We start from the raw sequence: 56,666 nt of genomic DNA, 5'->3' as shown, positions 1-56,666 counted from the left end.
CATCAGGCCCTGCACCATGCCCACCAGGCCGTTGGCGTTGGCGCGCCGATCCGGCTCGATGAGGATCGTGACCGTGGTGGACAGGGCGATGTTGCGCATGTTCTCGACCACCGCCCCGATCAGGACGACCAGGGCGAAGACCCAGATCCACGGGCGGGTCAGGTCCGCCATCGAGGCCGCCGGGGCGAGGAGGAACAGGACGCCCGCCAGCACGAACATCACCAGGGTGAAGGCTGCGGCGAAGCGCATCACGGCGAGCTTGCGGTAGCGGTCCACGAAGGTGCCGAAGCTGATGCTGGAGAGCGCGATGAGCAGCATGTACGCGCCGCCGACCACCCCGGTGGCGATGACGTTGCGCGTCTCCAGATACACCCAGAACGTCAGGGCGAACCAGAGGTAGCTGGTCGTGATGTTGGCGAGGGCGGTGTTCACCAGGATCCCGGCGAAGGTGCGAGACCGCTGCGCCGGGCTGCGCACCGAGGTGTCCACGGCCTCGGGATCGACCAGCCCCGGTGATGCCCCGGCTTCATCGATCGGAGCGGACGTGTCGGTCGCGTCCGCGGGAAGTGCCGCACGGCCTGCGGGTGCCGAGGCGGCCCGGGACCGGCCCGGTTCCTGCTCGTTCATGCGGCTCAGTCTAGTGACGGGCGCGGACAGGCTAACGGCTCGGAGCCGACGACAGAACACCGCCGTGACCGCCCGGCGACCCGCCACTCCCGGGTCCGGCCGAGCCCGCCGCACCGGACGATCCCCGCCGGACAACCCCGCCGTTCCGAGGCCGACGAGCCCGCGCCTCGTGCTGAGGACGCACGAGGATTCCCGCTCGCGCCTGGGCGCGCCGTCATCCGGGGGCAACGGGTTGACCCCCGGATCCCGTGGCGAAAAACTGGGCACCACGGATGTCGTCGGAGCACACCGAAGGACCACGTCATGGGCATCATCCAGGTCGACCTCTTCCTCACCCTCGACGGCGTCTACCAGGCGCCGGGCGGGCCCGACGAGGACCGTGCGGGCGGCTTCGATCTCGGCGGCTGGCAGGGGGCGTACTTCGACGACGAATCGGGCGCGACGATCGGCGCCGGGATCGAGCGCATCGACGCGCTGCTGCTCGGTCGCCGGACCTACGACATCTTCGCCGGCTACTGGCCGGACCACGGCGACGCCGACCCGATCGCCGCGACGTTCAACACGGTGCCGAAGTTCGTCGTGTCCCGCACGCTGACCGACCCGTCGTGGGAGGGCACCACGGTGCTGACGGAGGTCGCCGCCGAGGTGCGCGCCCTCAAGGACCGGTTCGGCGAGATCCACGTCATCGGCAGCGGCGACCTCGTGCGGACGCTGCTGAGGGAAGACCTCGTCGACCGGCTGAACCTGCTCCTCTATCCGCTGGTGCTGGGCTCGGGCAAGCGCGTCTTCGGCGACGGCACCGTCCCGGCCGCCTTCACCCTGGCGCAGCCGCCGCGGGCGTTCCCGAAGGGAGCGGTCTCACTCGTCTACGAGCGGGCCGGCGACCCGGTCACCGGCGTGGACGTCTCCCAGCCGACGCGGTGAACGACTCCGTGACGCCCTGATCTCCGCATCCCTCTCACCGGCAACCGGGTCTCCGGGTGACCGGTGCCGCCGCCGCGTCGATCACGTGGAGGAAGACATCCAGAGGGATCCGCTATAATGCGGCCGTCCGAACCCGCGAAGAAGGGCCTGGGATGGACGAGCTGGAGGCACCGCGGTACCGGGTGCCGTTGCGGCTGCAGGGTGTGGAAGGCAGGATCGCGACCTTCGTGGTGCCGTCGGAGTTCGCAGAGCACATTGCCTCGGCCACGCCGGCGAAGAACGCCTGGACCCGCGATTTCAACACCGGTCTCGTCGGCGGGGTCCGCATCGATCGATCCACCACGCCGCCGACGGTGGTCAGCTACCTCACCCGGCCCTTGAAGCAGATCGACGTTGCCGGCGAAGGATGGGTGGCGCTGCTCCGGCGTGACACGCGGCCCCGGGCCAAGAGGCCCTACCAGTTGGTCTCCGTGACCCGCAGCATCGGTCCGGGCAAGGCCAAGAGCTCGGACGGCGGTCCGGCGCCGGTTCCGGTCCACACTGCCCCGCCCATGGCCCTGGACGACCGGATCTGATGTCCTGGCCTCACGGGCGCACCACCCAGGAGACCCGGTGGAGGGGGGGACGGCGATGCCGAACGAGGAGGTCTTCGTACCCTACGGCCCCACTCACTGGGCTGCTCTGGGCGTCTGCGTCCTCGGGGCTGTGCTCGTGGTGATGCTGGGTCGCCGCCTTCGGGGCTCCCCGGCCGAGGTGGGTTTTTCTCGGGCTTTCGCCGCGGTGCTGACCACGTACGCGGTGACGATGCTCGTCTACCGGTCGGTGCCGGACCATTTCGACGTCCACATCTCCCTGCCGGTCCATCTTTCGGACCTCGCGTGGATGGTCGCCGCCATCGCCCTGTGGACACGGGCCCGCTGGGCGACGGCGCTCACCTACTACTGGGGACTGACTCTCAACCCGCAGGCCATCCTCACCCCGGCACTCGACTCGCCGGACTTCCCCCACATCGACTTCATCGACCTCTGGGTCCAGCACATCCTGGTCCTCTGGGCCACCCTGTACCTGATCTGGGGACGTGGCGGCCGCGTCGACTGGGGCAGCTACCGCCTGGCCATGGTCGTCACCGTCACGTGGGCCATGGCTGCCTTCGGACTCAACAACTGGCTGGGGACCAACTACGGCTTCCTCAACGGCAAGCCGGACAACCCCTCGATCCTCGATCTGTTCGGGCCCTGGCCGTGGTACCTGCTGGTGGAGTTCCTCATCATCGCCGTGGCCTGGGCGCTCATCACCTGGCCGTGGACGAGCCGGCGACAGAGCACAGCCGAGCCCCGGGTCGGTGCGGCAGGCTGAGGCAACACGGCACCACGGCATCGAGTCATGCCTGTCGACGACGGCGGTCCGGCCCACCTCGCGAAGGTGGGCCGGACCGCCGTCGTCGTCCGCATGGCTCAGGCCGGGATCAGAAGTCCCAGTCCTCGTCCTCCGTGTTCACGGCCTTGCCGATCACGTAGGAGGAGCCCGAGCCGGAGAAGAAGTCGTGGTTCTCGTCGGCGTTCGGGGACAGCGCGGACAGGATGGCCGCCGAGACGTCCGTCATCTCCTTGGGGAACAGCGCCTCGAAGCCCAGGTTGTTCAGGGCCTTGTTGGCGTTGTAGTGCAGGAACTTCTTGACGTCCTCGGTCCACCCGACACCGTCGTAGAGGGACTCGGTGTAGCGCACCTCGTTCTCGTAGAGCTCCTCGAGCAGCTCGTAGGTGTAGAGCTTCAGCTCGTCCTGGCGCTCCTGGGACTCCAGGGCCATGGCCCGCTGGAACTTGTAGCCGATGTAGTAGCCGTGCACGGCCTCGTCACGGATGATGAGGCGCACCAGGTCGGCCGTGTTCGTCAGCTTGGCCCGGGAGGACCAGTACATGGGCAGGTAGAACCCGGAGTAGAAGAGGAAGGACTCGAGCAGGGTCGAGGCCACCTTCTTCTTCAGCGGGTCGTCGCCCTTGTAGTACTTGATGATGATGTCGGCCTTCTTCTGCAGGTACGGGTTCTCCCGTGACCAGCGGAAGACGTCGTCGATCTCCTTCATGGAGGACAGCGTCGAGAAGATGGAGGAGTAGGACTTCGCGTGCACCGACTCCATGAACGCGATGTTGGTGTACACCGCCTCCTCGTGCAGGGTGACGGCGTCCGGGATCAGGGAGACGGCGCCCACGGTGCCCTGGATGGTGTCCAGCAGCGTGAGACCGGTGAACACCCGCATGGTGAGCTGCTGCTCCTCCGCGGTGAGGGTCTTCCACGAGGGGACGTCGTTGGAGATCGGCACCTTCTCGGGCAGCCAGAAGTTCGCGGTCAGCCGGTCCCAGACCTCGTCGTCCTTCGGGTCCTCGATCCGGTTCCAGTTGATGGCCTGGGCCTGGTGGTGGAGCAGCTGCACCTTGTCGATGCTCTCGCTCTTCTCCAGAGTCATGATCTGTCTCTTCCTCGAACGGGGTGGACCCCCGCGCGCGTCCTGCGGACGCGCGCGGGGAGTTGTGGGGTGGTCGCCGGGGCTCCGGCGGTCAGAGCATGCAGGAGACGCAGCCCTCGACCTCGGTGCCCTCCAGCGCCAGCTGGCGGATGCGGGAGTAGTACATCGTCTTGATGCCCTTGCGCCACGCGTAGATCTGCGCCCGGTTGATGTCCCGGGTGGTGGCCGTGTCCTTGAAGAACAGGGTCAGCGACAGGCCCTGGTCCACGTGCTGGGTGGCCGCGGCGTAGGTGTTGATGATCTTCTCGTAGCCGATCTCGTACGCGTCCTGGAAGTACTCCAGGTTCTCGTCGTTCATGAAGGGCGCCGGGTAGTACACGCGGCCCAGCTTGCCCTCCTTGCGGATCTCGATCTTCGAGGCGATCGGGTGGATCGAGGACGTCGAGTTGTTGATGTAGGAGATCGACCCGGTCGGCGGCACGGCCTGCAGGTTCTGGTTGTACATCCCGTGCTCCATGACCGAGGCCTTGAGCTGCTCCCAGTCCGCCCGGGTGGGGATGTGCACGCCCGCCTCGGCGAACAGCTCCCGCACCCGCCCGGTGGCCGGGACCCAGTCCCGGTCGGTGTACTTGGTGAAGTACTCCCCCGACGCGTACTGGGACCGCTCGAAGCCGGCGAACACCGCCCTGCGCTCCTTCGCGATCTCGTTCGACGCGCGGACCGCGTGGTACGTGACCGTGTAGAAGTAGATGTTCGTGAAGTCGAGGCCCTCCTCGGAGCCGTAGTGGATGTGCTCCTTGGCGAGGTAGCCGTGCAGGTTCATCTGCCCGAGACCCACGGCGTGGGACATCTGGTTGCCGCGCTCGATCGAGGGCACCGAGGTGATGTCGGACATGTCCGACACCGCGGTGAGCCCGCGGATCGCGGTCTCCACGGACCGCCCGAAGTCCGGGGACTCCATGGTCAGCGCGATGTTGAGGGAGCCGAGGTTGCAGGAGATGTCCTTGCCGACCTCGTCGTAGTTCAGGTCCTCGTGGTACGTGGACGGCTCGGAGACCTGGAGGATCTCGGAGCAGAGGTTGGACATGATGATCTTGCCGTCGATCGGGTTGGCCCGGTTCACCGTGTCCTCGAACATGACGTACGGGTAGCCGGACTCGAACTGGACCTCGGCGAGGGTCTGGAAGAACTCGCGGGCGTTGATCTTCTTCTTGGTGATCCGGCCGTCCGCGACCATCTCGTGGTACTTCTCGGACACGTTGACGTCGGAGAACGGCATGCCGTAGACCCGCTCCACGTCGTACGGGGAGAACAGGTACATGTCCTGGTTCTTCTTGGCCAGCTCGAACGTGATGTCCGGGATGACCACGCCCAGGGAGAGGGTCTTGATCCGGATCTTCTCGTCCGCGTTCTCCCGCTTGGTGTCCAGGAAGCTGTAGATGTCCGGGTGGTGGGCGTGCAGGTACACCGCGCCCGCGCCCTGGCGGGCGCCCAGCTGGTTGGCGTAGGAGAAGGAGTCCTCCAGCAGCTTCATGATGGGGATGATGCCCGAGGACTGGTTCTCGATCTTCTTGATCGGGGCCCCGGCCTCGCGGACGTTGGTCAGCGCGAACGCCACGCCGCCGCCGCGCTTGGACAGCTGCAGGGCGGAGTTGATCGACCGCCCGATGGACTCCATGTTGTCCTCGATGCGGAGCAGGAAGCAGGAGACGAGCTCGCCGCGCTGCTGCTTGCCCGCGTTGAGGAACGTGGGGGTCGCCGGCTGGAAGCGCCCGGAGATGATCTCGTCGACCAGCTGCGTGGCGAGCAGCTCGTTGCCGTCGGCGAGGTAGAGGGAGACCATGACCACGCGGTCCTCGAAGCGCTCGAGATAGCGCTGGCCGTCGAAGGTCTTCAGCGTGTAGGACGTGTAGAACTTGAACGCGCCCAGGAAGGTCTCGAAGCGGAACTTCTGGGAGTACGCCCGCTTGGAGAGCTCCTTGATGAACTCCATGCTGTACTTCGCCAGGACCTCGGGCTCGTAGTACTGGTGCGAGACCAGGTAGTCGAGCTTCTCCTCGAGGTCGTGGAAGAAGACGGTGTTGTTGTTCACGTGCTGCAGGAAGTACTGCCGGGCGGCCTGCCGGTCGGCGTCGAACTGGATGTGGCCGTCGGCGTCGTAGAGGTTCAGCAGGGCGTTGAGCTCGTGGTAGCCCAGGCCCCGGTACTTCTCGGGAACGCGCGTGTCCTCGTGGCCGGGCTCGACGCTCACGCCCGGAGCTGCGGAAATTGTCGCCAAAACTGTTCCAATCCTTGATTTACCTGGTGGACATCCTCGGGGGTGCCCATGAGTTCGAACTTGTAGAGGACGGGGACGCCGCACTTGGCCGCGATCTTGTCCGCGGCCAGGCAGAACGCCGACCCGAAGTTGGTGTTCCCCGCGCCGATGACGCCGCGCAGGAACCGCCGGTTGGTCTCCTTGTTGAGGAACTTCACGACCTGCGGCGGGACGGCCCCGCTGCCGTTGGGCCGCCCGTACGTCGGGGCGGCCAGCACGAAGGGCTCGGTGATCTCGGGGGGCTCCTCCCCGGTCAGAAGAGGAAGGCGCAGCACGCGGGCGTCGAGCTTGTCGACGAAGCGGTGCGTGTTGTTGGAGACCGAGGAGAAGTAGACCACCAGTGGGGCGTGGCTGTCCGGTGCCGCGGCGGTGTCGCCGTGGTCCTGCTGAGCGGTCCCGGGACGGGTGCCGGGGTGGTGCGTGCTCATTGCTTCCGCGCTCCGAAATGGGGTCGGTGGTGGATGGACCGGGGCGCCGCGGGGAAGCGGGCGGCGCTGCGGCCTCAGGCCGAGAGGAGGACGGCCAGGGAGGTGATCTTGTCCGGGCGGTAGCCGGACCAGTGCTCGGTCGCCGTCTCGACGACCGGGACCTGCTGGTAGCCGAGGGCCAGGACGTGGGCCAGGGCGGCCTCGTCCTCGGTGACGTCGACGACGTTGTACTCGATGCCCTTCTTGGTCAGGGCCCGGTAGGTGGCATTGCACTGGACGCAGGCCGGCTTGCTGTACACGGTCACGGACATCGCTGTTTCCCCTTGGTCGATCGGGTGGTTTGTGGGGGAGATCCGGGACTTCCGCAGGGTCTGCGGCGGTGAAGGGGTCTCTCCGGGTGGCTGATTTCAATACTACATCTAGTGCCAGGAAGGGGAAGCGACCCCTAGATGCAGTGGTGGAGGTTGTCCACAGCTCCTCTCTCGCTATCCCCAGAACCACCGCCGGCCATCCACAGGGGGTCTCCGCGGGGGGTCGCGGAATCCCGCCGCCGGGGTCCCGTTGTGCACAGGCTGTGCGCACCGCGGGACCCCCGGCCGGTGGACAGGATTAATTTTCGGACACGGCGTGTCGGGTCCGGCGGCGGGGCCGGCGCAGCCCGACCGCCGCGGCCGCCAGGCGGGCCCGCAGGCCCCGGTAGGGCGGGTAGACGACCCGCAGCGTGTCGGGGGCGAGCGGCTTGTCCAGGACCGCGCGCGCGTGGGAGAACGTGGTGAACGAGAACTTCCCGTGGTACGCGCCGGTGCCGCTCTCCCCCACGCCGCCGAACGGCAGCTCGGGGCTGGTCAGGTGCAGCAGCGGGGCGTTGAAGGACAGTCCGCCGGAGGACGTGCGCCGGCGGAACAGCTCCTTCACCGAGCGCTCCTCGGAGAACACGTAGAGGGCCAGCGGCTTGTCCCCGGCGGTGATCAGCTCGACGGCGTGCTCCGCGGAGGCGACCGGGACCAGGGGCAGGACGGGACCGAAGAGCTCCTCGGCCATGAGCGGGCCGTCCGGGGCGGAGCGCACCACCGTGGGCGCGAGGTAGCGCTCCCCCGGCTCGGCGGTCCCGCCGCAGACGACGTCGTGGGCGGGGACCTGCTCCAGGAGCCCCACCAGCCGGTCAAGGTGGCGCGCGGTGACGATCCGCCCGTAGGAGTCGCTGCGGGACGGGTCCTCGCCGTAGTGCTCCTCCACGGCCCGCAGGAGCTCCGGTTCGAGGGCGGCGAGCGTCTCCGGGGTGCCGAGCACGTGGTCCGGGGCCACGCAGGTCTGGCCGGCGTTGAGGAACTTCCCCCACACGATCCGCCGGGCGGCGGTGCGCAGGTCGGTCGAGCCGTCCACCCAGACCGGGGACTTCCCGCCCAGCTCGAGGGTCACCGGGGTCAGGTGCCGGGCCGCGGCGGCCATCACGATCCGGGCCACCGTCCCGTTGCCGGTGTAGAAGACGTGGTCGAAGCGGTGCTCGAGCAGCCGCGTGGTCTCCGGCACGCCGCCCTCGACCACGCGCACGCAGTCCCCCAGGTAGCGCTCGAGCAGCTCGGCCAGCACCCCGGAGACGGTCGCGGAGACCTCGGAGGGCTTGACGACGACGGTGTTGCCGGCGGCGAGCGCTCCCGCCAGGGGGCTCAGGACGAGCTGGACGGGATAGTTCCACGGCGCCATCACGAGCACGGTCCCGAGCGGCTGGTGCTCCACGCGGGAGCGGGCCGGGGCGAGGCTCAGCGGGACGGGGACGCGGGCCGGGGTCATCCAGCGGCCGAGCTCCTTGCGGATGCCGGCGATCTCCTCGAGGGTGAAGCCGAGCTCGGTCAGCCACGCCTCCGCCGGGGGCTTGCCGAGGTCGGTGGCCAGCGCCTCCTCGAGCACCGTCCGGTTCTCCCGCACGAGGTCCTCGAGCCGGTGCAGCCGGTCCAGCCGGGTCGCGAGGTCGACGTCGGGCACGAAGGCCGCCCGGGCACCGGCGACGGCGGCGTCCACGGCCGGGAAGTCCGCCGAAGTGTCCGCCGGGACGTCTGCCGAGTCGTCTGCCGGTGCGGGGGCGGGGAGGGTGCTGCGGGTGCTGGTCATGGGTCCAGGGTAGGGCCCGGCTCGGACGCCGCAGCCCGCCGGTCAGAGCAGGCCGTGCTCCGCGAGCTGCCGCGAGATCGAGGCGCCGTCGTTGCCCTCGATCCACAGCGTGCCCTCGGGGATGGTGACCCGCCGCTCCTCGTTGACCAGCGGGGTGCCGGCCAGCACGGCCTCCGCCGGGGACAGGTTGCGGATCACGATGGCGGCCACGTGCTCGGGATAGCGGTGCACGAAGCCGCTGTAGATCTCGGGGTCGTGCTGGCCGTCGTCGCCGATGAGGATCCAGCGCACGTGGGGGAAGTTGCGGGCCAGCCGCTCGAGGTTCTGCACCTTGTGCGCGGCCCCGGCCCGGAACCACCGGTCCGTGGTGGGTCCCCAGTCGGTGAGCAGCAGGGCCCCGGCCGGGTAGGCGTTGCGCGTGAGGAAGCGGCGCAGGGTCGGCGCCACGTTCCACGCCCCCGTGGAGAGGTAGAGGAACGGCGCCTCGTGGTGGCGGTGCAGCAGCCGGTCCATCATGACCGCCATCCCGGGGGTGGGCGTGCGGGCGTGCTCGTTGAGCACGAACGAGTTCCAGGCGGCCAGCATGGGCCGGGGCAGGGCCGTGACCATGACGGTGTCGTCGATGTCGGAGACCACCCCGATGCGCTGCTCGTCGGCCACGACGAACACGCGGGACTCGACCGTCTCGGAGCCCTCCGTCTGCATCCACACGGTGTGCTCGCCGGGGGCCAGGGACACCTGCAGGTCGACGTCGACCACCCCGCCCTTGTCGGCCACCAGGTGGAACTCGAACTCGTCGATCCAGATGTTGACGTGGGCGAAGGCGATGGGCACGGAGGTGAACGAGCGCCAGCCGCGGATGGACTCGGCGCTCTCGTCGGTGGACTCGATGAGCCCCCGGGTCTTCAGCAGGGCCCGGCCCAGGACCCGCACGTGGTGCTCGGAGCCGTAGCCCTCGAAGGCCACCATGACCGGGATGTCCCCGCGGGCCTCGGCGCGCCGCTGCCGGAACCGGTGGAGCCGCTGCTCGAGGCGGTAGCCCACGTTGATGGCTTCCTCGGCGACCTGGTCGACGGTCTGCTTGAGCTCCGAGCTGCTGGATTTCTTGGCCATGCGCCCAGTCTTCCACAGGGCACACCGCGGACACGGCGGCGCCCGCGGGGCGGGCCGCGCCGGAGGTCCGGTGCGGCCCGCCCCGCGGGCGGTCGGGGTCCGCGGACTAGTTCTTGATGTAGCCGTTGGGGTTGAGCACGTACTTGGTGGCCGCCCCGGCGTCGAACTCGGCGTAGCCCTGCGGCGCCTCCTCCAGCGGGATGGCCTTGGCGTTGACGGCCTTGGCGATCTGGATCTTGTCGTGCAGGATCGCCATCATCAGCTGCCGGTTGTACTTCATCACCGGGCACTGCCCCGTGGTGAAGGACAGCGACTTCGCCCATCCCGTGCCGAGGCTGATCGACAGGGACCCCTTCTTCGCGGCCTCGTCCACGGCTCCGGGATCCCCGGTGACGTACAGGCCCGGAATGCCCAGCGCCCCGCCGGCGGCGGTGATGTCCATCAGGGAGTTGAGCACGGTGGCCGGGGCCTCGTGGGAGGCGTCCTTGCCGTGCCCACGGGCCTCGAAGCCGACGGCGTCCACGCCGCAGTCGACCTCCGGGACACCCAGGATCTGCTCGATCTGCTCGGCGGGCGAGCCCTTCGAGACGTCGACGGTCTCGCAGCCGAAGCTGCGGGCCTGGGCCAGCCGCTGCTCGTTCATGTCGCCCACGATCACCACCGCGGCTCCCAGCAGGTGCGCCGAGGCCGCCGCGGCCAGGCCCACCGGTCCGGCACCGGCGATGTAGACGGTCGAGCCCACGCCCACCCCGGCCGTCACCACGCCGTGGTAGCCGGTGGGCAGGATGTCGGAGAGCATGGTCAGGTCCATGATCTTCTCCAGGGCCTGGTCCCGGTCCGGGAACTTCAGCAGGTTCCAGTCCGCGTAGGGCACCAGCACGTACTCGGCCTGACCGCCGACCCAGCCGCCCATGTCCACGTAGCCGTAGGCGGAGCCCGGCCGGTCCGGGTTGACGTTGAGGCAGATGCCGGTCTTGCGCTCCTTGCAGTTGCGGCACCGGCCGCAGGAGATGTTGAACGGGACGGAGACGATGTCCCCGACCTTGATGAACTCGACGTCCGGCCCGCACTCGATGACCTCGCCCGTGATCTCGTGACCGAGGACCAGGTCCGTGGGGGCCGTGGTGCGCCCGCGCACCATGTGCTGGTCCGAGCCGCAGATGTTGGTGGCCACGGTCCGGAGGATGACCCCGTGCGGGACCTTCCGGCCGATGTTGGCCGGGTTGATCCCCGGCGCGTCCTTGAGATCGAACTCCGGGTACTCGGTGTCGATGACCTCGACCTTGCCGGGACCCTTGTAGGCGACCGCTCTGTTCCCTGCCATCATGACCTCTTCCGTGGTGGATGTCCGTCACGGGCGTCCACGGTGGGTCTCCACCGTCGACGCCCTTGTCCCCGACGGAACTCCCCACGCTGTGGCCTCGAGCTCGCTGTGACCCGGGTCACGGAGGACGGCCGCCGGTGGTGCTGACGGTAACAGGACGCGTCAACGAACGGAAGGGAAGGAAGCTGAGAAAACGCGAAAGAGCCCGCCCCGCGTGATGCGGAACGGGCTCTTTCGTCCTGGTGGAGCTGAGGGGACTCGAACCCCTGACCCTTTGCATGCCATGCAAATGCGCTACCAGCTGCGCCACAGCCCCAGGTCGTTACCTCGGAGACATTATCACAACCTTCACGGGCTCCTTTTCAGTCACCCTTTTCCGGTTGTTCCAGCGCCTCGCTGGGCAACGCATTCATAGTAGACAGCCGATCAGGCTCCAGGCAAATCGTCGGTGGCGGGGGCCGCGGCGGTCCGGCCGGAGAGCGGTCCGAGGTCCACCACGGGGCTGTCCCGCCACAGCCGCTCGAGGGCGTAGAACGCCCGGTCCTCGTCGTGCTGCACGTGGATCACGACGTCGCCGTAGTCCAGGAGCACCCAGCGCCCCTCGGAGCGGCCCTCGCGGCGGATCGGGCGCAGCTCGAGGCGCTCGACGAGCTTCTCCTCGATCTCGTCGACCACGGCGTTGACGAGCCGCTCGTTGGAGGCGGAGGCGACGAGGAAGGCGTCGGTGATGCCCAGGGCCTCGCTGACGTCGAGGGCCACGATGTCGTGGGCCTGCTTGGCGTCCGCCGCGGCGGCCGCGACCTGGAGGATGGAGAGGGAGAGATCGTTGACAGTCAAGGAGGATCCTTTCCCGGCGAACCGGAGGTCCCGTCCCGTGGGGACGGTTGGAGTGGACGAGTCGTGCAGGTACGGGTGGTGCGGGAACGGTCGGTGCGGTGGAGCCGGCGGGGTGCTCAGAGCACGAACAGCACGAGCACGACGGCGAGGGCCGCGAGCACCGCCAGCAGCAGGAACCACCAGGCGCCGTTCGTGCGGCGGCGGTACTCCCGGGGCTCCAGCAGCTCGAGCCCCTCGGCGGTGCTGGCCGGCACGGGGGCGGCCGGCGGATCGTCCTCGGCCGCGGGCCACGACGCCGCGGGCCCGGACGGAACGGCCCCCGGCGGAGCCGGTGGGTCCTCCGCGTGCCCGTGCTCCTCGTGGTCACCGGCCGCGGCGGGCGCGACCGGTGTGGAGCCGTGGTGCTCGGGATCCGTGGGCGCGACGATCTCGATGTGCGTGAGCGCCGCCAGGTCCTCCGGGGCGAGCCGGTTGCTGAACAGGGCCGGGTCGACGTGCACCGGGTCGTGGGACACGTGCTCGTCCGGCCCGTCCGGGCCGCCGCCGGGGAACACGACGGTGATCTGCTCGAGCGGCTCCTGCGGGTCCTCCGGCACCGCCGGAGGACGCGGGGCCGCAGCGGGCTGCCCCGGGCCGGGCGGTGCGGAGCCGGGCGCCGGGGCCTCCGGAGCCGCCACCGGCTCCCGGACCGCGGTGTCAGCGCCCGGGTCGGCCTGCGCGGCGCCGGCCTGGGCGGCGAGCTCCGCGAACCGGCGCTGCTTCTCGAGCAGCTCGGGGTCCGCCGGGCCGGCGCCGGCCTCCTCGAGCTCGCGGGCGCGCTCGGCCAGCTCGCGCTGCAGACGGGCCAGCCGCCGCGGCCCGAGGGGCTTGACGGGGCGGACCGGCACGCCGTCCCCCCCGAGGTCGATGATGGGCGCCGGTCCGGAGGGCGGCGGCGCCGGGGCCCGGTCGGGGTCCGGTGCGGCGCCGTCCCGCACGTCGTCCTCGCCGGCCATCAGGGTGCCTTCGCCGAGACGCCGCGGGCGCCGACGTGGTCCGTCGTCGTCCCGTCCTCGGGTCCGAGGTAGAGGCCGTACTTGTTGATGTACTGCACCACGCCGTCGGGCACGAGGTACCAAACGGGCTTGTGCTCGGCCACGCGGGCGCGGCAGTCCGTGGAGGAGATCGCCATCGCGGGCACCTCGAGCAGGTTCACGCCGCTGGAGCCCACGGGCGCGGCCAGGTCGTGGCCCGGCCGGGTGACGCCGACGAAGTGGGCGAGCTGCCAGAGCTCCTCGGCGCCCTTCCACGTCAGGATCTCCGCCATGACGTCCGCGCCCGTGATGAAGAACAGGTCCGCCTCCGGGCGCTGCCGCTTCAGGTCCCGCAGGGTGTCGACCGTGAACGTGGGACCGTCGCGCTCGATGTCCACCCGGCTGACCGTGAACCGCGGGTTGGAGGCCGTGGCGATCACCGTCATGAGGTAGCGGTGCTCCGCGGGGCTCACCGCCCCGGCGGCCTTCTGCCAGGGGTGCCCGGTCGGGACGAACACGACCTCGTCGAGGTCGAACTCCCCCGCCACCTCGGACGCGGCCACGAGGTGGCCGTGGTGGATGGGGTCGAACGTCCCGCCCATGACGCCGAGCCGGGTGCGGCCCGGCCTCCGGGGCGGGACGGCCGTGGCCGTCAGGGGCAGGCCCCGGGTCCGGGCGGCGGTGTCCTGCGGAGCGGTCGTCACGACGATGGGGTTCCCCGGCTCAGCCGTGGCGCTTGGCCGCGTACTCGTCGAGCATGGCTCGCTCGTCCGCGGGCAGGTCGGCGGGGTCCTGGTGCTGGCCGACCTCCGGGCTGAGGCCCCGGTTCGCGAAGGAGAGCGTCACCACCATGAGGCCGATCAGCACGACGAACACGGAGGCGCCCCAGACCCACGGGGGAACTCCGGCCTCGGCGGCGGCGTGCCCGCCCTCGGCGGCTGCGAGGACGGTGGTGACGGTCTGCTGGAACATGGGGATCCCTTCTGTCGCCGGCGTGGCGGCGGGTGGTCGGTGGACGGCCCTGCCGCCTCGGCCGGCTGGCCCGGACGGCTCTCATCGTACTGAATCCGCGGCGGGCCCGCCGCGTCCGGGGCTCAGGCGCGGACGTGCCCGTCGCCCTGGACGATCCACTTCGTGGTGGTCAGCTCCTCCAGGCCCATGGGTCCGCGCGCGTGCATCTTCTGGGTGGAGATGCCGATCTCGGCGCCGAGACCCAGCTGGCCCCCGTCGGTGAAGCGGGTGGAGGCGTTGACCATGACCGCGGCGGCGTCGATCTCGGCGACGAACCGCTCGGCGGAGGCGAGGTCGTTGGTCACGATCGCCTCGGTGTGCCGGGTGGACCACCGGTCGATGTGCTGGAGCGCCTCGTCCAGGGAGTCCACCACCTTCACGGCCAGGTCCATGGACAGGTATTCGGTGCCCCAGTCCTCGTCGGTGGCGCGCAGGTGGTGGCTGCCGGCCGGCAGCAGGGCCTCGGCCCGCTCGTCCACGTGCAGCGTGACGCCGGCCCGGTCGAGGGCCGCGAGCACGGCGGCCCCGTGCTCGAAGCCGCGGTGCAGCAGGAGCGTCTCCGTGGTGTTGCACGTGCTCGTGCGGTGGGTCTTGGAGTTGACGACCACGTCCACGGCCATCTTCTTCGACGCCGAGTGGTCGACGAAGAGGTGGACGTTGCCCTCGCCGGTCTCGATGACGGGGACCTTGGCGTTCTGGACGACGGACTGGATCAGACCGTGCCCGCCGCGCGGGATGAGGACGTCGACCTTCCCGCGGGCCGCCATGAGCGCGTTCGCGCCCTCGCGGCCGTACTCGTCGACGCTCTGGACGCAGTCCACGGGCAGCTTCACGTCGGCCAGGGAGTCCCGGATGATGCCCACGAGGGCCCGGTTGGACTCCTCCGCGGCCGAGCCGCCGCGCAGCAGCACCGCGTTGCCGGACTTCAGGGCGATCCCGGCGATGTCCACGGTGACGTTGGGGCGGGCCTCGTAGATGGCGCCGACCACGCCCATCGGCACGCGCACCTGGCGCATCCGCAGGCCGTTGGGCAGGGTGCTGCCGCGGACGAACCCGCCCACGGGGTCGGGCAGCGCGGCGAGCTCGCGCAGGCTCTCGGCCAGGCCGGTGATCCGCTCGGCGTCCAGCTTGAGCCGGTCCAGGAGGGCGGTGGAGGTCCCGTTCACGCGGCCGCGCTCGAGGTCCTTGGCGTTCGCGGCGAGCACCACGTCCTGCTTGCGCTCGATGCGGTCGGCGATGGCGAGCAGCGCCCGGTCCTTCCAGGCCCGGGTGGCGCGGCCCAGGACGCGGGCGGAGTCCCGGGCGTCGTCGGCCATCGCGGCGACGCCGGCGACGGGGTCCTCCCCGAAGGTGGCGATGACGCCGGTGTCGGTCACGACCGCCTTGCCGGTCGTGCGGGTGGCTTCGTCGGTGGTCACGGAATCGTGTGCGGCGGAAGTCATTTCTTCAGTTTAGTCCGTGCGCCGCGGGCGCGCAGGACCACGAGGTTGTCCACGTGCACGAGCTCCCGGCTGTAGTCGTCCCCGAGCTCCTCCGCCAGCACGGAGGTGGACTTGCCGAGCATCGGCGGGATCTCGTCCGAGGAGTAGTTGCTGAGCCCGTGGGCGATCTCCTTGCCCTCCTCGTCCCGCAGCGAGACGGGCTCCCCCGCCTCGAAGGTCCCGGACACGCCGGTGACCCCGGCGGCCAGCAGCGAGTTGCGGTCGCGGATCGCCTCGACGGCGCCAGGGTCGAGGGTCAGGGAGCCCTTGATGTCCGCGAGGTGGGCCAGCCACAGCAGCCGGACGTTGCGCCGCCCGCCGGAGGTCGCGAACCAGGTGCCGACGTCCTCGCCGTCCAGGGCGCGGGTGATGTTCTGGGCCGAGGTGACGAGCGCGGGGATGCCCGAGGCCGCGGCGATCCGGGCCGCCTGGACCTTGGTGACCATGCCGCCGGAGCCGACGCCGGCGCGGCCGACCGACCCGATCTGCACGCCCTCGAGGTCCTTGATGGGGTCGTTCACCACCGGGATCCGCTCCCCGCCCTTGCGGGGGTCCATGGTGTAGAGGGCGTCGACGTCGGAGAGCAGCAGCAGGACGTCGGCCTTGATGAGGTGGGCGATCAGGGCGGCGATCCGGTCGTTGTCGCCGAACTTGATCTCCTGGCTGGACACGGCGTCGTTCTCGTTGACGATGGGCAGCACGCCGAAGTCCAGGAGCCGTTCGATCTGGCGGTGGGTGTTCTTGTAGTGGCTGCGCCGCATCAGGTCCTCGGCGGTGACCAGCACCTGGCCCACCGTGACGCCGTAGCGGGCGAAGGACTCGATGTAGCGGCCCATGAGCAGGCCCTGGCCCACGGCCGCGGCCGCCTGCTTGCCGGCCAGGTTCTTCGGCCGCCGGGACAGCCCCAGGGGCGCCAGACCGGCCGTGATGGCGCCCGAGGACACGAACACGAGCTCGATGCCGCGGGCCTTCGTCTCGCCGAGGGCGTCCACGATCATCCGCACGGCCTGCTCGTCGATCGAGCTCTCGATGGACGTCAGCGAGGACGAGCCGACCTTGACCACCACGCGATGGGCGCGCGGGATGTCCTCGCGGCGCTCGATGGGGCTGCGCCGGTTCTTGCCGCGGTTCTCGCTGCTGAGCTGGACCGCGGACTTCTCCGCGACCTCCTCGAGCTGCTCGACGTCGATCTCGTTCGTCTGCTCGTTCATCCTGGGCGTCTCCCTCGTCCGGTGGGCGTCGTCGGTGTGTCGGTCAGTCGGTGTGTCGGGTCGGTCGTCGGGTGGTGGCCTGGGGGCTCCCGGCACGTGCGGCCGCGGTCCGCCCCGCGGGCGGGCTCAGTCGTCGGTGCCGGCCGGGGCCTCGCCGCGCCGGGCGTCGACCGACTCGGTCCACACCCCGGCGGAGCGCTCGGCCTCGAGCTCGGCGCGGGCGGCGGCCTTGGCGTCCTTGCGGTCCTGGTACTGCTGGCGCTTCTGCTCGCGGGTGGGACGGTCGATGTCCGCGAAGCGCAGGTCGGTGCCGCGGGGCCCGGCCAGCAGCTCGGCGCCGCCGACCATCGTGGGCTCCCAGTCGAAGACCACGCCGTCGTCCTCGGGACCGATGAGCACGGCGTCGCCGGGCCGGGCGCCCTGCTTGAACAGCTCCGTCTCGACACCGAGCTTCGCGAGCCGGTCGGCGAGGTAGCCGACGGCCTCCTCGTTGTTGAAGTCGGTCTGCAGGATCCACCGGTCGGGCTTGTCGCCGCGCACGTGCCACAGCGGCTCGAGGTTGCGCTCCTCCCGGGTGATGGTGAACTCCGGCCCGCGCACCCCCTTGGGGCGCAGCACGACCCGCGGGGCCTCCGCCGGGGCGGGGCGGGCCGCACGGGCCTCCTGCACGACCTCGCCCATGGCGAAGGTCAGCGCCCGCAGCCCCTCGTGGGAGGCGGTGGAGATCTCGAACACGCGGTAGCCGCGGGACTCGAGCTCGGGCCGCACGAACTCGGCGAGCTCCCGGGCCTCGAGGACGTCGATCTTGTTCAGCACCACGAGCCGGGGCCGGTCGTTGAGCGGCACCGCCTGGCCGCCGTCGAGGTCGCCGTCGACGGCGTAGCCGGCGAGCTCCGCCTCGATCGTCTCGAGGTCGGAGACCGGGTCCCGCCCGGGCTCGAGGGTCGCGCAGTCGAGGACGTGCACGAGCGCGGCGCAGCGCTCGACGTGGCGGAGGAACTCCAGCCCCAGGCCCTTGCCCTCGGAGGCGCCGGGGATCAGGCCCGGGACGTCCGCCACGGTGTAGCGCACGTCCCCGGCCTCCACCACGCCGAGGTTCGGGACGAGCGTGGTGAACGGGTAGTCGGCGATCTTGGGGCGGGCGGCGCTGATCGCGGCGATCAGGCTGGACTTGCCGGCGGAGGGGTAGCCGACCAGGGCGATGTCGGCGATGGACTTCAGCTCCAGGACCACGTCCCGGGCCGAGCCCGGCGTGCCGAGGAGCGCGAAGCCGGGGGCCTTGCGCTTGACCGAGGCCAGCGCGGCGTTGCCCAGCCCGCCCTGCCCGCCGGGGGCGGCCACGAACTCGGAGCCCTGGCCCACGAGGTCGGCCAGGACGTTGCCGTCCTGGTCCTTGACCACGGTGCCGTCGGGGACGGACAGGACGAGGTCCTCGCCCTTGTGCCCGTGGCGGAGGTCGCCCTTGCCGGGTCCGCCGTTGGGGGCGGACTGGTGCGGGGCGTGGTGGTAGTTCAGCAGCGTGGTGGTCTGGCCGTCCACGCGCAGCACCACGCTGCCGCCGTCCCCCCCGTTGCCGCCGTCCGGACCGCCGAGCGGCTTGAACTTCTCGCGGCGGATGGACACGCAGCCGTGCCCGCCGGAGCCGCCGGAGACGTGCAGGACGACGCGGTCGACGAAACTGGCCACGGGGAACTCCTCTGGTTCAAGAACGGACGGGCCACGTTAAGACTGTAGAGGGCGGGCGCTGGACGCACCCACCCTCTACAGACCAAACATGGGTGGTGCGGGTCGTGACCCGCACCGGGGCCGGCAGCGCCGGCCCTGTGGACTACTCTGCGGCAGCCTGGATGTTGACGACCTTGCGGCCCCGGCGGGTGCCGAACTCGACCTGACCGGCGGCCAGGGCGAACAGGGTGTCGTCGCCACCGCGGCCGACGTTGAGGCCGGGGTGGAAGTGCGTGCCGCGCTGCCGGACGAGGATCTCGCCGGCGTTGACGGTCTGGCCGCCGAAGCGCTTCACGCCGAGGTACTGCGCGTTGGAGTCGCGACCGTTGCGAGTGGAGCTCGCGCCCTTCTTGTGTGCCATGAGGTGTGCCTACCTTCGGGTCTTTACTGGCTGGTGGAGTCTGGACGGGGACCGGGCCGGTCAGGCGTCGATGCCGGTCACCTTCACGGTGGTCAGCTCGGCACGGAAGCCCTGGCGCTTCTTGTAGCCGGTCTTGTTCTTGAACTTCTGGATGGAGATCTTGGGACCGCGGAGGTTCTCGACGATCTCGGCCGTGACCTTGACGCTCGCCAGGGTCTGGGCATCCGAGGTGATCTTGTCCCCGTCGACCAGCAGCAGGGCAGGGAGCTCGATGGTGCTGCCTGCTCCGCCGGCGACGCGGTCAAGGGTAACGAGGTCTCCGACGGAAACCTTTTCCTGGCGGCCGCCAGCGCGGACAATCGCGTACACCACTTGGGAACTCACTTCTCTCGACGTCATGTGTAAACAGTGTGGGTCGAGCGCATACCTGTCAGGACCAACGACGTTGAGACGAGCTGACGGTGACCGGCCCGTGGGACTAGGCCGAGGTCAGCGCAGGTTCGCCGCAATTCAGGAACTGCACCCGCATGTGCCGCCAGGTGGGGTGTCGAGTTTTTACACGCGCGCACCGGCAGGGCACCGAAGATCAAGACTACTCGATCCGGTCAGCGCCCGCCAACCGGCGCTCCGCCACCGGCGCGGCGAAGAAGTCCCGCTCGAGCGCGCAGGCCTCCAGGAACACCTCCCGCATCCTCGCCCGGACGTCCGCCGGGGCCGCCCGGGCGGCGTCCTCGAGCAGCCGGCGGGCCGTGCGGGTGGCCTCCTGGAACCCCTCGTCCGCGTACGTGGCCAGCCAGTCCGCGTAGGGGTGCCCGTCGGTCCCGTCGGCCGCGGCGAGCTCGTTCAGGTGGCGGCCCACGTCCGCGTAGACCCAGTAGCACGGCAGCACGGCGGCCAGGCCCACCGGGTAGGGCTCGGCGGCGGTGGCCGCGAGCAGGAACGTGGTGTAGCGCCGCGTCACCTCGCCGAGGCCGCCCCGGGCACCGCCGGCCCGGGCTCCGCCGTCCCCGGCGTGCCGCAGCCGGGCCCGGTGCAGCTGCGCCTCGGTCTCGGTGCAGGACACGGCGCCGGCGGCGAAGAACAGCCGCTGCTCCTCGTCGGGCGCCCTGGCGGCCAGCAGGGCCAGCGCCCGGCTGTAGCCGTCGAGGTACTGCAGGTCCTGGTCGAGGTAGGCGAGGAAGCGGTCCGGCTCGAGCCGGCCGTCGCCGAGGAGGCGGACGAACTCGAGCTCCTCGATCTCCCGCCGCACGGCCGCGGAGGCCTCCCACAGCTCGTCGGTGAACCGCTCCGGCGCCGTGCCCCAGCTCTCGAGGGCGTCCTGGACGTGGTGGAAGTGGTGGACGGGCCCGCTGCCGTGGCCGACCTCGAGGTCCCCGGCGGCCTCGAGGGCGCCGCGCAGCCAGTCCCGGGCGATCCGCAGGCTCCGGGGCCAGTCCCCGTGCCGGGCCTGGAGGGTGGCCAGGGCCGAGGAGAGGGAGCACCCGGTGCCGTGGGAGTTCTCGGTGGGCACGCGGGCGCCGTCGAACGCCACGAGGGGCTCGGGGGCGTCCGGGCCCACGAGCGCGTCGGGCGTCCGGTCCCCCGTGAGGTGCCCGCCCTTGACGAGCACCAGGGTGCCGTGGGCGCGGGCCACGCGGTGGCCCTGCGCGAGGGCCTCGTCCCACGACGACGCCGTGTCCTCCCCGGCGAGCACGGCGAGCTCCTGCAGGTTCGGGGTGATCAGGTCGGCGAGGCCGAGCATCGAGCGCAGGGCGTCCTCGGCCTCGCGCTCCAGCAGGCGGCCCCCGGAGGTCGCGACCATGACGGGGTCCAGGACCACGACCGGCGGCCGGTGGGTCCCGAGCCACCGGGTGACGGCCTCGATGACCGGCACGGACCCGAGCATCCCGATCTTGACGGCGTCGATCTCGACGTCCTCGGCGACCGCGTCCAGCTGTGCCGAGAGGAACTCGACCGGCGGGACGTGGATGTCGCGCACGCCCACGGTGTTCTGCACGACGACGGCGGTGACGGCGCTCATCCCGTAGCCGCCCATCGCGGCGATCGACTTGAGGTCCGCGTGCTGGCCGGCCCCGCCCGTGGGGTCGGTGCCGGCGATGGCCAGGACGCGGGGCACGCGGGCGGTCACGGGGCCACCTCCCCGGCGGGCACGGCGGTGAAGGCCCGCAGGTAGCGGGCGGCCGCGGCGGCGGGGTCCGGGTCGGCGCAGATCCCGGAGACCACGGCCAGCCCCGCGGCGCCGGCGGCGCGCAGGCCGGGGGCGTCCTCGACCCGCACCCCGCCGATGGCCAGGCAGGGCAGGGCCGTGCGGGCCGCGGCGCGGGCGAAGCCCTCGACGCCCAGCGGCTCGGGGTGGTCGGGCTTGGTGCGGGTCGCCCGCACCGCCCCGACGCCCAGGTAGTCGACCGTCCCGGCCGGCAGCGCGGCGGCGGCATCGAGCTCCTCCGCCGTGGCGGCGCTGAGGCCGAGCACGGCCTGCGGGCCGCAGATCTCCCGGGCGAGCGCCACGGGCAGGTCCGACTGGCCCACGTGCACGCCGGCCACGGGGGCGCCGGCCGCGCGGGCGGCGAGGTACACGTCGGCGCGGTCGTCCACGAGCACGGGCACCTCCCGGCCCACGCGCTCGGCCACGGCCGTCAGCAGGGCGACGAGCTCGCGGACCGGGGCGTCCTTCTCCCGCACCTGGACCATGGTGGCTCCCCCGCGCACGGCGGCGGCCACGACGTCCGGGACCGTCCGGGGGGCGCTCAGGGCGGTGTCCGTCACCAGGTGCAGGGCCAGGGCCGCGGGGTCGAGGCGCGGGCTCACCGGGCGACCTCCTCGCGCACGAGCTCCGCCCGGGCGGCGATCCCCTCCGGGGTGACGGCGTGCAGCCGGTCCAGCAGCGCCACGGCGAAGGAGCCGGGCCCGGCGGAGTCGGCGGCCGCGTCCTCGGCCGCCAGGGTGTACACCGTGGTGGCGGCCACCGCCGCGGCGGCCGGGTCCGTGCGCACGGCGGTGAACGCCGCCATGAGGGCGCCCAGGGCGCACCCGCCGCCGGTGATGCGGGTCAGCAGGGGCGTGCCGTGCGGCACCCGGACCACCGTGCCGTCCGGGGAGCGCACGAGGTCCACGGGCCCGGACACGGCCACCGCCGAGCCGGCCCGCTCGGCGAGCGCGGCGGCGGCGTCCCGGGCCGCGTCGACGCCGTGGGTCGCGTCCGTGCCGCGGCCGCCGGCGCCGCCGGCGAGGGCGATGACCTCGGAGGCGTTGCCGCGCACGATCGCCGGCTCGAACCCGAGCAGGTCGCGGGCCAGCGCCGTGCGCACGGGCAGGGCGCCCACCGCCACCGGGTCCAGGACCCAGGCCCGGCCCGCGCGGCGCCGGGCCCCGACGGCCTCGTAGGCGGCGCCGCGCTGCTCGGCGGTGGGCGTGCCGGTGTTGACGAGGAGGCCGTCGGCGAGCTCCGCGAAGACCCCGCCCTCGCCCTGGATGTCGGTCATCGCCGGGGACGCGCCCACGGCGAGCAGCACGTTGGCGGTGAAGTTGGTGACCACGGCGTTGGTGATGCACTGCACCAGCGGCGCCGCGGCGCGCAGGTCCGCCAGGGCCGCGGCGGCGTCCTCGGCGAGCGCGGGGTCCGGCGGCACCGGCCTCCCGGGTCCTGGTGTGCGGTCGGACGGGGGTACGGCATCGCGCATCTGCGACATCCCTTCGCTAGTACTGGCTAGATCAGGTTCGACGGGTGTGTTCTCAGCCGCTCGTGCGGCACCCCGTGTCTGGTGTCCTGCCAGTCTAGTCGTCGTGCGGGAGTCGGCACGGACCCCGCACGGGATCAGAACATGCCGTTGGCGTGGGCCATCCGCTCGGGCACCGGCTGCGCGACGCCCCAGTGCTCCACGATCCGGCCGTCGTCGAGGCGCCAGAGGTCGTAGCAGGCGACCGTTCCGGTGGATCCTCCGTCGCGGCTCCCTCCGGGAACGGCCTCCGCGACGGTCAGCACGAAGTTCCCCTCGCCGACCACGCGGCGCAGCCGCTGGTACGCGGGCTGCGGGCCGTCCGGCGTGCCGCCGGTGTGCTCGGTGCAGCCCCGGAGGCTCATGTGGTCCTGGACGGCGTGGCGGTCGCCCCCGACGAGGGCGGCCTCGACCCACTCGGCGGCGATGCGCTTGTTGTCCTGCGTCCGCTCGTGGTCCGTGACCGCGACGGGACCGTCGAGCTGGGGGCGGGCGCCGTCGGGGCCCGTGCGCAGGGGCTCGAGGACGTCCCAGTGCTCGGCGATCCGTCCGTCCTCCACCCGGAAGACGTCGAAGCCGACCAGCGGCTCCGGACCGAGCCCTTCGTACACCGAGTGGACGGCCACCGTCCCGTGGTCGTCGAGCATCCGGACCATGTCCACGCGGAAGTCCTCGGGCATGCTCTGCACGAACTGCCTGAGACCCTCGCGCCCGTCCGGCGCGAGCGGCGAGTGCTGGACGAAGTCCTCCGTGTAGTGACGGTCCACGGCCGACGGATCCCGGTGGACGAACAGTTCCGTGCCGGTGGTGCGGATGGTGTCTGCACTGGTCATGGCGATGCTCCCTGGAACGGGCGGCCGCTCTCCCGGCGGACGGGACGGCGGCCCCGGGTGTGCTGTGGTGCGCACCACGGTACGCCGCCGCGCGGAGGGCGGGCAGGCCGGGGCGGTCCGTGACGGTCCGCGACGACGGAGGACCCCGACCGTGCCGGTCGGGGTCCTCCGTGGTGCTGCTCGGCGGGGCGGGTCAGCCCCGGTCGGCGGGCCGGCCGCTGGTGAGGTCCTCGGCCTTGACGCCGACGCCGACGACGGTCGGCGCCCGGCGGGAGGGGTCCTCCGGGGCGCGCTGGGCGACGGTCCTCGCCTCGTGCCGGGCGCCCTCCGCGGCGGCCGCCCGGCCGGCGGTCACCTCGGCCTCGCCGGGCCGCGCCGTCGGGGCCGAGGCCCGCCGGGAGCGCCGCCGGGGCCGCTCGGGCTCGACGTCCGCCTGCTCCGCGGCAACCGCCGAGGCGGGAGCGGGCGCCTGCCTTTTCGAAGCACTTTTTGCTGCTGGCCGACCATGCCGCCGACCAGGGCGTTGACCGCCACCAGGAGCGTGAACTGGGCGGCGTTGGCGCGCAGCCCCAGACGGAGNCGCTCGCCCCGGAAAACCTCTTCGAAAACGGGCGCCTGCCGCTCCGTGCGTTCCTGTGCCGTGCGCTCCTGTGCCGTGCTCTCCTGTGCCGGGGCCTCCGCCGCGGCGGTGGCCCCCTCCGCGGCGTCATCCGCACCGGTGACCGCCTCGGCGGCGGCCTCCGGGGCGGCGGAGCCGGCGTCCGGTCCCCGCTGCCCGAAGACCTCCGCGAGGGAGTCCAGGCTCAGCGGCCGGGCCTCGGCGGGCTCGACGACCACGGCGTGGCCCTGCGGCAGCTCGATGATCTCGCCGTTGATGGTCAGGCGCGAGCCCTGCTCGCCCGGCGCCCCCTCGGCGGGGAGCTGCTCCGGGGCGGCCGGGGCGGTGTCCTCCCCCTCCTCCGGCTGCTGCTCGGCGGCGGTGTCCCCGCCCTGGCCGCGGCCGCGGCTGCGCTTGCCGCGGCGCTTCTTCCGGGAGCGCCCCGAGCCCTCGGGCCGGGACTCCGCAGGCTGGGCGGCCTCCTCGGCTCGCTCCGGCTCGTCCGCGGCCGCCTCCTCGTGGTGGGTGGCGGCGGCGATCGTCGCGAACGCCGTCCGCGCGGCCTCGGCCTTGGCCTTCTCCGCGGGGTCGGCCTCGGCGGAGCGCTGCTCCGTCCGGGCGGGCTGCTGCTCGTTGCGGCCCCCGCGGCCGCGCTTGCGCTCCGTGCGGTTCGGCCGCTGGTCGCGGGACTCGCTCGTGGCGCCGCCGGAGCGGCCCTCGAGCGGGTGGTCGTGGACCACCACGCCGCGGCCGGCGCAGTGCTCGCACGGCTCGGAGAACACCTCCAGCAGTCCGGTGCCCATGCGCTTGCGGGTCATCTGCACGAGGCCCAGCGAGGTCACCTCCGCCACCTGGTGCTTGGTGCGGTCCCGGCCCAGGCACTCCACCAGCCGGCGCAGCACGAGGTCCCGGTTGGACTCCAGGACCATGTCGATGAAGTCGATCACGATGATCCCGCCGATGTCCCGCAGCCGCAGCTGCCGGACGATCTCCTCGGCCGCCTCCAGGTTGTTCTTGGTGACGGTCTCCTCGAGGTTGCCCCCGGAGCCGGTGAACTTGCCGGTGTTCACGTCGACCACCGTCATCGCCTCGGTGCGGTCGATGACGAGCGAGCCGCCCGAGGGCAGGAAGACCTTGCGCTCGAGTGCCTTCTGGATCTGTTCCTCCACGCGGTAGTTCACGAACAGGTCCTCGTCCTCGTCCCACTTCTTGAGCCGGTCGAGCAGGTCCGGTGCGACGTAGGTCACGTACGCCTCGATGTTGTCCCACGCCTCGTCGCCCTGGACGACCATGGTGGTGAAGTCCTCGTTGAAGACGTCGCGCACCGTCTTGATCGTGAGGTCCGGCTCCGCGTAGAGCATCTCGGGCGCGAGCGTCCTGGTCGACCCGGCCCGCTCCTGGATCTGCTCCCACTGGGCGCGCAGCCGGTTGATGTCGTGGGTGAGCTCCTGCTCGGAGGCCCCCTCGGCGGCGGTGCGCACGATGACGCCCGCCCCGTCCGGCAGACGGTCCTTGAGGATCTTCTTCAGCCGGGCGCGCTCCACATCGGGCAGCTTCCGGGAGATCCCGGTCATCGACCCGCCCGGGACGTAGACCAGGTACCGGCCGGGCAGGGAGATCTGGCTCGTGAGCCGGGCGCCCTTGTGCCCCACCGGGTCCTTGGTGACCTGCACCAGGACCGAGTCCCCGGACTTCAGCGCGACCTCGATCCGGCGCGGCCCGCCCTCGAGCCGCGACGCGTCCCAGTTGACCTCGCCGGCGTAGAGCACGGCGTTGCGGCCCCGGCCGATGTCGATGAACGCGGCCTCCATGGACGGCAGCACGTTCTGCACCTTGCCCACGTAGACGTTGCCGATCAGGGAGTCCTGCTGGGTGTGCGAGACGAAGTGCTCGGCCAGGACGCCGTCCTCGAGGACGCCGATCTGGATCCGGTTGTCCTTCTGCCGGACCAGCATCTGCCGCTCGACCGACTCGCGGCGGGCCAGGAACTCGGCCTCGGTGATCACCTGGCGGCGGCGGCCCGTCTGGCGGGACTCGCGCCGGCGCTGCTTCTTGGCCTCGAGCCGCGTGGAGCCCTTCACGGCCACGACCTCGTCGACCGTGGCGGTCTCCGCGGCGCGGGGCGCCCGGACCCGGGTCACCGTGTTGGGCGGGTCGTCGTCGCTGCCGCCCACGAGCTCCATGTCGACCTCGCCGCGGCGGCGGCGCCGACGGCGGCGGCTGGTGGCGCTCCCGCCGGTCCCCTGGCCGGCCTCCTCGCCCTCGTCGGCGAGCTCCGCCGTGTCCGGCTCCTCGGGACCGTCGCCCGGGTCCTCGGCGGAGGCGTTCTCCTCCTGCTGGCGGCGCCGCGCCTCCCGGCGGCGGGCGGCGCGCTGCTGAGCGGCCTCGCGCAGCTCGTCGAGGTCCGGGGCGTGGAACATCAGCGAGGTCGCCGTCACCGCGGCGGCCGGCGCCGTGCGCGGCTCCCCGTCGTCGTCGGTGTCCTCGTCGTCGGTGTCCTCGTCGTCGGTGTCCTCGTCAACGGTGTCCCCGCCGTCGTCGGTGTCCGCCTCGTCGTCCTCGGCGGACGAGGCGGGGTCCTGCCCGGCTCCGGCCGGCGCGTCGACGGCCGGCGCCTGGGCCCCGGGACCCAGGTCCTCGGTCTCGCCGGCGGGCTCGACGCCCTCGGCGGCCTCCTCCGCGCCGGGCGTGCCGGGCGCGGGGTTCGCGGGCGCGACGGCCTCCTCGGCCACCGCACCGGGGCGCTCGTCGCCGGGGACCGCGGTCCCGGGCGCGACGTCGAGGGTGTCGGTCCCCGCGGCGTCGCCGGTGGCCGGCGCGGACGGCACGGTCTCCGAAGGCTCGCCGGGAATCTCGCCCGGCGTGCCGGGCCCGGCCTCTGGGACGGCGTCCGGCGCGGGACGCGCGTCCTCCGACGGCTCCTCGGGCACGTGGCCCGAGACCTCGGGGGCGGTGTCCGGCACGGCCGGCGCGTCCTCCGACGGCTCCTCGGGCACGTGGCCCGGGACCTCGGGGGCGGTGTCCTGCACCGTTGCCTCCGCCTCCGGGAGGTCCCGGCGGGCGTCGTGCGATGTGTTCTGCTGACCAGCGTCCAGGGCGTCCTGCGCCCCGGCCTGGTTCACCTGTTCGGCATCCATATACAGCTGTGCTCCTGCCGCGGTACGCCGTCCGTACCCGGTCCCCGCAGCTGCTTGGTCGGCGTATCGCCGGTGGGGGTCCACGCGGCGGCCAGAAGTCCTGTGCGTACCCGTCGCGTCCCGCACACCTCGCGAACGGGCGGGGACGGCAACGAGCCAGTCCGGGGCTTCGAGCCGCTGCTCACGAGGGCAACGGTCTTGGGCCGGCGGCGGACGCGCTCAATCCGATGAGAGCCGCGGGTCCTGCCGACCTGGGGTCGAAGTCCGACTGGGCCGAGATCCCGCGTACGGGCGGGCTCGACCGTGGCCAGTATCTCACAGACGCCCCGGTGCGGGCCGGATTGGCTCCGTCACGGCCCGCAACCCGCGGGCACGGGGCCGGGAGAGCCCCCGGGGAGCATCAGGGGGCATCGCCTAGGATCGGCGTGTGACCTCCACTCCGCCCCGCCTCGACGACTCCCCCGCCGTGTCCCGCGGCCCGGACGCCCGCGCCGACCGGCGCTGGGGCCTCGTGACCCTCGTGACCGGGCTCCTGGGCTTCTACGGCGCCGCCACGCTGGTGTACGAGCGGCTCCAGCTCTTCCTCGACGCCGGCCACCGCACCAGCTGCGACATCAACTCGTGGCTGTCCTGCGGCACCGTCATGCGCACGCCCCAGGCGGAGGCCTTCGGCTTCCCCAACCCCTTCATCGGCATCGTCGCCTACGCGGTCGTCGTGGCCGTGGCGCTCGCGGTGCTGGCAGGTGCCCGGTTCGCCGCCTGGTACTGGTGGGGACTGCAGATCGGGGTGACCCTCGGCTGGGCCTTCGTGCTGTGGCTGTGGTGGCAGACCACCTTCGAGATCAACGCCCTGTGCCTGTACTGCATGCTCGTGTGGGTGATGCAGACCGTCCTGCTGGTGCACACCACGACCCGCAACCTGCGCGGCGGGGTGCTGCCGGCGCCGGCCGGCGTGGCGCGCGGCGCCGAGCAGTGGGCGTGGTTCGTCTCCGCCGCCCTGCTCGTGCTGCTCTTCGGGACCGTCCTGGTCCGGTTCGCCGGGGTCATCTTCCCTGCCTGAGCCCGCCCGGTGCCGTGCGGCTCCGCCGGACGCCGCACGGCACCGACGACGACGGCCTCCGCCCGTGCTGGGCGGAGGCCGTCGTCGTCGGTGCGCACCGGGGTCCGGCGGGCTCAGGGCTCAGGGCTCAGGGCTCAGGCGAACCAGATGCCGATCTCACGCTCGGCGGACTCCGGGGAGTCGGAGCCGTGCACGATGTTCTGCTGGACCTTCTCGCCCCAGTCCCGGCCGAGGTCGCCGCGGATCGTGCCCGGCGCGGCGGTGGTCGGCTCGGTGGTCCCGGCCAGGGACCGGAAGCCCTCGATCACCCGGTGGCCCTCGACGACGGCGGCCACGACCGGGCCGCTCAGCATGAACTCGACGAGCGGCTCGTAGAACGGCTTCCCCTGGTGCTCGGCGTAGTGCTGCTCCAGCACGGAGCGCTCCGCGTGCAGCAGGCGCAGGTCGACGAGGCGGTAGCCCTTCGCCTCGATCCGGGCGAGCACCTCGCCGGTGAGGCCGCGGGCCACGCCGTCGGGCTTGACGAGGACGAGGGTGCGTTCCGTGGTCATGGGGGTCCTTCCGAGGTGCGGGTCCAGGATGTCGGTGCCCAGCCTAGCCGTCCGGGTGCTCCCGCTCCCACTGCGCCTGGGCGGCGTCGCGGGCGACGTTCTCCCGGTCCAGCCGCGCCCCGGTGAGCACGGCGTACCACCAGGCGAGCACGGACAGCCCGCCCACGAAGAACATCGTCGGCAGCACGAAGCCGGTGGCCAGGAACACGGCCTGCAGGACCCAGCCGACCGTATACCCCCAGGGCCGGCCCAGCACGGCGGGGGCCAGCCCCAGGAGCAGCGCGAGCGCGGTCCCGCCGGCCAGGATCGCCGTCCGGGCCCCGTCCCCGAGCTCCCGGCCGAGGACCCCGTAGGCGGTGAGGGCCGCGAAGAACGCGATGAACGCCTCCATGACCAGCACCGAGGAGGCGAACATCGTGCGGATCGAGCGCCGCGGCCGGGGCTGCCCGGGGCGCCGGTCGCGCTGGGCTCTGGTCATGCGTGCCACGTGGGACGGGTCCTCTCCTGCGGGGGGTGCGGTCGGTGCGGGGCGCGGGGCACGGTCACAGCCCCAGCAGCGTGCGGGCCTCGCCGACCACGGTGATCGAGCCCGTGACCAGCACGGCGCCGTCGAACTCCGGGCGGGCGGCGGCGTCCTGGACGGCCTCGGTCATCGCGTCGTCGAGCTGCGGGACGGCGTGGACCACGTCCTCCGGGAAGCCGAGGTCCACGGCGAGCTCCACGAGCTCCTGCGGGTCGACCGCCCGGGGCGAGGAGGACCGGGTGAACCAGAACTCGGTGTGGAACTCCTCGTACTCGTCGAGCAGGACCCGCAGCATCGCCTCGGCGTCCTTCTCCCGGAGCATCCCCACCACGAGGTTGAGCTTCCCGAACGTGAAGGCCTCCTTGAGGGCGGCCGCCGCCGCCGTGAGCCCGTGCGGGTTGTGCGCGGCGTCGAGGACCACCGGGGGCGCCTTGCGGGCCAGCTCCAGGCGTCCCGGGGACTCGACGGCGCCCAGCCCGGTGCGGACCAGCTCCGGGTTGAGCTCCTTCTCCCCGCCGCCCAGGAACGCCTCCACGGCGGCGAGGGCCAGGGCCGCGTTCTCCGCCTGGTGGGCGCCGAACAGCGGCAGCAGGACCTCGGGGTACCGCCCGGCCAGGCCCTGGAGCGTGAGCACCTGACCGCCCACGGCCGTGGCGCGGGCCTCCACGCCGAACTCCACGCCGCCGAAGCGGAACGGGACGCCGAGCTCCCGGGCCCGGGCTAGGAGCACCTCGGCGGCCTCCGGGTCCTGCGCGGCGGAGACGAGGAACCCGCCCGGCTTGAGGATCCCGGCCTTCTCGGCGGCGATCTCCCCGAGCGTGTCGCCGAGCAGGTCCGTGTGGTCGAGGTCGATCGGGGTCACCACGGACACCGCGGCGTCCGCCACGTTCGTGGCGTCCCAGGAGCCGCCGATGCCCACCTCGAGGACGACGACGTCGACCGGCGCGTCCGCGAAGACCGCGAACGCGAGCGCCGTGACGGTCTCGAAGTAGCTGAGCCGGGGCTCCCCCCGCTCGGCCAGCTCGGCGTCCACGAAGCCCAGGTACGGGGCGATCTCGCCGAAGACGCGCACGAAGGTCTCGTCGTCGACGGGCGCGCCGTCCACGCTGATCCGCTCGGTGACCCGGGAGAGGTGGGGGCTGGTGTAGCGGCCCACCCGCAGGTCGTGGGCGAGCAGCAGGGCCTCCACCATCCGGGCGGTCGAGGTCTTGCCGTTCGTGCCGGTCAGGTGGATCACCGGGGCGGCGCGCTGCGGCTCCCCCAGGACCTCCATGGTCCGGCGCATCGCGTCCAGGCGCGGGGCCATCCGGTTCTCGGGGGCGCGCTCGAGCAGCCGGGAGTAGACCTCCTCGACGGTCCCCGCCCCACCGGTCCCGGCGAAGGGGGCGCTCACGCCCGCACCGCCCCGGTGCCGGCGGAGGCTCCGGTCGGGGCGCCCACGACGGACACGGCCACGGCCGGTTCGCCCACGCGCAGCTCGAGCTCGGCGGAGAGCGTCTCGCCGGCCACGAGCCCGCGGTTGGCCTCGAGGGCGGCGACCGTCCGCTCGTCGGCGGTGACGACGGTACGGATCCGGTCGGAGACCTGGAGGGCGGCGTCCTTGCGGGCCTGCTGGATCGCCCGGACCATGTCCCGGGCGGTGCCCTCGGCCTCGAGCTCGGGGGTGAGCTCGGTGTCGAGGACGAGGAAGCCGCCGCCGGGCAGGACCGCCACGGCGCGGGACCCGGCCGCGGCGTCCTGCGCCACGACGGTCTCGAGCTCGTACTCGCCCTCCTGCAGCGCCGTTCCGCCGGCGGTGACGGTGCCGTCCTCGGCCGTGCCCCAGTCCCCGGACTTCGCGGCCTTGATCACGGCCTGCACGCCCTTGCCCAGGCGGGGTCCCGCGGCGCGGGCGTTGACCTTGAGCTGCTGGGAGATGCCGAACTGCTCCGCGGAGGCCCGGCCGGCGTCGAGCAGGGTCACCGACTTGAGGTTCAGCTCGTCCGCGACGATGCGCTCGAAGGTGCCCGCGAGCTCGTCTCCCCCGGGCACCACCACGGTCATCCCGGCCAGCGGCTGGCGCACGCGCAGCTGGTGGGCCTTGCGCAGGGCGGAGCCGTTGGAGCAGATCGTGCGGGTCGTCTCCATGCGCGCCACCAGGTCGGCCTCGGCGGGGAACAGCGAGGCGTCCGGCCAGTCGGTCAGGTGCACGGAGCGCCCGGCGGTCAGCCCGCGCCAGATCTCCTCCGCAACCAGGGGCAGCAGCGGGGCGGCCACCCGGCAGACGGTCTCCAGGCAGGTGTACAGCACGTCGAAGGCGACGGTGTCCTCGTCGAAGAACCGGTCCCGGGAGCGGCGCACGTACCAGTTGGTCAGGGTGTCCATGTAGGAGCGCAGGCGCTCCGCGGCCCCGGAGACGTCGTAGCGGTCGAAGGCGTCCTGGACGTCCGTCACGAGCCGGCCGGTGGCGGCCAGCACGAAGCGGTCCATCACGTGCTCCGAGTCGTGGCGGGTCCGGGCCTCGTAGCCGGCGCCGCCGTTCGCGGCGTTCGTGTAGAGGCCGAAGAAGTGGTAGACGTTCCACAGCGGCAGCATCATCTGGCGCACGCCGTCGCGGATGCTCTGCTCCGTGACCACCAGGTTCCCGCCGCGCAGGATGGGGCTGGACATCAGGAACCAGCGCATCGCGTCCGCGCCGTCCCGGTCCAGGACCTCGTTGACGTCCGGGTAGTTGCGCAGGGACTTCGACATCTTCTGCCCGTCCGAGCCCAGCACGATGCCGTGGCTGATGACGTTGCGGAACGCGGGCCGGTCGAACAGCGCGGTCGCCAGGATGTGCAACGTGTAGAACCAGCCGCGGGTCTGGCCGATGTACTCCACGATGAAGTCGCCGGGGTTGTGGGTCTCGAACCACTCCCGGTTCTCCATGGGGTAGTGCACCTGGGCGTACGGCATCGACCCGGAGTCGAACCACACGTCCAGCACCTCGGGCACGCGGCGCATCGTGGCGGCGCCCGTCGGGTCGTCGGGGTTCGGGCGGGTCAGCTCGTCGATCCAGGGCCGGTGCAGGTCGACCTCGCCCCGGTCGTTGACGGGCAGCCGGCCGAAGTCGGCCTCCAGCTCGGCGAGGGAGCCGTAGACGTCGCGGCGCGGGTGCTCGGGGTCGTCGGACTCCCACACCGGGATGGGCGTGCCCCAGTACCGGTTGCGGGAGATCGACCAGTCGCGGGCGTTCTCCAGCCACTTGCCGAACTGGCCGTCCTTGACGTTCTCCGGGATCCAGGTGATCTGCTGGTTGAGCTCGACCATCCGCTCCTTGATCCGGGTGACCTCCACGAACCAGGAGGACACCGCGCGGTAGATGAGCGGGTTCCGGCAGCGCCAGCAGTGCGGGTACGGGTGCTCGTAGCTGGCCTCCCGGACCAGCCGGCCCTGGGCCCTGAGGTCCCGGACCACCGTGCGGGCCACGTCCTTGTCGAAGACGTTGCGCCCGGCGATCCCGGCCAGGGGCGCGCCGGGGGCGAGCCGCTCGTCCTCGAAGAGCCGGTAGAACACCCCGGACTCGTCGAGGGAGAGCACCACGGGGATGTCGTAGCGGGCGCAGACGTTCTGGTCGTCCTCGCCGTAGGCGGGCGCCTGGTGCACGAGCCCGGTGCCGTCGGTGGTGGTGACGTAGTCGGCCACGACGAACTGCCAGGACGTGCCCGTGCCGAAGCGCTCGGCGTCCGCGAAGTAGTCCCACAGCCGCTGGTAGCGCAGCCCCTCGAGGTCGGCCCCGCGGTGCCGGGCGGTCACGGCCGCGGCCGCGGCCGCCGCCGGGTCCTCGGCCTCGCCCCAGCCGAGGTCCTTCGCGTAGGCGCCCAGCAGCTCCTCGGCGACCAGGAAGCGCCGGCCCTCGAGCTCCCCGGCGCCGGGGACCACGGCGTAGACGATCTCGGGGCCCACGGCGATCGCCTGGTTGGTCGGCAGCGTCCAGGGCGTGGTGGTCCAGGCGAGGGCCTCCACCCCGGCGAGCTCGGCGGCCAGTTCGGGCCGGACCGCCCACGAGGCGTCGTCGAGCACGGGGAAGGTGACGGTCACCGTCTGGTCCTGGCGGTCCTGGTAGACGTCGTCGTCCATCCGCAGCTCGTGGTTGGACAGCGGGGTCTCGTCCTTCCAGCAGTAAGGGAGGACGCGGTAGCCGGAGTAGACGAGGCCCTTGTCGTCGAGCGCCTTGAACGCGGCGATCACGGACTCCATGTAGTCCGGGTTGAGGGTCTTGTAGTCGTTGTCGAAGTCGACCCACCGGGCCTGGCGGGTGACGTAGTCCTGCCACTCGGAGGCGTACTTCATCACGGAGGACCGGCAGGCGTCGTTGAACGCCGCGACGCCCATCCGCTCGATCTCCTGCTTGTCCGCCATCCCGAGCTGCTTCATCGCCTCGAGCTCGGCGGGCAGGCCGTGGGTGTCCCAGCCGAAGCGGCGCTCCACCCGGCGTCCCCGCTGGGTCTGGTACCGGGCCACGAGGTCCTTGACGTAGCCCGTGAGGAGGTGCCCGTAGTGCGGCAGTCCGTTGGCGAAGGGCGGGCCGTCGTAGAAGACGAACTCGTTGGAGCCGTCCCGGCCGGGGTCGCGCTGGTCCACGCTGGCCTGGAACGTGCGGTCCTGCGCCCAGTAGGCGAGGACGCGCTCCTCCACGGCGGGGAACGCGGGCGCCGCGGGCACGCCCCGGGCGGCGGGGTCGGTGGTCGCCTTGGGGTAGACGGGCTGGTCTGACACGGGGTCCATCCTCGTTCTGACGTCGGTGCTGCTCGTGCGGGTCAGGGTGCAAGGACGCTGCCGGCCGGTCGCCCGGGGCGGAACGCGGTACCACCTCGCTTGCGCCCCGGTCCCCTGGGGGACGCGGGCCGCCGCTCGTCGACTGCTGTGACGGGCTTACCCGTTCGGTTCTACTGGGGCGCGCCCCGGGGCGGGGCGGGCCTGTTCTTCCGAAGACTCCCCGGTGATGGCCGGATCGACGCCGTGATGACTGCCCCCATCTTAACCCACCGGCGACTTCGCCGAGGTCGCGGGGAGGGCTACCGGCCGCGGATCAGCTTGTGCGGGGCCGCCTGGGCGACCGGCTTGATGGTCACGGTGTCGAGGTCCACGTGGTGGGGCAGGTTCACCGCGAAGGCGCACACCTGGGCGACGTCCTCTGAGGTGAGGGGCTTGTCCACGCCCGCGTAGACCTTCTCCGCGGCCTCCTGGTCCCCGCCGAGACGGTTGAGGGAGAACTCCGGGGTGTGCACGAGGCCCGGGGCGATCTCGACGACGCGCACGTTGTGCTCGGCCTCCTCGAGCCGCAGCGCCTCCGTCATGGCCCGCTCGGCGAACTTCGCGGCGTTGTAGCCGCCGCCGCCCTCGTAGGCCCGGTGCGCGGCGAGGGACGTGAGGTTCAGGACGGTGCCCTCGCCGTTGGCGCGCAGCGCCGGGAGGAAGGCGCGGGTCAGGCGCATCGTGCCGAGCACGTTGACCTGGTACATCCACTCCCAGTCCTCGGTGCTGGCCTCGGCCACGCGGTCCGTGCCGCGGGCGCCGCCGGAGATGTTGAGCAGCGCGTCCACGCGGCCCTGCTCCTCCAGCACCTGGTCCCGGAGGGCCTCGACGTCGGCGTCCGAGGTGATGTCGCACGGCGCGGGCACGGCCCCCGTCTCGCGGGCCAGGGCCTCGAGCCGTTCGGCGCGGCGGGCCACCGCGTAGACGGTCCAGCCGGACCGGCGCAGCTCGCGCGCGGTGGCCTCCCCGATGCCGGTCGACGCGCCGGTGACGACGGCGACCCTGCCGGTGTGCGTGGTGGAGCTCTGCTGATCGGTCATGGGTCCCACGCTAGCCGGGCGCCGGGCGCCGCCCAAGCACCGGGGCGTCGGGGCGCGCGCCGGGGCTCGTGAGAGACTGGTCGGCATGGCTGACAACACGCAGGGCACAGACACGCCCGGGACCGCACCGGAGACCACGCCCGAGACCACGCCCGTGACCGTTCCCGACAAGCCCGCCCTGGAGGGCCTCGAGCAGAAGTACGCGCGCAGGTGGCGCGAGGAGGGCACCTTCGCCTTCGACGAGGACACCACGCGCGAGCAGGTCTACTCGATCGACACTCCCCCGCCGACCGCCTCGGGCTCCCTGCACGTCGGCCACATGTTCTCCTACACGCAGACGGACGTGATCGCCCGCTTCCAGCGGATGAGCGGCAAGAACGTCTTCTACCCGCTGGGCTGGGACGACAACGGCCTGCCCACCGAGCGCCGCGTGCAGAACTACTACGGCGTGCGCTGCGACCCCACGAGGCCCTACGTCGAGGGCTACCGCCCGCCGGAGAAGCCCGCGAAGAACCAGCGCGACTGGGACGTGGTCTCCCGCAAGAACTTCATCGAGCTCTGCGAGGAGCTGGCCGTCGAGGACGAGAAGGTCTTCGAGCAGCTGTTCTCCACCCTGGGCCTGTCCGTGGACTGGACCCGCACCTACCGCACCATCGACGCCCGCTCCCGGGCCGTCTCCCAGCGCGCCTTCCTCCAGGACCTCGCGGCCGGCAACGCCTACATGGCCGAGGCCCCCACCCTGTGGGACGTCACCTTCCGCACCGCCGTGGCCCAGGCCGAGCTCGAAGACCGGGAGCGGGAGGGCACCTACCACCGGGTCGCCTTCCACCGTCCCGACGGCGAGCCGGTGCACATCGAGACCACCCGCCCCGAGCTGCTGCCCGCGTGCGTGGCCCTCGTGGCCCACCCGGACGACGAGCGCTACCAGCCGCTGTTCGGCACCACGGTGCGCTCCCCCCTGTTCGACGTCGAGGTCGAGGTGCGGGCGCACCCGCTGGCCAAGCCGGACAAGGGCTCCGGGATCGCCATGATCTGCACCTTCGGCGACCTCACCGACGTGACGTGGTGGCGGGAGCTGGACCTCCCGACCCGGGCGCTGATCGGCCGTGACGGCCGCTTCGCGAGCGAGACCCCGGAGTGGATCGCCGCCGGCGCCCCGGCCGAGCGCTACGCCGAGGTGGCGGGCAGGACCGTGTTCTCGGCGCAGCAGGCCGTCGTGGAGATGCTCCGGGAGTCCGGGGACCTGGCGGGCGAGCCCCGGAAGGTCATGCACCCGGTGAACTTCTACGAGAAGGGCGACAAGCCGCTCGAGGTCGTCACCTCCCGCCAGTGGTACATCCGCAACGGCGGCCGCGACGCCGACCGGCGCGAGGCGCTCATCGGGCGCGGGCGCGAGATGGACTGGCACCCCGCGTTCATGCGGTCCCGGTACGAGAACTGGATCGAGGGCCTGCACGGCGACTGGCTGATCTCCCGCCAGCGCTTCTTCGGGGTGCCCTTCCCGGTCTGGTACCGGCTCGACGGCGACGGCAACCCGGACTACGACGACCCCGTCCTGCCCGCCCTCGACCAGCTGCCCGTGGACCCGGCCGCCGACCCGGCCCCCGGCTTCGACGAGACCCAGCGGGACCAGCCGCACGGCTTCACCGGCGACCCGGACGTGCTCGACACCTGGGCGACGTCCTCGCTGTCCCCCCAGATCGCCACCGGCTGGGCGTTCGACGAGCGGCTGCACGCCAACACCTTCCCGATGGACCTCCGGCCCCAGGGCCACGACATCATCCGCACCTGGCTGTTCTCCACGGTGGTGCGCTCCGAGTCGCTGGCCGGCACGGTGCCTTGGACCAACACCGCGCTCTCCGGGTGGATCCTCGACCCGGACCGCAAGAAGATGTCCAAGTCCAAGGGCAACGTGGTGGTCCCCACCGAGGTGCTCGAGAACTACGGGGCCGACGCGGTGCGCTACTGGGCCGCCTCCGCCCGCCTGGGCGCGGACACCGCCTACGACGAGGGGCAGATGAAGATCGGCCGCCGGCTGGCCATCAAGCTGCTCAACGCCTCGAAGTTCGTCCTCGCCCAGGGCGTCACCGAGGCCTCCGTGCTCGGCGCCGGGGCGTCCGCGGACGTCGTGACCGACGCGGTGGACCGTGCGCTGCTCGCCCAGCTGGCCACGGTCGTAGAGCGCGCCGGCCAGGCGTTCCGGGACTACGAGTACGCCCGGGCCCTGCAGCTCACCGAGCAGTTCTTCTGGACCTTCACCGACGACTACGTCGAGCTCGTGAAGGACCGGGCCTACGGGGCCCGCGGGGCGGCCGCGCAGGCGTCCGTGCACGCCGCGCTCGCCACGACCCTCGACGCGCTGCTGCGCCTGTTCGCCCCCGTCCTGCCGTTCGCCACGGACGAGGTCTGGTCCTGGTGGCGCACCGGCTCCGTGCACCGGGCCTCGTGGCCGGGCGTCGAGGGCTTCGCGGACGCCGTGACCGACGCCGACCCGGAGGTGCTCACGACCGTGGGCGAGGCCCTCTCGGGGCTGCGCAAGGCCAAGTCCGAGGCCAAGGTCAAGCAGCGCACCGAGGTGCGCTCGGCGACCATCACGGCCGCCTCCGAGGACGTCGCCCGCCTCGAGGCGGGCCTGGGCGACCTCAAGGCCGCGGGCAACGCCGCCGAGCTCGTGCTCGTCGCCGGGCCCGAGGGCCTCGCCGTGCGCGACGTCGAGCTGGTCCCCGCGGAGGAGCCGGCCCGGTAGCGCCGTCCCCGGTGCGCAGCACGAGGGCCCGGCCGCCGCGGCGGCCGGGCCCTCGTGCTGTCCGGGACCCGGGTCGGTCCGGGTCGCTGCTCAGTCGAAGATCGGGCCCTCGTCACGACCGCGCTTGAGCTCGTAGAACCCGTGGTGGGAGACCAGGGCCAGGCAGCCGTCCCAGACCCGGGCGGCGTCCTCGCCCCGGGGCGCCGGCGTGAAGACCGGGCCGAAGAAGCCCACGCCGTTGACGGAGATGCAAGGCGTGCCGATGTCCTCGCCGGCGACCGCCTGGGCGGCCTCCGTGGAGGCTCGCAGCGCGTCGTCGAACTCGGTGGCGTGCCGGGCTGCCGCGAGCTCCGCGGGCAGGCCGACCTCCTCGAGGGACTCGGTGATGATCTGCTCCAGGTCCTCGATCCCCCCGGGGTGGCGCCGCGTGCCCATGGCGTCGTAGAGCCTCTTGTTGTACTCGTCACCGTGGGCGCGGGCCGCGGCCTCGACCACGCGCACGAGCCACATCGACTCCTCGTGGCCGTGGTGGTGGTTGCCGGGGTTCTCCTCGTTGAGGATGCCCAGCGAGATGATCCGCCAGTCCACCTCGACGTCGCGCAGCCGCTCGACCTCCTCCATCCACCGCGAGGTCATCCAGGCCCAGGGGCACAGGGGGTCGAACCAGAACTCCACCTTGTCCGTCATCAGCTTCCTCTCGTGCGGGCGTCCGCCGGGAGTGGCGGACGCGTCACCGGGTAGAAGCCACGGCTCAGGCGGTTTTGTTCCGGTTCTGCTCCTCGCGGATCATCTCGTGGGTGATGATCTCCGGCTCGGCCTGCTTGGCCACGGCCTCGGCGGTGACCAGCACGGCGGCGATGTCCTCCCGGCTGGGGAGCTCGAACATGACGGGCTGGAGCACGTCCTCGAGGATGGCGCGCAGCCCGCGGGCGCCCGTGCCCCGCTGGATCGCGAGCTCGGCGACGGCGGTCAGCGCCTCGGGGTCGAACGTCAGCTCGACGCCGTCCAGCTGGAACATCTTCTTGTACTGCTTCACGAGCGCGTTGCGCGGCTCGGTCAGGATGCGGGTGAGATCGGCCACCGACAGCTCGCGCAGCGTGGTCACCACGGGCAGACGGCCGATCAGCTCGGGGATCAGGCCGAACTTCAGCAGGTCCTCCGGCATGACGTCGGCCATCACCTCGTGGCGCGGCCCGCTCTGCTTCAGCTCCGCGCCGAAGCCGATGCTCGTCCGGCCCGCACGGGAGTCCACGATGTCCTCGAGCCCGGCGAAGGCGCCGGCCACGACGAACAGCACGTTGGTGGTGTCGATCTGGATGAACTCCTGCTGCGGGTGCTTGCGCCCGCCCTGCGGGGGCACCGAGGCCACGGTGCCCTCGAGGATCTTCAGCAGCGCCTGCTGCACGCCCTCGCCGGAGACGTCGCGGGTGATCGAGGGGTTCTCGGACTTGCGGGAGATCTTGTCGATCTCGTCGATGTAGATGATCCCCGTCTCGGCCCGCTTGACGTCGTAGTCCGCGGCCTGGATGAGCTTGAGCAGGATGTTCTCGACGTCCTCGCCGACGTAGCCGGCCTCCGTGAGGGACGTGGCGTCCGCCACCGCGAAGGGCACGTCGAGCTTGCGGGCCAGGGACTGGGCCAGGTACGTCTTGCCGGAGCCGGTGGGGCCGACCAGCAGGATGTTGGACTTCGCGATCTCGACGTCCTCGTCACCGGCCGCCGTGGCCAGGGACAGGGGCTTGCCGTTCTCGCCGGCCCGGACCCGCTTGTAGTGGTTGTACACGGCCACGGCCAGCGCCCGCTTGGCGGTCTCCTGGCCGATCACGTACTGGTGGAGGTGCTGGTAGATCTCGTGGGGCGTGGGGAGCTCCTGCTGCTCGAGGTCCTTGACCTCGCTCAGCTCCTCCTCGATGATCTCGTTGCACAGCTCGATGCACTCGTCGCAGATGTAGACGCGCGGGCCCGCGATGAGCTTGCGGACCTGCTTCTGGCTCTTGCCGCAGAAGGAGCACTTGAGCAGATCCGCGGTCTCGCCGATGCGCGCCATGAAACAGTCCTCTGGTCGGGGTACGGGAATCCTCGTCCAGGATAGGCGAGGACCGGGTCCCGCCCCAACACCAGGGCGCCCCGGTGCGCCGCGACCGGTCGGGTCGCGGCGCACCGGGGCGCTGCGGATGGGCTGCGGCGGGTGGCCCGGGTCAGGAGGTGACGGTCGCGGGCTTGTGGATCTTCCGGGACTCCAGGACGTGGTCCACGATCCCGTACTCCTTGGCGGCGGACGCGGTGAGGATCTTGTCGCGCTCGATGTCCCGGTTGACCTCCTCGGCGGTCTTGCCGGAGTGCAGGGCCAGGGTCTCCTCCAGCCACTCGCGCATGCGCATGATCTCGTTGGCCTGGATCTCGATGTCCGAGGCCTGGCCCCCGCCCTGACCGGACATGGCCGGCTGGTGGATGAGCACGCGGGCGTTCGGCAGGGCCAGGCGCTTGCCGGGGGTGCCGCCGGCGAGCAGCACGGCCGCCGCGGACGCGGCCTGTCCGAGGCACACCGTCTGGACCTCGGGGCGGATGAACTGCATGGTGTCGTAGATCGCGGTCATCGCGGTGAACGACCCGCCCGGGGAGTTGATGTACATCGTGATGTCCCGGTCGGCGTCCTGCGCCTCGAGCACGAGCAGCTGCGCCATGACGTCGTCGGCCGAGGCGTCGTCGACCTGGACGCCCAGGAAGATGATCCGGTCCTCGAACAGCTTGGTGTAGGGGTTCTGCCGGCGGTACCCGTAGGGGGTGCGCTCCTCGAAGTCGGGGAGCACGTAGCGGCTGGTGGGCAGGGCGGCCGCGGAACCGGCCGTGGACGAAGGTCCGTGGGTGAAGGTCATGGTTGAGTTCCTCGGAGGTCTGGAAGAGCGTGCCTGATGACGTGGTGGGACCGCCGAGGTCCTACTCCTGGTCCTTCATGGTCCCGCCGCCGCCGGTCATGGAGCCGGCCGAGCTGGCGATGTGGTCGAAGAAGCCGTACTCGAGGCCGCGCTGGGCGTCGAACCAGTTGTCGCGGTCGTTGTCCCGGAGGATCGTCTCCAGGGACTGGCCGGTCTGCTCGGCGGTGAGCTCCGCGAGTCGCTGCTTCATCGACAGGATCAGCTCGGCCTGCACCCGGATGTCCGAGGCGGTGCCGCCCATGCCGCCGGAGGGCTGGTGCATGAGGATCCGGGCGTTCGGGGTGGAGTAGCGCTTGCCCTTGGTGCCCGAGGACAGCAGGAACTGGCCCATCGACGCGGCCAGGCCGGTGGCCACGGTCACCACGTCGTTCGGGATGAGCTGCATGGTGTCGTAGATCGCCATGCCCGCGGTGACGGAGCCGCCCGGGGAGTTGATGTACAGGAAGATGTCCGCCTGGGGGTCCTCGGCCGAGAGCAGCAGCATCTGCGAGCAGATGAGGTTCGCGTTGTCGTCGCGCACCTCGGAGCCCAGCCAGATGATGCGCTCCTTGAGCAGCCGGTTGTAGACGTAGTCGTCCTGGCCGCCCATGGGGCCGCCGCCCTGCAGGCGCGGTCCGGTGGAGGTTGCGTGGGTCGAGCCGAACGGCGACTCGTGAGCGGAGGTCATGTAACAGTGCCTCTTTCGTCCGTGTGGTCCGGTGATCTCTGAACAGAACACTAGTGCCCGCCCCGGGTCCCGGCCGGTCCCCGTCCGGGTTGTTCGCTGATGGCGCATGGTCGCGGGCGCGCCCGCCGCACACGACGACGCCGCCGTCCCGGACGGGACGGCGGCGTCGTCGGGAGCGGTGTCAGGACGTCACTTGGCGGAGTCCGGGGAGTCGGCCGAGTCGGCCGACTCCGGGGAGTCGGCGGACTCCGCGGACTCGGGCGAGTCGGCGGACTCCTCCTCGGTGCCCGGGGTCGGGGCCGCGGTGGTCTCCTCGGGCTCGACCTCCTCGGCGGGCTCCCCCGCCTGCTCCTCGCCCTGCGGGCGCACGAACTCGGAGAGGTCCACCGTGTTGCCCTCGGTGTCGGTGACCGTCGCGTACTCCAGGACCTTGGCCAGGGCCTTGCGGCGGCGCACCTCACCCACCATCAGGCCGGCCTGGCCCGAGGAGTCGAGCAGCTGGGCGAACTGGTTCGGGTCCATGCCGTACTGCTGGGACATGTTGATGATGTAGTCGATCAGCTCGGACTGCTCGACGCCGATCTCCTCGGCCTCGGCGACCGCGTCCAGCACGATCTCGTTGCGGAACGCGTCCTCGGCGTTCTTCTGCACCTCGGCCCGGTGGTCCGCGGTGTCGTGGTCCGCCTCGGCCTGCGGGTTGTCGAAGTGCTGGGCGATCTGCTCGTCGATCACGGCCTGCGGCACGGGGATCTCCACGAGGGCCAGCAGCTTCTCCAGGACCTTGTCGCGGGCCTCGACGCCCTGCTCCACCACGGTGCCCTCGGCGGCCTGCTTCTTCAGGTCCTCCTTGAGCTCCTCGATGGTGTCGAACTCGGAGGCCAGCTGGGCGAACTCGTCGTCGGCCTCGGGCAGCTCGCGCTCCTTGACGGCGGTGACCTTGACCTTGACGACGGCGTCCTCGCCGCTGTGCTCGCCGCCGGCGAGCTTGGTCTCGAAGGTGGCGTCCTCGTCGGCGGACAGACCGGTGATGGCCTCGTCCATGCCCTCGAGCATCGTGCCGGCGCCCACCTGGTAGGACAGGTCGTTGGCGGCGTCGACCTCCTCGCCGTCGACCAGGGCCTGCAGGTCGAGGGTGACGAAGTCGCCCTCGGCGGCGGGACGGTCCACGGTCTTGAGGGTGCCGAAGCGCCCGCGCAGCTCGTCGAGCGCCTTCTGCTCGTCCTCGGCGGAGGCCTCGCGGGCCTCCACCTCGACCTCGAGGCCCTTGTAGTCGGGCAGTTCGATCTCGGGGCGCACGGCCACGTCGATCTCGACCTTGACGTCGGCCTCGCGGTCCGTCTCGTCCGGCTTGGCGAGGACCTCGACCTGGGGCTGGGTCAGCGGGGTGATCTCGTTCTCCGCCAGCGCCTGCTGGAAGAAGGTGTTCAGGCCCTCGTTGAGCGCGTTCTCGACGACGAAGTCGAAGCCCACGCGCTGCTCGATCAGCCGCGCCGGAACCTTGCCGCGGCGGAAGCCGGGGACCTGGATCTGGTTGGCGAGCGAGGTGTAGGTCTGGTCGATGAACGGCTTCAGTTCCGCGAACGGGACGTCCACCACGATCTTGACCTGGGTGGGGTTGAGTTTCTCGACGGCGCTCTTCACTTCCGCTGCACTCCTGAGTGGTAGGTCGGTTGGGTCTTCCGGTGCCGCTCTCCGGCCCGGGACAGTCGGGAAGGCGGCTGCCCGGCAGGACCGGGCAGCCGCTCCAACGTCGGGGCGACAGGACTCGAACCTGCGATCTCCTGCTCCCAAAGCAGGCGCGCTAGCCACTACGCTACGCCCCGGTACCTGCAGCCTCGGCTGCAACGACTGCGGTCCGGTGCACGAGCACGGACCACCGGCGAGTCTACCGGCTGGGCGGACGGGGCCGCACCTCGGCCCGCCGGACCCCGCTCCGCACGACCCGCCGGCGTCCTGCCGACCGCGCTCCGCGGGTGCGCCCGCGCCCCGGGATTTGACACCGCGCGCGCCGGGCCGGTTAATGGGAAGGCCTCGACAGAGCGCTCCGCGGGGATGTAGCTCAATGGTAGAGCCTCAGTCTTCCAAACTGATTACGCGGGTTCGATTCCCGTCATCCCCTCTCCGTGCACGAACGCCCCGGTCCCGCTGGACCGGGGCGTTCGTCGTCCCCGGCGGCACCTCGGCCCGGCCCCCGGCGCGTCTCAGCGGCGCAGCCCGACCACCCGCCACACCGCGCCCCGGTCCGCGTGCACGGGACGCAGCCCGTGCTCCTGCAGGACGGCGAGCATGGCCGCCGGGGAGTGCACGTAGGTGCGGAAGGGCGTCCCGGCGGCGCGGAGGCCCAGGTTCTCCAGGGCGGCGAGCGCCCGCAGGAGGCGGTGCCCGGGCGGGTGGCTGAACACGAGCAGACGCGTCGCCCGGTCCGCGGCGGCGCCCAGGAGCCGTTCGTGGTCGGGGTAGCAGCACACGACCCGGTGCAGCACCACGACGTCGTGCGGGGCGACCGCCTCCGGGTCCGTCGCGATGTCGAGCTGCATGCGCACCACACGGCCGGACACCCCGGCGGCGGCGGCCAGCTCCGCGGCCTCGGCCTCGTAGGAGTCCACGAGCTCCAGGTTCGTGGTCCGCGCGGCGCCCCGGCGCAGCAGCTCGAGCTGGATCCCGCCCACGCCGCCGCCGATCTCCAGCACGCTGGCCCCCTCGACGCCCTGGGCGGCGAGGAACTCCACGACCCGCCGGGAGGCGCGGTCGAGGCCCCGCCGCCGGTACCGGCGGGCGAGGCGCCGCGCGAAGCGGGGGCCGAAGACGCGCCGGTAGCCGGGCGCGCCGCAGCAACTGGACACGGCTCCAGGCTACGCCGTGGAACCCGACCCGGTCAGCGCTGGCAGGAGGGGCACCAGTAGAGCGTGCGCCCCTCGAGCTCCCCCGCCGCCACGGGCGTCCCGCACCGGCGGCACGGCAGGCCCTGCCGCTTGTAGACGAGGTGGGCGTGCCCGGGCCACGCCTGCGCCTCCGAGATCCCCGGGCGGTCCGCGGCGTCGGTCGTCAGGATCCGGCCCAGCCGCACGCCCGTGCACATGAGGGCCGCGTTCTCCGCCCACAGCCCCAGCAGCGCCGGCTCGTCGAGGGCGCGCCCCGGCGTCATCGGGTCCAGTCCGCGGCGGAACAGGGACTCCGCCCGGAAGATGTTGCCCACCCCGGCCAGCACGGCCTGGTCCATGAGCAGCGCGCCCACCGGGCGGCGGCTGCGCCGCACGGCGGCCACGAACGGCGCGGGGTCCGCGTGCGGGTCGAGCGGGTCCGGGCCCAGCCGCGCCCGGGCCGCCTCGGCCTCGGCGGAGCTCTCCAGCACGCACAGCGTCGGCCCGCGCAGATCGGCCCAGCCCTCGTCCCCGACCAGCCGCACGCGCACCGCCCCCACGGGCGCCGGCGGCAGCAGCGGGCCGGCGGGAGCGGCGTCGTCGTCGTGCGCCTCCCGCTCCCCGATCCGGCGCGGGGCCCCGATGGAGGAGGCGCCGCGGAAGCGGTCGGTGCCGCCGAAGCTCCACGCGCCGTAGAGGCCGAGGTGCGAGCGCAGCACCCGATCCCCGGCGAAGTCGAGGAACAGCTGCTTGCCGTGGGCCCGCGCCCCCTCCAGCACGGCGCCGTCCAGGGCGTGCGCCCCGGCGGCGAAGCGCCCCTGCGGGGAGCTCACGGCCAGGGCCTGTCCCACGAAGCAGTCGGCGAACTGGCGGGCGAGGCGGTGGACCGAGTGGCCCTCCGGCACTCAGGCCTCCCGGGCGGCCGGGAACTCGCGCGGGCGCAGGTCCTCGAGTTTTCCCGCGACGGTGCCGGTGGACTCGTACTCGCCGATCTGGGCGATCCGGCGCTCGTGGCGCTCGTCCCCGGAGAAGGGCTCCGCGAGGAACGCCCGGACGATCGCCAGCGCCTCCTCCTGCGGGTGCTGGCGCCCACCGACGGCCACGACCTGGGCGTCGTTGTGCTGGCGCGCGAGCCGGGCGGTGTCCAGGTTCCAGGCCAGGGCGGCACGGATGCCCTCGACCTTGTTGGCGGCGATCTGCTCGCCGTTGCCCGACCCGCCCAGGACGATCCCGAGGGAGTCGAGCCCCGCCTCCCGGTCCGCCCGGACGGCGCGCGCGGCGCTGATGCAGAACGCGGGGTAGTCGTCGAGGGCGTCGTACTCGGCGGGGCCGTGGTCGACGAGGTCGTAGCCGGCGGCGACGAGCTCCTCGACCAGGAAGCGGGAGAGGTCCAGGCCGGCGTGGTCGGTGGCGATGTGGACGCGCATGGGCGGCGTGCTCCTGGGGTTCGCGGGAACGGGGCGGGATCGAGGCGCAGGGCCCGCGCGGACGGACCGGCCGCCCTCCAGCGTAGTGCGTGCCGCGCACACCGCAGGGCCTCCCCGGGCGGCCGGGACCCGGCTGACATAATGGGACGATCCCCTGCGGCCCACCGGTCGCGGACGCCCCGATCCCGAGCCATCCCGACCCGACCCCGACCCCGACGAGAGGACGGCACTGAAGTGCCCGGAACCAACCTGACCCGCCAGGAGGCGGCCGCGCGGGCCGAGACCGTGGCGGTGGACGCCTACGAGGTGGTCCTCGACCTGACCCGCGGCGAGCGCGTCTTCCGCTCCACGACCACCGTGCGCTTCCGGGCGACCCCGGGCGCCTCGACGTTCATCGACGCGATCACCGACGCGGTGCACTCCGTGGTGCTCAACGGCACCGAGCTCGATCCCGCCGAGGTCTCGGACGGCGTGCGGATCCAGCTGCCCGGGCTCGCCGCGGACAACGTGCTCACGGTCGAGTCGGACTGCCGGTACATGAACACCGGCGAGGGCCTGCACCGGTTCGTGGACCCGGTCGACGACGAGGTCTACCTCTACACCCAGTTCGAGGTGGCGGACACCCGGCGCGTGTTCGCCGTGTTCGAGCAGCCGGACCTCAAGGCGCGCTTCGCGTTCACGGTCACGGCCCCCGCGCACTGGACGGTCGTCTCGACCCAGCCCACCCCGGAGCCCGTCGCCGCCGGCGAGGGCGCCGCCACGTGGTCCTTCACCCCCACCCCGGTGGTCCCCTGCTACGTCACGGCGCTGATCGCCGGCCCGTACGCGTCCGTGCACGACGAGCTCACCAGCGCCGACGGCCGCACGATCCCCCTGGGCCTGTACGCCCGCCGCTCGCTCGTGGAGCACGTCGAGGCGGAGGAGATGTTCGGCATCACCAAGCGCGGCTTCGAGTTCTTCGAGGCGCAGTTCGGGGTGCCTTACCCGTTCGAGAAGTACGACCAGCTGTTCGTCCCGCAGTTCAACGCCGGGGCCATGGAGAACGCCGGCGCGGTGACCTTCGTGGAGCTCTACGTCTTCCGCTCCCGGCCCACGCAGGCCCGGGTGGAGCGGCGGGCCATCACGGTCCTGCACGAGCTGGCCCACATGTGGTTCGGGGACTTCGTGACCATGCGCTGGTGGAACGACCTGTGGCTCAACGAGTCCTTCGCCGAGTTCATGTCCACCCTCGCCGCGGCGGAGAACACCCGGTACACGGAGGCGTGGACCACGTTCGCCGCCGGGGAGAAGTCCTGGGGCTACGAGCAGGACCAGCTGCCCACCACCCACCCCATCAAGGCCGAGATCCGGGACCTCGAGGACGTGCTGGTGAACTTCGACGGCATCACCTACGCCAAGGGCGCCTCGGTGCTCAAGCAGCTGGTGGCCTGGGTGGGCCAGGCGCAGTTCATGGCCGGGCTGAACCGGTACTTCCGGGAGCACGCGTGGGGCAACACCGAGCTGCGCGACCTCATGGTCCGGCTCGAGGAGGCCAGCGGCCGGGACCTCGACGAGTGGGCCGCGAAGTGGCTCGAGACCGCCGGGGTGAACACGCTGACCCCGGAGCTCGAGACCGACCAGGACGGGATCATCCGCTCCTTCCGGATCCGGCAGACCGCCCCCGACGAGCACCCCACGCTGCGCCCGCACCGCCTGGCCGTGGGCTTCTACGACCACGACGGGGAGCAGGGCAAGCTCGTGCGCACGCACCGGGTCGAGCTCGACGTCGACGGCCCGTCCACGGAGGTGCCGCAGCTGGTGGGCCGGGAGCTGCCGGACCTCGTGCTGCTCAACGACGACGACCTCGCCTACGCGAAGATCCGCCTCGACGAGTGCTCCCTGGACACCGCCCTGACCCACCTGAAGAACTTCGAGGACACGCTCCCGCGCGCCCTCGTCCAGGCGTCCGTGTGGGACGGCGTGCACGACGGCGAGACGCCCGCCCGCCGCTACGTGGAGCTCGTGCTCGACAACATCGCCCACGAGACGTCCTCGACCGGCATCCAGGTGCAGCTGCGCCAGCTGGACACCGTGCTCGACGGCTACGTGGCCGAGCCCGTGCGCGGGGCCACCGTGCGGGCCGCCGCCGACCGGCTCCGCCGGCTCACCGAGGAGGCGGCGCCCGGCTCCGACCAGCAGCTGCAGTTCCTCCGGGCCTTCGCCCGGCACGCCCGCACCGACGAGCAGCTGGACGTCCTCGAGCAGCTCCTCGACGGGCGGCGCACCCTGGAGGGCCTGGCGCTGGACACCGACCTGCGCTGGAGCCTGCTCACCGCGCTGTGCGCCGGCGGGCGTGCCGGCGACGCGGAGGTGGACGCGATGCTCGCGCAGGACAACACCGAGAACGGCGCGATCGCGGCCGCCCGCGCCCGGGCCGCCATCCCCACGGCCGAGGCCAAGGCCCGGGCGTGGCAGCAGATCATGGTGGACGGGTCGCTGCCCAACTCCATCCAGGACGCGGCGATCGACGGCTTCCGCACGGCCGCCGACACCTCCCTGCTGGCGCCCTGGGCCGAGGAGTACTTCGCGGCGATCCCCGGCGTGTGGCGCACCCGGACCCACGAGCTGGCCCAGCAGATCGCGATCGGCATGTACCCGAACATCCCCGCCCAGGAGACGGTCGACGCCGCGGACGCCTTCCTCGCGGACCTGCCCGAGGACCTGCACGGGCTCCGCCGGCTGGTCCTCGAGCAGCGCGACGCGACGGCCCGCGCGGTCCGGGCGCAGGCCGTGGACGCCGCCTACGAGGTGGTGCGCGCATGAGCGACGAGCAGCAGCGCCCCGGTCCGGCCGGGCACGGACCCGGGGGGCCCGGCTCGACGCCCCCGGCCGGCCAGGACCCGCGCACCGACCCCGCCGCGGCGGCCCCGCCCGGGGCGCGCTCCTTCGCGGTCGGGGCGCCCCTGTCCCAGCTGCGCCGCCCCGTGCCGCAGGTCGGCGACGAGCGGGAGCAGGCCGAGGCCGGCACGGCGTCGTCGTTCTACGACCAGGTGGGCGGGCACGAGACGTTCGTGAAGCTCGTGCACGAGTTCTACGCCCGGGTGGCCGAGGACGAGCGGTTCCGGGCGCTCTACCCGGAGGACGACCTCGGCCCCGCCGAGGAGCGGCTGCGGATGTTCCTCGAGCAGTACTGGGGCGGACCGACCACCTACTCGGAGCAGCGCGGGCACCCGCGGCTGCGGATGCGGCACATGCCGTTCCCCGTGGACACGTGGGCGCGCGAGACGTGGCTGACGCACATGCGCGCGGCCCTGGACACCCTGGAGCTCTCCCCGCTGCACGACGGGATCATCTGGGACTACTTCGACCGCGCCGCCCACGCCATGATCAACCGTCCCGGCTGATCCCCCGGGAGTCTCAGCGCTTGGCCAGGACGTGCCCGCCGGGGGTGCTCAGGCGCACCCAGCGGCCGTTCTCCGCGACGGCGACCTCCGCGCCCGGGCGCAGGAAGCCGAGCGAGTACGCGGCGAACGCCGCGCCGTCCGGCAGCGGCGCCCCGTTCAGCCGCCCCGCGAGCGGCTCCGCCCACCCGGACGACCGGCCCCAGACCTGCGAGCGCACGGTGTCCACGACGGCGGCGCCCGCGTCCGTGGGCACCGCCCGGGCGACCTCGGCGATCCCGGCCCGGGCGACCTCGCGCAGCGCGTCCCCGGCGACGGAGCCCACCGGGGTCCACCCGCCCAGGGGCGGGGCGATGCCCGCCCACGAGACGTTCGCGTCCACGGGGGGCAGGCCCACGTCCGTGGCGTCCTGGTCCTGGCGCGGCATCCGGTCGAGGACCCCGCCGAGCGGGACGGTGACGTCCAGGGCCTGCTCCCCGGACAGCGCGGCGGTGCGCAGGCCCAGGACCGTGGGCGTGGTGTCGAGCAGGCCGTGGGGCTCGAGCACGCACACGTAGACGCCGAGGGCCCGCCCGCGCGCCTGGAAGCGCACCGCGCCCTGCGGGTCCACCCCGCGGGCCCGGGACAGGTACGTCCGCAGGTCGGCGACGTCCCGCGGATCCGTCAGCGGGAGGGACCGGCCCACGGGGCTCAGGCCTCCGCCGGCGCGGGCCGGCGGGCGAAGCGGGTCGGGGCGTCCTGCCACTGCTCGAGCAGGCCCCGCTGCGTGTCGTCGAGGCGCACCGGCCGCCCGGAGGAGCGGTCGATCACGACGACGACCGTCTGGGCCACGGCGTAGACGCGCGACCCGTCCTCCTCCTGGACCGCGTAGTCCAGCACGAAGCTCGACCCGCCCACGGAGGAGACCCACACCCGCACGGACACCGGGTCGTCGCGGTACAGCAGCTGCTGCGTGTACTCGACCTCCTGCCGGCCGATCACGGTCATCAGGTCCCCCAGCAGGGTGCGGAACGTCGCGCCCTCCGGCACCCCCGCGGCGGCGTCCTCGGGCAGCGGACGGGCCATGAGCCGGACCCGGGCGTCCTCGAGGTACTGGAGCATGGTGACGTTGTTGACGTGGCCGTAGCTGTCGATGTCGCCGAAGCGCATCTGGATGGGGATCAGCAGCGAAGACATGCCCCCATCCCATCACACCCGGGCGCGCCGGACGCGCCCCGGCGCGACCGGCGGCTTGGCTAGAGTGAAGGCCATGACCTACAGCCCGATCCCGGACCCCACGCAGGCCCTGCTCGACATGCTCGACCTCGCGGACGGGGGTGGCGCGCGCACGCTCGAGGACATCTACGTGGGCCACTCCATCTCCCCCGCACGCGGCCGGGTCTACGGTGGGCAGGTCCTGGCGCAGGCCGCGACCGCCGCCATGCGCACCGTGGAGCCGGAGCGGATCATCCACTCGATGCACGCGTACTTCCTGCGCGCCGGGGACGTGTCCCAGCCGATCACCTTCGGCGTGGAGCGGATCCGGGACGGGCGGTCCTTCTCCGCACGCCGCGTGCACGCCTACCAGGACGGGCGCGCCATCCTCTCGGCCATCGCGTCCTTCCAGGTCCCGGCCCGGGGCCTGGACCACCAGGACGAGTCCCCCCGGAACCTGCCCGAGCCGGAGTCCCTGCCCAGCGCCGTGGAGCTGCTCGGCCACGTCGACGCCCCCGAGGCGCAGGCGATCGCGCACGAGCGGCCCTTCGACATGCGGTACATCACGGAGCCGATCTACTTCAAGCCGGACTCCCGGGGAGAGCCGTTCAACGCGGTGTGGATCAAGACCCTCAAGCCGCTGCCGGACGACCCGAACATCCACCGCGCCGCGCTCGCCTACGCGAGCGACTACACGCTGCTCGAGCCCATCCTGCGCCTGCACGGCAGGACGTGGATCGAGCCCGGCATGAACATCGCCTCCCTCGACCACGCGATGTGGTGGCACCGGGAGACCCGCGCGGACGAGTGGCTGCTCTACGTGCAGTCCTCCCCCAACGCCTCCTCGGCCCGCGGCCTCGGGGTGGGCCGGATGTTCTCCCGGGACGGCCGGCTCGTCGCCACGACCGCCCAGGAGGGCATGATGCGCTTCCCGGAGTTCTCCTGACCGCACCGGAGCACGCCGGAGGGGCCCGCCGGGCGGGAAGGAGCTGCTCCTTCCCGCCCGGCGGGCCCCTCGGGCGGCACGGGCTCCGGGCCCGGCCCTGCGTCAGTCGCGGGTGAGGCGGCGGTGGGTGACGCGGTGCGGCCGCGCGGCGTCGGCGCCGAGGCGCTCCACCTTGTTGGCCTCGTACGACTCGAAGTTGCCCTCGAACCAGTACCACTGGTCCGGCTCGTCCTCGGTGCCCTCCCACGCGAGGATGTGGGTGGCGACCCGGTCGAGGAACCACCGGTCGTGGGAGACGACCACGGCGCAGCCCGGGAACTCCAGCAGCGCGTTCTCCAGGGAGCCGAGGGTCTCGACGTCGAGGTCGTTGGTGGGCTCGTCCAGGAGCAGCAGGTTGCCGCCCTGCTTGAGGGTCATGGCCAGGTTCAGCCGGTTGCGCTCCCCGCCCGAGAGCACCCCGGCCTTCTTCTGCTGGTCGGGGCCCTTGAAGCCGAACGCGGAGACGTAGGCGCGCGAGGGCATCTCGACGTTGCCGACGTTGATGTAGTCCAGGCCGTCCGAGACGACCTCCCACAGCGACTTGCTGGCGTCGAGGTTCGCGCGGTTCTGGTCCACGTAGGAGATCTTGACGGAGTCGCCGATCTTCAGCTCCCCGCCGTCCAGCTCCTCCATGCCGACGATGGTCTTGAACAGCGTCGACTTGCCGACGCCGTTGGGGCCGATGACGCCCACGATGCCGTTGCGCGGCAGGGAGAAGGACAGGCCCTTGATGAGGGAGCGGTCCCCGAAGCCCTTCTGCAGGTCCTTCGCCTCGATCACGAGGTTGCCCAGGCGGGGTCCCGGCGGAATCTGGATCTCCTCGAAGTCCAGCTTGCGGGTCTTCTCGGCCTCGGCGGCCATCTCCTCGTAGCGGGCCAGGCGGGCCTTCGACTTCGCCTGGCGGCCCTTGGCGTTGGAGCGCACCCACTCGAGCTCGTCGGCCAGCCGCTTGGCCTGCTTGGCGTCCTTCTTGCCCTGCACCTCCATGCGGGCGCGCTTGGTCTCGAGGTAGGCCGAGTAGTTGCCCTCGTATCCGTACAGCCGGCCGCGGTCGACCTCGCAGATCCACTCGGCCACGTGGTCGAGGAAGTACCGGTCGTGGGTCACGGCCATGACGGCGCCGTGGTAGTCCTTCAGGTGCTGCTCCAGCCACAGCACGGACTCGGCGTCGAGGTGGTTGGTGGGCTCGTCGAGCAGCAGGAGGTCCGGCTTCTGCAGCAGCAGCTTGCACAGGGCCACGCGGCGGCGCTCACCACCGGAGAGGACCGTGACGTCGGCGTCCGGCGGCGGGCAGCGCAGGGCGTCCATCGCCTGCTCCAGCTGGGAGTCGAGGTCCCAGGCGTTGGCGGCGTCGATGTCCTCCTGGAGCTTGCCCATCTCCTCCATGAGGGAGTCGAAGTCCGCGTCCGGCTGGGCCATCTCCTCGGAGATCGCGTTGAAGCGGTCGACCTTCGCCTTGATCTCGCCCACGCCCTCCTCGACGTTGCCCAGGACGGTCTTCTCCTCGTTCAGCGGCGGCTCCTGGAGCAGGATGCCGACGGTGTAGCCGGGGCTGAGCCGGGCCTCGCCGTTGGACGGCTGGTCGAGGCCGGCCATGATCTTGAGGATGGTGGACTTGCCGGCCCCGTTGGGTCCCACGACGCCGATCTTCGCGCCGGGGTAGAACGACATGGTGACGTCGTCCAGGATGACTTTGTCGCCCACGGTCTTGCGGGCCTTGGACATTGTGTAGATGAATTCCGCCATGCCCTCAAGGCTACCCCGCCCGGCGGAGGCCGAGGGGCGGCCACCGGGCGGGGACGGACCGGGGGCTGGGGCGCCGCAGCCCCCGCTCCGTCCCCGCGCCGGGATGGCTCCGCCCGGGAAGCTCAGGCGGTGGCGGGCTGGCGGCGCGGGCGCCGTCCCGGCCCGGCAGCGGCCCCGAGGAGCTCACCGGTCTCCGGGTCGACGCCCTCCGGGAGCACGGGGGCCCCGCCGTCGAGGTCGCCGCTCGACTCCGACGGGTCCCCGTCCGGGGCCGCCGGGGCGTCCGCGGCCCCGGTCGCCGCCGCGTCCTCGGTCTGTCCGGCGGGCCGCTCCCCCGTCTGCTCGGCGGGCGGCGAGGAGCTCACGGTGCGCTGGAAGCAGGCCGTGCCGAGGGCGAGGTCGTGCCCCAGGGACACCGCGTCCACGTCCACGGCCGTGTTGCGCCCGTGCTCGCCCTCCCAGAACCGGACCTTGAGCTTGCCGACCACCACCACGGGCTGGCCCTTCTTGATGCTGGCCAGCGCGTTGAGCCCCAGCGAACGGAACGCCTGGACGGAGAACCAGTTGGTGTGCCCGTCCCGCCACGCACCGGCCTGCTGGTCGAACCAGCGCGGGGTGGAGGCGAGGCGGAAGGTCACCACCACGGTGCCGTCGGGCAGGCTGCGGGACTCGGGATCCGTGGCCACGTAGCCGCGGACGGTGATCTGCTCGGTCATCGGGAACTCCTCTGGACGGCGGCCGGTGCGGCCGGTGCTGGCCCCGGTGGCGGGGTGCACCCAGCGTCCTGCCGGAGCCGGTGCCGCCGCGGCGGGCGGGCCCCGGTTGTGGACGGCCGTGCTCCTCGGGTTCCGGGACCACGCGCTGTGCAGTGCGACCGCCGGGCGACCAGCGTGAGACCGGCTCACGGTCCGCGAGCGCCCGTCAGTCGATGTCGACGGCGTTCCAGGCGATGACGGCGAGGGGCTCCCGGTGCCGCTCCTGCTCGTGGGAGCATGCCCAGCACCACGGGCCGTAGAGCGGTGGGGCGCCGCACTGGCAGAGTCGGATCCGGGCCATCGGACTCACCTCGATGTTCGTTGCAGTGGCCTGACAGGTGACGGCCTGCCGGACGACATCCTGCGCGGGTGTCCTCACCCCTACTACCGGCCCAGGGGCTCCTGTGGATGCACCGCAGCCCGGTTTTCGGGGCCGGCACGGCGCCCGGACCGCCGGAGCGGGCGCCGCGCCTACCCCGTCCCCGCGCGTCGCCCCGCCCCTCGGAGCCGTCGATGCTCGCGGCGGGCGTCGACAGCGGGTCTCAGCCGTGGGCACCGGCCGCGACCTCGCCACGGCAGGCAGGTGCCGGTGCAGTGCGGGCGCCCGGACGGGAGGCGGCGGTCGGCCTCGCGTGCGACGACCCCCGCAGTCTCCCGGGCACGGCGCCACGGCGCCGTGCCCGGTTCGCCGCCGGCCCCGTGCGTTCCGTTCGACTAGGCGGCGTGCCCCGGCTCGACCACGATGCAGTCCTCCCGGAAGTCGAGGTGCATGCAGTGCAGCGCGACGACGCCCCGGGTGATCGCCTCCAGCTGCTGCGGATCGATGTCCGGGCCGACGTTGCGGACGATGAAGTCACGGGTGTCCTCCGTGGCCTCCTCCACCGTGTCGTAGTGGTAGTAACGGGCCCCCCGGCCGGTCCACTGCCTGATGATGGTGACGCTCATGGTTCCTCCCCCTGAATCGGATCCGGACGCGTGGTCCGCGGCCGCCCCGGGCACCCCGTCCGGGAACTGCGGCCGTCCCGGCGGGCTGCCGCCGGGGTCGTCGCGGAGGTGCTGCTCCGGCTCCTCGTCCGTCCTGGCGCGGAGCTCAGGTGGCCGGATCACTGCACCCCTCGATGTGCTACTTAACGTATGCGAATTTACGGGGTGTTGCTTGTCCACACTTTCGCGACCGCAAACAATCCAGAGCGAGTTGCAGCTCGGGGAGAGGCACCGGCAGGACTGCCTGGGAGGGGGACGGCCGGGCCGTGCCCGCCGAGGGCCGCAGGTGGGCCGGTCGTCCGGGGTGTGGCGGGAAAGTGCTCCGGCTCCGGGCGCCTGGCGGGACGCCGCTCAGCACCTGCCGGCTTCGCCACCGACGAAAGATGGCCCGCCCGGTCCAGTAAGACCGAGCGAGCCGCGGACACACAGACGGCGAGATCTGCGTGCCCACCGCACAGCCTACCCCGCCCCCGCTCCGCTCGGAGGTACCGGTCCACCGAGCGGGCGCCGGCACGCTCATCCGGTCCGCCGGCCCTGCCCGCAAGGGCCGTGCGTCTCGCCACCGGAGAGATCCCGCCGGGCACCGCAGCACGACGTGCCGTCGGATCTGCCGTCGGATCTGGCGTCGGAGACGACGAGATCCCCGCTGTCCCGGACCGTGAGGCCCGGGACAGCGGGGATCGCTCGTGTGCCCCAGGAGGGAGTCGAACCCCCGACCAAGAGATTAGAAGGCTCCTGCTCTATCCACTGAGCTACTGGGGCGTGCTGCCCGGGACCGCGTCCCGGGCACCGCGGTCGAGTTTATCAACTCGCGGGGGCCGCACCGGCTCCTCAGATCACGGCGCTCTGCACCGGGGGCTGGTAGCGGCCGCGGAAGAGCCGCCGGGTCGCCGGGTCGATGAACCACAGGTACACGCCGTAGGAGAGGGCGACGACCGCCGCGATCAGCCGGCCGGAGCTGAGGTCGAGGTCCAGGTACGGGAAGACGTCCAGCTGGTCGGAGACCGCGTAGATCATGAAGAAGACGGTGAGGAAGAACAGGATGTCGACCTGCCAGTCGCTGCGGATGCCCGTGACGGCGAACAGCGGGATGAGCCACACCACGTACCAGGCCTGGATCATCGGGGAGAACAGCACGATCGCGGCGAACGCCCAGGTCAGCCGGCGGATGATCCGCTCGTCCCGGCCCACGAACATCAGCCAGAGGATGACGGGCACCGCGAGGGCCTGGCCCGCCGTGTGGACCACCTCCCGCCACTGGCCCGCGTCGGCGCCCACGGCCGCGGCCAGGGTGGTGGCGAGCACGCCGGCGAGACCCACCGGGGCGTACCAGATGGACACGGAACCGGGGGTGGACATGGCGGAAACCCAGCCGAAGCCGAAGCCGTTGAGCAGCCCCATCAGCCCGAGCAGGGCGACCGCGTAGACGAGGACCAGGAACCAGATGACGAAGCGGCGGGTCCACGACGCGTTCCGGCCCGCCCACAGCAGGCCGATGAAGGGCAGGAAGACGAGGGTGATGGGCTTGATCGCCACGGACAGCGTGACGAGCGTGGTCCCGAGCAGACCGCCCTTCCAGTTGCGGTGCACCGCGGCGGCGTAGGTGCCGCCGAGGGCGAGGGCGATCATGATGGCGTCGTTGTGCACGGAGACGATGAAGTTCGTGAGGAACAGGGGGTTCGCCACGCTGAGCCACAGGGCCCGGGCCGGGTTGATGCCGTGCAGCCGCGCGAGCCGCGGGACCAGCCACATGCAGGCGATCACGGCGAGCACGCACATAGATCGGAAGAGCACACGTCTGAACTC

50 protein-coding genes, 4 tRNA genes and 1 riboswitch (1 of these 55 running past the window's edge) are annotated in these 56,666 nt (G+C 72.2%); of the genes, 9 read left to right on the top strand and 45 right to left on the bottom strand.

Annotation, left to right across the window (positions count from 1 at the left end; genetic code table 11):
* Positions 1-627 carry the 5' portion of an MFS transporter gene (locus H488_RS33530; RefSeq protein ID WP_081615851.1) on the bottom strand. It extends 885 nt beyond the left edge of the window, so only the first 627 of its 1,512 coding nucleotides appear in the window; its start codon is at positions 625-627; its stop codon lies off the left edge, out of view.
* Positions 628-930: 303 nt separating this feature from the next.
* Between H488_RS33530 and H488_RS33525 the strand changes: the two genes are divergently transcribed.
* From H488_RS33525 to H488_RS33515, 3 genes are all read left to right on the top strand, one after another.
* Positions 931-1,551, top strand: a complete 621-nt coding sequence (locus H488_RS33525; RefSeq protein WP_017834617.1) for a dihydrofolate reductase family protein — start codon at positions 931-933, stop codon at positions 1,549-1,551.
* 152 nt (positions 1,552-1,703) lie between these two features.
* Positions 1,704-2,126 (top strand): hypothetical protein, encoded by a 423-nt coding sequence (locus H488_RS33520; RefSeq protein ID WP_017834616.1) that lies wholly within the window; start codon positions 1,704-1,706, stop codon positions 2,124-2,126.
* Between the two features lie 55 nt (positions 2,127-2,181).
* The gene (locus H488_RS33515; RefSeq protein WP_031283634.1) at positions 2,182-2,907 is read left to right on the top strand and encodes a YwaF family protein; all 726 of its coding nucleotides are present in this window, start codon (positions 2,182-2,184) and stop codon (positions 2,905-2,907) included.
* A 109-nt stretch (positions 2,908-3,016) separates the two neighbouring features.
* Here H488_RS33515 and nrdF read toward each other — a convergent pair whose 3' ends face one another.
* The 23 genes from nrdF to H488_RS38120 all read right to left on the bottom strand — a co-directional run bounded on the left by nrdF (position 3,017) and on the right by H488_RS38120 (position 27,229).
* Positions 3,017-4,015 (bottom strand): class 1b ribonucleoside-diphosphate reductase subunit beta, encoded by a 999-nt coding sequence (nrdF, locus tag H488_RS33510; protein ID WP_017834614.1) that lies wholly within the window; start codon positions 4,013-4,015, stop codon positions 3,017-3,019.
* 91 nt (positions 4,016-4,106) lie between these two features.
* Positions 4,107-6,266 (bottom strand): class 1b ribonucleoside-diphosphate reductase subunit alpha, encoded by a 2,160-nt coding sequence (gene nrdE, locus H488_RS33505; RefSeq protein WP_017834613.1) that lies wholly within the window; start codon positions 6,264-6,266, stop codon positions 4,107-4,109.
* Positions 6,263-6,760, bottom strand: a complete 498-nt coding sequence (nrdI, locus tag H488_RS33500; RefSeq protein WP_017834612.1) for a class Ib ribonucleoside-diphosphate reductase assembly flavoprotein NrdI — start codon at positions 6,758-6,760, stop codon at positions 6,263-6,265. Before nrdI ends, nrdE begins: the two co-directional genes overlap by 4 nt.
* Before the next feature lie 74 nt (positions 6,761-6,834).
* Positions 6,835-7,071 (bottom strand): glutaredoxin-like protein NrdH, encoded by a 237-nt coding sequence (gene nrdH, locus H488_RS33495; RefSeq protein ID WP_017834611.1) that lies wholly within the window; start codon positions 7,069-7,071, stop codon positions 6,835-6,837.
* Positions 7,072-7,369: 298 nt separating this feature from the next.
* Positions 7,370-8,869 carry an aldehyde dehydrogenase family protein gene (locus tag H488_RS33490; protein WP_017834610.1) on the bottom strand — a complete coding sequence of 500 codons (1,500 nt, stop codon included), beginning with the start codon at positions 8,867-8,869 and terminating at the stop codon, positions 7,370-7,372.
* A gap of 42 nt (positions 8,870-8,911) precedes the next feature.
* A complete protein-coding gene (locus H488_RS33485) occupies positions 8,912-9,982 on the bottom strand; it encodes an App1 family protein (RefSeq protein ID WP_017834609.1) in 1,071 nt (356 codons plus the stop codon).
* Between the two features lie 106 nt (positions 9,983-10,088).
* Positions 10,089-11,306: a formaldehyde dehydrogenase, glutathione-independent gene (gene fdhA / locus H488_RS33480; protein WP_031283632.1), complete on the bottom strand. Its 1,218-nt coding sequence runs from the start codon at positions 11,304-11,306 to the stop codon at positions 10,089-10,091.
* A gap of 240 nt (positions 11,307-11,546) precedes the next feature.
* Positions 11,547-11,622: transfer RNA gene (locus H488_RS33475), tRNA-Ala, on the bottom strand.
* A gap of 110 nt (positions 11,623-11,732) precedes the next feature.
* Complete coding sequence (gene rsfS, locus H488_RS33470) at positions 11,733-12,143, bottom strand: ribosome silencing factor (protein WP_017834607.1); 411 nt, start codon at positions 12,141-12,143, stop codon at positions 11,733-11,735.
* 116 nt (positions 12,144-12,259) lie between these two features.
* Entirely contained in the window at positions 12,260-13,138 is an 879-nt protein-coding gene (locus H488_RS33465) for a hypothetical protein (RefSeq protein ID WP_031283631.1), read from the bottom strand.
* Positions 13,138-13,818, bottom strand: coding sequence for a nicotinate-nucleotide adenylyltransferase (nadD, locus tag H488_RS33460; RefSeq protein ID WP_051063826.1), 681 nt, complete (start codon positions 13,816-13,818; stop codon positions 13,138-13,140). The genes H488_RS33465 and nadD overlap by 1 nt, the downstream gene beginning before the upstream one ends.
* 61 nt (positions 13,819-13,879) lie before the next feature.
* A complete protein-coding gene (locus tag H488_RS33455; RefSeq protein WP_017834605.1) occupies positions 13,880-14,128 on the bottom strand; it encodes a hypothetical protein in 249 nt (82 codons plus the stop codon).
* Positions 14,129-14,250: 122 nt separating this feature from the next.
* Positions 14,251-15,609 carry a glutamate-5-semialdehyde dehydrogenase gene (locus H488_RS33450; RefSeq protein ID WP_031283629.1) on the bottom strand — a complete coding sequence of 453 codons (1,359 nt, stop codon included), beginning with the start codon at positions 15,607-15,609 and terminating at the stop codon, positions 14,251-14,253.
* Positions 15,606-16,859 carry a glutamate 5-kinase gene (gene proB, locus H488_RS33445; protein WP_017834603.1) on the bottom strand — a complete coding sequence of 418 codons (1,254 nt, stop codon included), beginning with the start codon at positions 16,857-16,859 and terminating at the stop codon, positions 15,606-15,608. Before proB ends, H488_RS33450 begins: the two co-directional genes overlap by 4 nt.
* 126 nt (positions 16,860-16,985) lie before the next feature.
* Complete coding sequence (gene obgE / locus H488_RS33440) at positions 16,986-18,545, bottom strand: GTPase ObgE (protein ID WP_017834602.1); 1,560 nt, start codon at positions 18,543-18,545, stop codon at positions 16,986-16,988.
* A 142-nt stretch (positions 18,546-18,687) separates the two neighbouring features.
* Positions 18,688-18,945 carry a 50S ribosomal protein L27 gene (gene rpmA / locus H488_RS33435; RefSeq protein WP_017834601.1) on the bottom strand — a complete coding sequence of 86 codons (258 nt, stop codon included), beginning with the start codon at positions 18,943-18,945 and terminating at the stop codon, positions 18,688-18,690.
* Between the two features lie 60 nt (positions 18,946-19,005).
* Positions 19,006-19,317, bottom strand: coding sequence for a 50S ribosomal protein L21 (gene rplU / locus H488_RS33430; RefSeq protein ID WP_017834600.1), 312 nt, complete (start codon positions 19,315-19,317; stop codon positions 19,006-19,008).
* Positions 19,318-19,537: 220 nt separating this feature from the next.
* Positions 19,538-21,073, bottom strand: a complete 1,536-nt coding sequence (locus H488_RS33425; protein ID WP_017834599.1) for a bifunctional hydroxymethylpyrimidine kinase/phosphomethylpyrimidine kinase — start codon at positions 21,071-21,073, stop codon at positions 19,538-19,540.
* The gene (thiE, locus tag H488_RS33420) at positions 21,070-21,753 is read right to left on the bottom strand and encodes a thiamine phosphate synthase (protein ID WP_017834598.1); all 684 of its coding nucleotides are present in this window, start codon (positions 21,751-21,753) and stop codon (positions 21,070-21,072) included. The genes H488_RS33425 and thiE overlap by 4 nt, the downstream gene beginning before the upstream one ends.
* On the bottom strand, positions 21,750-22,574 hold the full coding sequence (gene thiM / locus H488_RS33415; RefSeq protein ID WP_017834597.1) for a hydroxyethylthiazole kinase: 825 nt from the start codon (positions 22,572-22,574) through the stop codon (positions 21,750-21,752). Before thiM ends, thiE begins: the two co-directional genes overlap by 4 nt.
* A 42-nt stretch (positions 22,575-22,616) precedes the next feature.
* Positions 22,617-22,710: riboswitch (TPP riboswitch) on the bottom strand.
* 49 nt (positions 22,711-22,759) lie between these two features.
* Complete coding sequence (locus H488_RS33410) at positions 22,760-23,494, bottom strand: nuclear transport factor 2 family protein (protein WP_017834596.1); 735 nt, start codon at positions 23,492-23,494, stop codon at positions 22,760-22,762.
* A gap of 193 nt (positions 23,495-23,687) precedes the next feature.
* Positions 23,688-23,849, bottom strand: coding sequence for a hypothetical protein (locus H488_RS37525; protein ID WP_017834595.1), 162 nt, complete (start codon positions 23,847-23,849; stop codon positions 23,688-23,690).
* On the bottom strand, positions 23,846-27,229 hold the full coding sequence (locus H488_RS38120) for an Rne/Rng family ribonuclease (protein WP_051063822.1): 3,384 nt from the start codon (positions 27,227-27,229) through the stop codon (positions 23,846-23,848). The genes H488_RS37525 and H488_RS38120 overlap by 4 nt, the downstream gene beginning before the upstream one ends.
* A gap of 427 nt (positions 27,230-27,656) precedes the next feature.
* Between H488_RS38120 and H488_RS33400 the strand changes: the two genes are divergently transcribed.
* Complete coding sequence (locus tag H488_RS33400; protein WP_017834594.1) at positions 27,657-28,289, top strand: vitamin K epoxide reductase family protein; 633 nt, start codon at positions 27,657-27,659, stop codon at positions 28,287-28,289.
* A 134-nt stretch (positions 28,290-28,423) separates the two neighbouring features.
* Here the strand turns inward: H488_RS33400 and ndk are convergent, their stop codons facing one another.
* From ndk to H488_RS33375, 5 genes are all read right to left on the bottom strand, one after another.
* A complete protein-coding gene (ndk, locus tag H488_RS33395) occupies positions 28,424-28,840 on the bottom strand; it encodes a nucleoside-diphosphate kinase (protein ID WP_017834593.1) in 417 nt (138 codons plus the stop codon).
* A 43-nt stretch (positions 28,841-28,883) separates the two neighbouring features.
* A complete protein-coding gene (locus H488_RS33390) occupies positions 28,884-29,318 on the bottom strand; it encodes a DUF4233 domain-containing protein (protein ID WP_017834592.1) in 435 nt (144 codons plus the stop codon).
* 64 nt (positions 29,319-29,382) lie between these two features.
* Entirely contained in the window at positions 29,383-30,756 is a 1,374-nt protein-coding gene (locus H488_RS33385) for a bifunctional folylpolyglutamate synthase/dihydrofolate synthase (protein WP_017834591.1), read from the bottom strand.
* Positions 30,753-34,109, bottom strand: a complete 3,357-nt coding sequence (ileS, locus tag H488_RS33380; protein WP_043739565.1) for an isoleucine--tRNA ligase — start codon at positions 34,107-34,109, stop codon at positions 30,753-30,755. The genes H488_RS33385 and ileS overlap by 4 nt, the downstream gene beginning before the upstream one ends.
* Positions 34,110-34,399: 290 nt before the next feature.
* Positions 34,400-35,179, bottom strand: coding sequence for an SDR family oxidoreductase (locus tag H488_RS33375; protein ID WP_017834589.1), 780 nt, complete (start codon positions 35,177-35,179; stop codon positions 34,400-34,402).
* An 85-nt stretch (positions 35,180-35,264) separates the two neighbouring features.
* On the opposite strand from H488_RS33375, the gene valS reads away from it, so the two are divergent.
* On the top strand, positions 35,265-37,925 hold the full coding sequence (gene valS / locus H488_RS33370) for a valine--tRNA ligase (protein WP_017834588.1): 2,661 nt from the start codon (positions 35,265-35,267) through the stop codon (positions 37,923-37,925).
* Positions 37,926-38,015: 90 nt separating this feature from the next.
* On the opposite strand, the gene H488_RS33365 is transcribed toward valS, so the two are convergent.
* From H488_RS33365 to H488_RS33340, 6 genes are all read right to left on the bottom strand, one after another.
* On the bottom strand, positions 38,016-38,612 hold the full coding sequence (locus H488_RS33365) for a mycothiol-dependent nitroreductase Rv2466c family protein (protein ID WP_017834587.1): 597 nt from the start codon (positions 38,610-38,612) through the stop codon (positions 38,016-38,018).
* 64 nt (positions 38,613-38,676) lie between these two features.
* Positions 38,677-39,972 carry an ATP-dependent Clp protease ATP-binding subunit ClpX gene (clpX, locus tag H488_RS33360; RefSeq protein ID WP_017834586.1) on the bottom strand — a complete coding sequence of 432 codons (1,296 nt, stop codon included), beginning with the start codon at positions 39,970-39,972 and terminating at the stop codon, positions 38,677-38,679.
* Positions 39,973-40,123: 151 nt separating this feature from the next.
* Positions 40,124-40,801 (bottom strand): ATP-dependent Clp protease proteolytic subunit, encoded by a 678-nt coding sequence (locus H488_RS33355; protein WP_017834585.1) that lies wholly within the window; start codon positions 40,799-40,801, stop codon positions 40,124-40,126.
* Positions 40,802-40,862: 61 nt separating this feature from the next.
* Positions 40,863-41,528: an ATP-dependent Clp protease proteolytic subunit gene (locus H488_RS33350; protein WP_017834584.1), complete on the bottom strand. Its 666-nt coding sequence runs from the start codon at positions 41,526-41,528 to the stop codon at positions 40,863-40,865.
* Between the two features lie 189 nt (positions 41,529-41,717).
* On the bottom strand, positions 41,718-43,169 hold the full coding sequence (tig, locus tag H488_RS33345; protein WP_017834583.1) for a trigger factor: 1,452 nt from the start codon (positions 43,167-43,169) through the stop codon (positions 41,718-41,720).
* A 109-nt stretch (positions 43,170-43,278) separates the two neighbouring features.
* Positions 43,279-43,351, bottom strand: a tRNA-Pro gene (locus H488_RS33340).
* Between the two features lie 225 nt (positions 43,352-43,576).
* Here H488_RS33340 and H488_RS33335 point away from each other — a divergent pair.
* Positions 43,577-43,647, top strand: a tRNA-Gly gene (locus tag H488_RS33335).
* A gap of 82 nt (positions 43,648-43,729) precedes the next feature.
* Here H488_RS33335 and H488_RS33330 read toward each other — a convergent pair.
* Genes H488_RS33330 through H488_RS33320 form a run of 3 tightly spaced genes read right to left on the bottom strand, consistent with a single transcriptional unit; the run spans position 43,730 to position 45,816 of the window.
* A complete protein-coding gene (locus tag H488_RS33330) occupies positions 43,730-44,371 on the bottom strand; it encodes a methyltransferase domain-containing protein (RefSeq protein ID WP_017834582.1) in 642 nt (213 codons plus the stop codon).
* A gap of 32 nt (positions 44,372-44,403) precedes the next feature.
* Positions 44,404-45,294 carry an Fpg/Nei family DNA glycosylase gene (locus tag H488_RS33325; protein ID WP_017834581.1) on the bottom strand — a complete coding sequence of 297 codons (891 nt, stop codon included), beginning with the start codon at positions 45,292-45,294 and terminating at the stop codon, positions 44,404-44,406.
* Positions 45,295-45,816, bottom strand: coding sequence for a ribose-5-phosphate isomerase (locus H488_RS33320; RefSeq protein ID WP_017834580.1), 522 nt, complete (start codon positions 45,814-45,816; stop codon positions 45,295-45,297).
* Positions 45,817-46,050: 234 nt separating this feature from the next.
* Between H488_RS33320 and pepN the strand changes: the two genes are divergently transcribed.
* Entirely contained in the window at positions 46,051-48,618 is a 2,568-nt protein-coding gene (pepN, locus tag H488_RS33315) for an aminopeptidase N (protein ID WP_017834579.1), read from the top strand.
* Positions 48,615-49,199, top strand: coding sequence for a globin (locus tag H488_RS36240; protein WP_017834578.1), 585 nt, complete (start codon positions 48,615-48,617; stop codon positions 49,197-49,199). Before pepN ends, H488_RS36240 begins: the two co-directional genes overlap by 4 nt.
* Before the next feature lie 13 nt (positions 49,200-49,212).
* On the opposite strand, the gene H488_RS33310 is transcribed toward H488_RS36240, so the two are convergent.
* On the bottom strand, positions 49,213-49,881 hold the full coding sequence (locus tag H488_RS33310) for a hypothetical protein (protein WP_017834577.1): 669 nt from the start codon (positions 49,879-49,881) through the stop codon (positions 49,213-49,215).
* A 5-nt stretch (positions 49,882-49,886) separates the two neighbouring features.
* On the bottom strand, positions 49,887-50,372 hold the full coding sequence (locus tag H488_RS33305; RefSeq protein WP_017834576.1) for an acyl-CoA thioesterase: 486 nt from the start codon (positions 50,370-50,372) through the stop codon (positions 49,887-49,889).
* A gap of 73 nt (positions 50,373-50,445) precedes the next feature.
* Here H488_RS33305 and H488_RS33300 point away from each other — a divergent pair, with 73 nt between their 5' ends.
* Positions 50,446-51,336 carry an acyl-CoA thioesterase gene (locus H488_RS33300; protein WP_017834575.1) on the top strand — a complete coding sequence of 297 codons (891 nt, stop codon included), beginning with the start codon at positions 50,446-50,448 and terminating at the stop codon, positions 51,334-51,336.
* 102 nt (positions 51,337-51,438) lie between these two features.
* Here H488_RS33300 and ettA read toward each other — a convergent pair whose 3' ends face one another.
* The 5 genes from ettA to H488_RS33285 form a co-directional block, all read right to left on the bottom strand.
* Positions 51,439-53,121 (bottom strand): energy-dependent translational throttle protein EttA, encoded by a 1,683-nt coding sequence (gene ettA, locus H488_RS33295; protein ID WP_031283621.1) that lies wholly within the window; start codon positions 53,119-53,121, stop codon positions 51,439-51,441.
* A 122-nt stretch (positions 53,122-53,243) separates the two neighbouring features.
* Positions 53,244-53,837: a single-stranded DNA-binding protein gene (locus tag H488_RS36235; RefSeq protein ID WP_081615852.1), complete on the bottom strand. Its 594-nt coding sequence runs from the start codon at positions 53,835-53,837 to the stop codon at positions 53,244-53,246.
* A gap of 205 nt (positions 53,838-54,042) precedes the next feature.
* Positions 54,043-54,177 (bottom strand): hypothetical protein, encoded by a 135-nt coding sequence (locus H488_RS38290; RefSeq protein ID WP_017834572.1) that lies wholly within the window; start codon positions 54,175-54,177, stop codon positions 54,043-54,045.
* A 413-nt stretch (positions 54,178-54,590) separates the two neighbouring features.
* A complete protein-coding gene (locus H488_RS33290; protein WP_017834571.1) occupies positions 54,591-54,821 on the bottom strand; it encodes a hypothetical protein in 231 nt (76 codons plus the stop codon).
* 728 nt (positions 54,822-55,549) lie between these two features.
* Positions 55,550-55,622: transfer RNA gene (locus tag H488_RS33285), tRNA-Arg, on the bottom strand.
* Positions 55,623-56,666 lie beyond the last annotated feature (1,044 nt).

Origin of the sequence: Kocuria sp. UCD-OTCP (assembly GCF_000349605.1) — a bacterium.
GTDB classification, from domain to species: Bacteria; Actinomycetota; Actinomycetes; order Actinomycetales; family Micrococcaceae; genus Kocuria; species Kocuria rosea.
The sequence above is the reverse complement of the archived record's forward strand: the minus strand, read 5'-3'. Positions and strand labels throughout refer to the sequence as shown.

What these genes read in the sequence shown, in the direction of transcription:
- H488_RS33525 (WP_017834617.1), top strand. Translation starts at nt 931, where the DNA reads ATGGGCATCATCCAGGTCGACCTCTTCCTCACCCTCGACGGCGTCTAC.
- H488_RS33520 (WP_017834616.1), top strand. Translation starts at nt 1,704, where the DNA reads ATGGACGAGCTGGAGGCACCGCGGTACCGGGTGCCGTTGCGGCTGCAG.
- H488_RS33515 (WP_031283634.1), top strand. Translation starts at nt 2,182, where the DNA reads ATGCCGAACGAGGAGGTCTTCGTACCCTACGGCCCCACTCACTGGGCT.
- nrdF (WP_017834614.1), bottom strand. Translation starts at nt 4,015, where the DNA reads ATGACTCTGGAGAAGAGCGAGAGCATCGACAAGGTGCAGCTGCTCCAC.
- nrdI (WP_017834612.1), bottom strand. Translation starts at nt 6,760, where the DNA reads ATGAGCACGCACCACCCCGGCACCCGTCCCGGGACCGCTCAGCAGGAC.
- nrdH (WP_017834611.1), bottom strand. Translation starts at nt 7,071, where the DNA reads ATGTCCGTGACCGTGTACAGCAAGCCGGCCTGCGTCCAGTGCAATGCC.
- H488_RS33490 (WP_017834610.1), bottom strand. Translation starts at nt 8,869, where the DNA reads ATGACCAGCACCCGCAGCACCCTCCCCGCCCCCGCACCGGCAGACGAC.
- H488_RS33485 (WP_017834609.1), bottom strand. Translation starts at nt 9,982, where the DNA reads ATGGCCAAGAAATCCAGCAGCTCGGAGCTCAAGCAGACCGTCGACCAG.
- fdhA (WP_031283632.1), bottom strand. Translation starts at nt 11,306, where the DNA reads ATGGCAGGGAACAGAGCGGTCGCCTACAAGGGTCCCGGCAAGGTCGAG.
- H488_RS33465 (WP_031283631.1), bottom strand. Translation starts at nt 13,138, where the DNA reads ATGGCCGGCGAGGACGACGTGCGGGACGGCGCCGCACCGGACCCCGAC.
- H488_RS33455 (WP_017834605.1), bottom strand. Translation starts at nt 14,128, where the DNA reads ATGTTCCAGCAGACCGTCACCACCGTCCTCGCAGCCGCCGAGGGCGGG.
- H488_RS33450 (WP_031283629.1), bottom strand. Translation starts at nt 15,609, where the DNA reads ATGACTTCCGCCGCACACGATTCCGTGACCACCGACGAAGCCACCCGC.
- proB (WP_017834603.1), bottom strand. Translation starts at nt 16,859, where the DNA reads ATGAACGAGCAGACGAACGAGATCGACGTCGAGCAGCTCGAGGAGGTC.
- rpmA (WP_017834601.1), bottom strand. Translation starts at nt 18,945, where the DNA reads ATGGCACACAAGAAGGGCGCGAGCTCCACTCGCAACGGTCGCGACTCC.
- H488_RS33410 (WP_017834596.1), bottom strand. Translation starts at nt 23,494, where the DNA reads ATGACCAGTGCAGACACCATCCGCACCACCGGCACGGAACTGTTCGTC.
- ndk (WP_017834593.1), bottom strand. Translation starts at nt 28,840, where the DNA reads ATGACCACGGAACGCACCCTCGTCCTCGTCAAGCCCGACGGCGTGGCC.
- H488_RS33390 (WP_017834592.1), bottom strand. Translation starts at nt 29,318, where the DNA reads ATGACCAGAGCCCAGCGCGACCGGCGCCCCGGGCAGCCCCGGCCGCGG.
- ileS (WP_043739565.1), bottom strand. Translation starts at nt 34,109, where the DNA reads ATGGACCCCGTGTCAGACCAGCCCGTCTACCCCAAGGCGACCACCGAC.
- H488_RS33375 (WP_017834589.1), bottom strand. Translation starts at nt 35,179, where the DNA reads ATGACCGATCAGCAGAGCTCCACCACGCACACCGGCAGGGTCGCCGTC.
- valS (WP_017834588.1), top strand. Translation starts at nt 35,265, where the DNA reads ATGGCTGACAACACGCAGGGCACAGACACGCCCGGGACCGCACCGGAG.
- H488_RS33365 (WP_017834587.1), bottom strand. Translation starts at nt 38,612, where the DNA reads ATGACGGACAAGGTGGAGTTCTGGTTCGACCCCCTGTGCCCCTGGGCC.
- clpX (WP_017834586.1), bottom strand. Translation starts at nt 39,972, where the DNA reads ATGGCGCGCATCGGCGAGACCGCGGATCTGCTCAAGTGCTCCTTCTGC.
- H488_RS33355 (WP_017834585.1), bottom strand. Translation starts at nt 40,801, where the DNA reads ATGACCTTCACCCACGGACCTTCGTCCACGGCCGGTTCCGCGGCCGCC.
- H488_RS33350 (WP_017834584.1), bottom strand. Translation starts at nt 41,528, where the DNA reads ATGACCTCCGCTCACGAGTCGCCGTTCGGCTCGACCCACGCAACCTCC.
- H488_RS33320 (WP_017834580.1), bottom strand. Translation starts at nt 45,816, where the DNA reads ATGCGCGTCCACATCGCCACCGACCACGCCGGCCTGGACCTCTCCCGC.
- H488_RS36240 (WP_017834578.1), top strand. Translation starts at nt 48,615, where the DNA reads ATGAGCGACGAGCAGCAGCGCCCCGGTCCGGCCGGGCACGGACCCGGG.
- H488_RS33305 (WP_017834576.1), bottom strand. Translation starts at nt 50,372, where the DNA reads ATGTCTTCGCTGCTGATCCCCATCCAGATGCGCTTCGGCGACATCGAC.
- H488_RS33300 (WP_017834575.1), top strand. Translation starts at nt 50,446, where the DNA reads ATGACCTACAGCCCGATCCCGGACCCCACGCAGGCCCTGCTCGACATG.
- ettA (WP_031283621.1), bottom strand. Translation starts at nt 53,121, where the DNA reads ATGGCGGAATTCATCTACACAATGTCCAAGGCCCGCAAGACCGTGGGC.
- H488_RS36235 (WP_081615852.1), bottom strand. Translation starts at nt 53,837, where the DNA reads ATGACCGAGCAGATCACCGTCCGCGGCTACGTGGCCACGGATCCCGAG.
- H488_RS38290 (WP_017834572.1), bottom strand. Translation starts at nt 54,177, where the DNA reads ATGGCCCGGATCCGACTCTGCCAGTGCGGCGCCCCACCGCTCTACGGC.
- H488_RS33290 (WP_017834571.1), bottom strand. Translation starts at nt 54,821, where the DNA reads ATGAGCGTCACCATCATCAGGCAGTGGACCGGCCGGGGGGCCCGTTAC.